62 protein-coding genes, 1 pseudogene and 1 other annotated feature (1 of these 64 cut by a window edge) are annotated in these 56,128 nt (G+C 42.2%); of the genes and pseudogenes, 47 read left to right on the top strand and 16 right to left on the bottom strand.

Going from position 1 to position 56,128, the window contains the following annotated elements; all coding sequences use genetic code 11:
• Both DFO73_RS08465 and DFO73_RS08460 read left to right on the top strand, forming a co-directional pair.
• Positions 1-554, top strand: the 3' portion of a protein-coding gene (locus DFO73_RS08465; protein WP_110064343.1) for an aromatic acid exporter family protein. 439 nt of this gene lie to the left of the window's left edge; 554 of the gene's 993 nt are visible here — the last part of the coding sequence; its start codon lies off the left edge, out of view; it ends in the stop codon at positions 552-554.
• A 27-nt stretch (positions 555-581) separates the two neighbouring features.
• A complete protein-coding gene (locus tag DFO73_RS08460) occupies positions 582-1,103 on the top strand; it encodes a L,D-transpeptidase (protein WP_110064342.1) in 522 nt (173 codons plus the stop codon).
• Between the two features lie 225 nt (positions 1,104-1,328).
• On the opposite strand, the gene prli42 is transcribed toward DFO73_RS08460, so the two are convergent.
• Complete coding sequence (prli42, locus tag DFO73_RS28540; RefSeq protein ID WP_181395956.1) at positions 1,329-1,424, bottom strand: stressosome-associated protein Prli42; 96 nt, start codon at positions 1,422-1,424, stop codon at positions 1,329-1,331.
• A 184-nt stretch (positions 1,425-1,608) separates the two neighbouring features.
• Here prli42 and mce point away from each other — a divergent pair, with 184 nt between their 5' ends.
• From mce to gndA, 6 genes are all read left to right on the top strand, one after another.
• Positions 1,609-2,019, top strand: a complete 411-nt coding sequence (mce, locus tag DFO73_RS08455) for a methylmalonyl-CoA epimerase (protein ID WP_110064341.1) — start codon at positions 1,609-1,611, stop codon at positions 2,017-2,019.
• A gap of 3 nt (positions 2,020-2,022) precedes the next feature.
• On the top strand, positions 2,023-3,573 hold the full coding sequence (locus DFO73_RS08450) for an acyl-CoA carboxylase subunit beta (RefSeq protein ID WP_110064340.1): 1,551 nt from the start codon (positions 2,023-2,025) through the stop codon (positions 3,571-3,573).
• Positions 3,574-3,651: 78 nt separating this feature from the next.
• Positions 3,652-4,770 (top strand): tripeptidase T, encoded by a 1,119-nt coding sequence (locus tag DFO73_RS08445; RefSeq protein WP_110064339.1) that lies wholly within the window; start codon positions 3,652-3,654, stop codon positions 4,768-4,770.
• Between the two features lie 375 nt (positions 4,771-5,145).
• Positions 5,146-5,622 carry a chemotaxis protein CheW gene (locus DFO73_RS08440; RefSeq protein WP_110064338.1) on the top strand — a complete coding sequence of 159 codons (477 nt, stop codon included), beginning with the start codon at positions 5,146-5,148 and terminating at the stop codon, positions 5,620-5,622.
• Positions 5,623-5,747: 125 nt separating this feature from the next.
• Positions 5,748-7,049: a DNA polymerase IV gene (locus DFO73_RS08435; RefSeq protein ID WP_110064337.1), complete on the top strand. Its 1,302-nt coding sequence runs from the start codon at positions 5,748-5,750 to the stop codon at positions 7,047-7,049.
• Between the two features lie 184 nt (positions 7,050-7,233).
• Positions 7,234-8,643 (top strand): NADP-dependent phosphogluconate dehydrogenase, encoded by a 1,410-nt coding sequence (gene gndA, locus DFO73_RS08430; protein WP_110064336.1) that lies wholly within the window; start codon positions 7,234-7,236, stop codon positions 8,641-8,643.
• Between the two features lie 245 nt (positions 8,644-8,888).
• Here the strand turns inward: gndA and zwf are convergent, their stop codons facing one another.
• Entirely contained in the window at positions 8,889-10,358 is a 1,470-nt protein-coding gene (gene zwf, locus DFO73_RS08425; protein ID WP_219993425.1) for a glucose-6-phosphate dehydrogenase, read from the bottom strand.
• A 464-nt stretch (positions 10,359-10,822) separates the two neighbouring features.
• On the opposite strand from zwf, the gene rnz reads away from it, so the two are divergent.
• The 3 genes from rnz to DFO73_RS08410 all read left to right on the top strand — a co-directional run bounded on the left by rnz (position 10,823) and on the right by DFO73_RS08410 (position 14,054).
• Positions 10,823-11,761 carry a ribonuclease Z gene (gene rnz, locus DFO73_RS08420; protein ID WP_110064334.1) on the top strand — a complete coding sequence of 313 codons (939 nt, stop codon included), beginning with the start codon at positions 10,823-10,825 and terminating at the stop codon, positions 11,759-11,761.
• The gene (locus DFO73_RS08415) at positions 11,762-12,307 is read left to right on the top strand and encodes a histidine phosphatase family protein (RefSeq protein ID WP_110064333.1); all 546 of its coding nucleotides are present in this window, start codon (positions 11,762-11,764) and stop codon (positions 12,305-12,307) included.
• Between the two features lie 88 nt (positions 12,308-12,395).
• Positions 12,396-12,611: a binding site (T-box leader), on the top strand.
• Positions 12,612-12,716: 105 nt separating this feature from the next.
• On the top strand, positions 12,717-14,054 hold the full coding sequence (locus tag DFO73_RS08410) for a sodium-dependent transporter (RefSeq protein WP_110064332.1): 1,338 nt from the start codon (positions 12,717-12,719) through the stop codon (positions 14,052-14,054).
• A 277-nt stretch (positions 14,055-14,331) separates the two neighbouring features.
• On the opposite strand, the gene namA is transcribed toward DFO73_RS08410, so the two are convergent.
• The 3 genes from namA to proC all read right to left on the bottom strand — a co-directional run bounded on the left by namA (position 14,332) and on the right by proC (position 17,517).
• Positions 14,332-15,351, bottom strand: coding sequence for an NADPH dehydrogenase NamA (gene namA, locus DFO73_RS08400; RefSeq protein ID WP_110064330.1), 1,020 nt, complete (start codon positions 15,349-15,351; stop codon positions 14,332-14,334).
• Between the two features lie 109 nt (positions 15,352-15,460).
• Complete coding sequence (locus DFO73_RS08395) at positions 15,461-16,600, bottom strand: glycosyltransferase (protein WP_110064329.1); 1,140 nt, start codon at positions 16,598-16,600, stop codon at positions 15,461-15,463.
• Positions 16,601-16,686: 86 nt separating this feature from the next.
• Positions 16,687-17,517, bottom strand: coding sequence for a pyrroline-5-carboxylate reductase (gene proC / locus DFO73_RS08390; protein ID WP_110064328.1), 831 nt, complete (start codon positions 17,515-17,517; stop codon positions 16,687-16,689).
• Between the two features lie 805 nt (positions 17,518-18,322).
• Here proC and DFO73_RS08385 point away from each other — a divergent pair.
• Both DFO73_RS08385 and DFO73_RS08380 read left to right on the top strand, forming a co-directional pair.
• A complete protein-coding gene (locus DFO73_RS08385; RefSeq protein ID WP_110064327.1) occupies positions 18,323-19,297 on the top strand; it encodes an MBL fold metallo-hydrolase in 975 nt (324 codons plus the stop codon).
• A gap of 1 nt (position 19,298) precedes the next feature.
• Positions 19,299-20,093: an SDR family NAD(P)-dependent oxidoreductase gene (locus DFO73_RS08380; RefSeq protein ID WP_110064326.1), complete on the top strand. Its 795-nt coding sequence runs from the start codon at positions 19,299-19,301 to the stop codon at positions 20,091-20,093.
• Between the two features lie 62 nt (positions 20,094-20,155).
• Here DFO73_RS08380 and DFO73_RS08375 read toward each other — a convergent pair whose 3' ends face one another.
• A complete protein-coding gene (locus DFO73_RS08375; RefSeq protein ID WP_110064325.1) occupies positions 20,156-20,362 on the bottom strand; it encodes a YqzH family protein in 207 nt (68 codons plus the stop codon).
• Positions 20,363-20,652: 290 nt separating this feature from the next.
• On the opposite strand from DFO73_RS08375, the gene DFO73_RS08370 reads away from it, so the two are divergent.
• From DFO73_RS08370 to DFO73_RS28535, 3 genes are all read left to right on the top strand, one after another.
• On the top strand, positions 20,653-21,912 hold the full coding sequence (locus DFO73_RS08370; protein ID WP_110064324.1) for a Y-family DNA polymerase: 1,260 nt from the start codon (positions 20,653-20,655) through the stop codon (positions 21,910-21,912).
• Positions 21,913-21,929: 17 nt separating this feature from the next.
• On the top strand, positions 21,930-22,265 hold the full coding sequence (locus DFO73_RS08365) for a YolD-like family protein (RefSeq protein WP_110064323.1): 336 nt from the start codon (positions 21,930-21,932) through the stop codon (positions 22,263-22,265).
• Between the two features lie 104 nt (positions 22,266-22,369).
• Positions 22,370-22,528 (top strand): hypothetical protein, encoded by a 159-nt coding sequence (locus DFO73_RS28535; protein WP_181395955.1) that lies wholly within the window; start codon positions 22,370-22,372, stop codon positions 22,526-22,528.
• Between the two features lie 20 nt (positions 22,529-22,548).
• Here DFO73_RS28535 and DFO73_RS08360 read toward each other — a convergent pair whose 3' ends face one another.
• Positions 22,549-22,767 (bottom strand): CDGSH iron-sulfur domain-containing protein, encoded by a 219-nt coding sequence (locus DFO73_RS08360; protein WP_110064322.1) that lies wholly within the window; start codon positions 22,765-22,767, stop codon positions 22,549-22,551.
• Positions 22,768-22,912: 145 nt separating this feature from the next.
• Here DFO73_RS08360 and DFO73_RS08355 point away from each other — a divergent pair, with 145 nt between their 5' ends.
• The 4 genes and pseudogenes from DFO73_RS08355 to DFO73_RS08340 all read left to right on the top strand — a co-directional run bounded on the left by DFO73_RS08355 (position 22,913) and on the right by DFO73_RS08340 (position 25,445).
• The gene (locus tag DFO73_RS08355; protein WP_110064321.1) at positions 22,913-23,239 is read left to right on the top strand and encodes an iron-sulfur cluster biosynthesis family protein; all 327 of its coding nucleotides are present in this window, start codon (positions 22,913-22,915) and stop codon (positions 23,237-23,239) included.
• Positions 23,240-23,296: 57 nt separating this feature from the next.
• Positions 23,297-23,597: pseudogene (locus DFO73_RS08350) on the top strand (aldehyde dehydrogenase family protein); the annotation flags it as partial.
• A 167-nt stretch (positions 23,598-23,764) separates the two neighbouring features.
• Positions 23,765-24,547: an HAD family hydrolase gene (locus DFO73_RS08345; protein WP_110064320.1), complete on the top strand. Its 783-nt coding sequence runs from the start codon at positions 23,765-23,767 to the stop codon at positions 24,545-24,547.
• A 355-nt stretch (positions 24,548-24,902) separates the two neighbouring features.
• Positions 24,903-25,445 carry a hypothetical protein gene (locus tag DFO73_RS08340; protein WP_110064319.1) on the top strand — a complete coding sequence of 181 codons (543 nt, stop codon included), beginning with the start codon at positions 24,903-24,905 and terminating at the stop codon, positions 25,443-25,445.
• Between the two features lie 131 nt (positions 25,446-25,576).
• Here DFO73_RS08340 and DFO73_RS08335 read toward each other — a convergent pair whose 3' ends face one another.
• From DFO73_RS08335 to DFO73_RS08330, 3 genes are all read right to left on the bottom strand, one after another.
• Positions 25,577-26,506, bottom strand: a complete 930-nt coding sequence (locus DFO73_RS08335; protein WP_110064318.1) for an alpha/beta hydrolase — start codon at positions 26,504-26,506, stop codon at positions 25,577-25,579.
• A gap of 159 nt (positions 26,507-26,665) precedes the next feature.
• The gene (locus tag DFO73_RS29215; protein WP_258309328.1) at positions 26,666-26,797 is read right to left on the bottom strand and encodes a hypothetical protein; all 132 of its coding nucleotides are present in this window, start codon (positions 26,795-26,797) and stop codon (positions 26,666-26,668) included.
• Positions 26,798-26,999: 202 nt separating this feature from the next.
• Positions 27,000-27,908, bottom strand: coding sequence for a hydroxymethylglutaryl-CoA lyase (locus DFO73_RS08330; RefSeq protein WP_110064317.1), 909 nt, complete (start codon positions 27,906-27,908; stop codon positions 27,000-27,002).
• A 205-nt stretch (positions 27,909-28,113) separates the two neighbouring features.
• On the opposite strand from DFO73_RS08330, the gene DFO73_RS08325 reads away from it, so the two are divergent.
• The 6 genes from DFO73_RS08325 (at position 28,114) to DFO73_RS08300 (ending at position 32,599) form a co-directional block, all read left to right on the top strand.
• On the top strand, positions 28,114-29,301 hold the full coding sequence (locus DFO73_RS08325; protein ID WP_110064316.1) for an acetyl-CoA C-acetyltransferase: 1,188 nt from the start codon (positions 28,114-28,116) through the stop codon (positions 29,299-29,301).
• A gap of 251 nt (positions 29,302-29,552) precedes the next feature.
• Positions 29,553-30,242, top strand: coding sequence for a CoA transferase subunit A (locus DFO73_RS08320; protein WP_110064315.1), 690 nt, complete (start codon positions 29,553-29,555; stop codon positions 30,240-30,242).
• A gap of 28 nt (positions 30,243-30,270) precedes the next feature.
• Positions 30,271-30,939 (top strand): 3-oxoacid CoA-transferase subunit B, encoded by a 669-nt coding sequence (locus tag DFO73_RS08315; RefSeq protein WP_110064314.1) that lies wholly within the window; start codon positions 30,271-30,273, stop codon positions 30,937-30,939.
• Between the two features lie 152 nt (positions 30,940-31,091).
• The gene (locus DFO73_RS08310; protein WP_110064313.1) at positions 31,092-31,463 is read left to right on the top strand and encodes a VOC family protein; all 372 of its coding nucleotides are present in this window, start codon (positions 31,092-31,094) and stop codon (positions 31,461-31,463) included.
• An 83-nt stretch (positions 31,464-31,546) separates the two neighbouring features.
• The gene (locus DFO73_RS08305) at positions 31,547-31,792 is read left to right on the top strand and encodes a YqkE family protein (protein ID WP_110064312.1); all 246 of its coding nucleotides are present in this window, start codon (positions 31,547-31,549) and stop codon (positions 31,790-31,792) included.
• 72 nt (positions 31,793-31,864) lie between these two features.
• On the top strand, positions 31,865-32,599 hold the full coding sequence (locus tag DFO73_RS08300; RefSeq protein WP_110064311.1) for a hypothetical protein: 735 nt from the start codon (positions 31,865-31,867) through the stop codon (positions 32,597-32,599).
• 65 nt (positions 32,600-32,664) lie between these two features.
• Here DFO73_RS08300 and DFO73_RS08295 read toward each other — a convergent pair whose 3' ends face one another.
• Both DFO73_RS08295 and mciZ read right to left on the bottom strand, forming a co-directional pair.
• Positions 32,665-33,588 carry an aldo/keto reductase gene (locus DFO73_RS08295; RefSeq protein ID WP_110064310.1) on the bottom strand — a complete coding sequence of 308 codons (924 nt, stop codon included), beginning with the start codon at positions 33,586-33,588 and terminating at the stop codon, positions 32,665-32,667.
• A 99-nt stretch (positions 33,589-33,687) separates the two neighbouring features.
• Positions 33,688-33,822, bottom strand: coding sequence for a Z-ring formation inhibitor MciZ (gene mciZ, locus DFO73_RS08290; protein ID WP_110064309.1), 135 nt, complete (start codon positions 33,820-33,822; stop codon positions 33,688-33,690).
• 78 nt (positions 33,823-33,900) lie between these two features.
• On the opposite strand from mciZ, the gene DFO73_RS08285 reads away from it, so the two are divergent.
• Positions 33,901-34,452, top strand: coding sequence for an NUDIX hydrolase (locus DFO73_RS08285; protein ID WP_110064308.1), 552 nt, complete (start codon positions 33,901-33,903; stop codon positions 34,450-34,452).
• A 1-nt stretch (position 34,453) separates the two neighbouring features.
• On the top strand, positions 34,454-35,620 hold the full coding sequence (locus tag DFO73_RS08280) for an endonuclease Q family protein (protein ID WP_110064307.1): 1,167 nt from the start codon (positions 34,454-34,456) through the stop codon (positions 35,618-35,620).
• A gap of 279 nt (positions 35,621-35,899) precedes the next feature.
• Here DFO73_RS08280 and DFO73_RS08275 read toward each other — a convergent pair whose 3' ends face one another.
• The gene (locus tag DFO73_RS08275) at positions 35,900-36,475 is read right to left on the bottom strand and encodes a GNAT family N-acetyltransferase (RefSeq protein WP_110064306.1); all 576 of its coding nucleotides are present in this window, start codon (positions 36,473-36,475) and stop codon (positions 35,900-35,902) included.
• Between the two features lie 155 nt (positions 36,476-36,630).
• Here DFO73_RS08275 and spoIIM point away from each other — a divergent pair, with 155 nt between their 5' ends.
• From spoIIM to lysA, 16 genes are all read left to right on the top strand, one after another.
• The gene (spoIIM, locus tag DFO73_RS08270; RefSeq protein WP_110064305.1) at positions 36,631-37,275 is read left to right on the top strand and encodes a stage II sporulation protein M; all 645 of its coding nucleotides are present in this window, start codon (positions 36,631-36,633) and stop codon (positions 37,273-37,275) included.
• A gap of 263 nt (positions 37,276-37,538) precedes the next feature.
• The gene (gene fur, locus DFO73_RS08265; protein WP_110064304.1) at positions 37,539-38,006 is read left to right on the top strand and encodes a ferric iron uptake transcriptional regulator; all 468 of its coding nucleotides are present in this window, start codon (positions 37,539-37,541) and stop codon (positions 38,004-38,006) included.
• A gap of 218 nt (positions 38,007-38,224) precedes the next feature.
• Complete coding sequence (locus DFO73_RS08260; protein WP_026584686.1) at positions 38,225-38,452, top strand: YqzK family protein; 228 nt, start codon at positions 38,225-38,227, stop codon at positions 38,450-38,452.
• A gap of 9 nt (positions 38,453-38,461) precedes the next feature.
• Positions 38,462-39,355 carry a site-specific tyrosine recombinase XerD gene (xerD, locus tag DFO73_RS08255; protein ID WP_110064303.1) on the top strand — a complete coding sequence of 298 codons (894 nt, stop codon included), beginning with the start codon at positions 38,462-38,464 and terminating at the stop codon, positions 39,353-39,355.
• A gap of 274 nt (positions 39,356-39,629) precedes the next feature.
• Positions 39,630-40,814, top strand: a complete 1,185-nt coding sequence (gene deoB, locus DFO73_RS08250) for a phosphopentomutase (protein WP_110064302.1) — start codon at positions 39,630-39,632, stop codon at positions 40,812-40,814.
• Between the two features lie 281 nt (positions 40,815-41,095).
• Complete coding sequence (locus DFO73_RS08245) at positions 41,096-41,917, top strand: purine-nucleoside phosphorylase (RefSeq protein WP_110064301.1); 822 nt, start codon at positions 41,096-41,098, stop codon at positions 41,915-41,917.
• 35 nt (positions 41,918-41,952) lie between these two features.
• Positions 41,953-43,257, top strand: coding sequence for a pyrimidine-nucleoside phosphorylase (locus DFO73_RS08240; RefSeq protein WP_110064300.1), 1,305 nt, complete (start codon positions 41,953-41,955; stop codon positions 43,255-43,257).
• Between the two features lie 325 nt (positions 43,258-43,582).
• Positions 43,583-44,746, top strand: coding sequence for a D-alanyl-D-alanine carboxypeptidase family protein (locus DFO73_RS08235; RefSeq protein WP_110064299.1), 1,164 nt, complete (start codon positions 43,583-43,585; stop codon positions 44,744-44,746).
• 246 nt (positions 44,747-44,992) lie between these two features.
• A complete protein-coding gene (spoIIAA, locus tag DFO73_RS08230) occupies positions 44,993-45,343 on the top strand; it encodes an anti-sigma F factor antagonist (RefSeq protein WP_110064298.1) in 351 nt (116 codons plus the stop codon).
• Positions 45,344-45,346: 3 nt separating this feature from the next.
• The gene (gene spoIIAB, locus DFO73_RS08225; protein ID WP_110064297.1) at positions 45,347-45,787 is read left to right on the top strand and encodes an anti-sigma F factor; all 441 of its coding nucleotides are present in this window, start codon (positions 45,347-45,349) and stop codon (positions 45,785-45,787) included.
• A 12-nt stretch (positions 45,788-45,799) separates the two neighbouring features.
• Positions 45,800-46,558 carry an RNA polymerase sporulation sigma factor SigF gene (sigF, locus tag DFO73_RS08220; protein WP_110064296.1) on the top strand — a complete coding sequence of 253 codons (759 nt, stop codon included), beginning with the start codon at positions 45,800-45,802 and terminating at the stop codon, positions 46,556-46,558.
• 427 nt (positions 46,559-46,985) lie between these two features.
• Entirely contained in the window at positions 46,986-47,606 is a 621-nt protein-coding gene (locus tag DFO73_RS08215; protein ID WP_110064295.1) for a stage V sporulation protein AA, read from the top strand.
• Complete coding sequence (locus DFO73_RS08210; RefSeq protein WP_110064294.1) at positions 47,596-48,018, top strand: stage V sporulation protein AB; 423 nt, start codon at positions 47,596-47,598, stop codon at positions 48,016-48,018. The genes DFO73_RS08215 and DFO73_RS08210 overlap by 11 nt, the downstream gene beginning before the upstream one ends.
• 261 nt (positions 48,019-48,279) lie before the next feature.
• Positions 48,280-48,867, top strand: coding sequence for a stage V sporulation protein AE (locus tag DFO73_RS08205; protein WP_110064293.1), 588 nt, complete (start codon positions 48,280-48,282; stop codon positions 48,865-48,867).
• Positions 48,842-50,317, top strand: coding sequence for a spore germination protein (locus DFO73_RS08200; RefSeq protein WP_110064292.1), 1,476 nt, complete (start codon positions 48,842-48,844; stop codon positions 50,315-50,317). The genes DFO73_RS08205 and DFO73_RS08200 overlap by 26 nt, the downstream gene beginning before the upstream one ends.
• Before the next feature lie 250 nt (positions 50,318-50,567).
• Positions 50,568-51,887, top strand: a complete 1,320-nt coding sequence (lysA, locus tag DFO73_RS08195; protein ID WP_110064291.1) for a diaminopimelate decarboxylase — start codon at positions 50,568-50,570, stop codon at positions 51,885-51,887.
• 41 nt (positions 51,888-51,928) lie between these two features.
• Here the strand turns inward: lysA and DFO73_RS08190 are convergent, their stop codons facing one another.
• On the bottom strand, positions 51,929-52,798 hold the full coding sequence (locus DFO73_RS08190) for a DUF1002 domain-containing protein (protein ID WP_110064290.1): 870 nt from the start codon (positions 52,796-52,798) through the stop codon (positions 51,929-51,931).
• 518 nt (positions 52,799-53,316) lie between these two features.
• Between DFO73_RS08190 and DFO73_RS08185 the strand changes: the two genes are divergently transcribed.
• A complete protein-coding gene (locus tag DFO73_RS08185) occupies positions 53,317-53,688 on the top strand; it encodes a GNAT family N-acetyltransferase (protein ID WP_110064289.1) in 372 nt (123 codons plus the stop codon).
• Between the two features lie 18 nt (positions 53,689-53,706).
• On the opposite strand, the gene DFO73_RS08180 is transcribed toward DFO73_RS08185, so the two are convergent.
• Together DFO73_RS08180 and DFO73_RS08175 are read right to left on the bottom strand one after the other, a co-directional pair.
• The gene (locus DFO73_RS08180; protein WP_110064288.1) at positions 53,707-54,222 is read right to left on the bottom strand and encodes a DUF309 domain-containing protein; all 516 of its coding nucleotides are present in this window, start codon (positions 54,220-54,222) and stop codon (positions 53,707-53,709) included.
• Between the two features lie 212 nt (positions 54,223-54,434).
• Positions 54,435-54,536, bottom strand: a complete 102-nt coding sequence (locus DFO73_RS08175) for a YjcZ family sporulation protein (RefSeq protein WP_110064287.1) — start codon at positions 54,534-54,536, stop codon at positions 54,435-54,437.
• A gap of 236 nt (positions 54,537-54,772) precedes the next feature.
• On the opposite strand from DFO73_RS08175, the gene DFO73_RS08170 reads away from it, so the two are divergent.
• Both DFO73_RS08170 and scpB read left to right on the top strand, forming a co-directional pair.
• Entirely contained in the window at positions 54,773-55,549 is a 777-nt protein-coding gene (locus tag DFO73_RS08170; RefSeq protein ID WP_110064286.1) for a segregation/condensation protein A, read from the top strand.
• The gene (scpB, locus tag DFO73_RS08165) at positions 55,536-56,126 is read left to right on the top strand and encodes an SMC-Scp complex subunit ScpB (protein ID WP_110064285.1); all 591 of its coding nucleotides are present in this window, start codon (positions 55,536-55,538) and stop codon (positions 56,124-56,126) included. The genes DFO73_RS08170 and scpB overlap by 14 nt, the downstream gene beginning before the upstream one ends.
• Positions 56,127-56,128 lie beyond the last annotated feature (2 nt).

Here is a 56,128-nt window from a genome sequence, read left to right as displayed (position 1 = left end):
ATACTAAATTAAAGGAATATCGTCTGAGAATAGAAGAAAACTTTAAGATCATCTTTGATGAAATTATCATTTATCTGCGCACTAATGAAAGCAAATGGGACGGCCGGGAAATTACTGAGACAATGGAATTGATCAATGAGGCAAAAACACTGGCTTTCAGGGATGTCGAGAACCATTTTCTCAGAAATGATAATTTATACTATAACTACTTTAAGATGCGGGAAAAACAATTTGAAATCATTGAACGTGTCCTTCCGAGTGTAACCTCCATTTCGCTAACGGTGGAACAGGGGGAAATGATTGCTGATTTTATCGAAGAACTTTCAGAACATATCCATCCGGGGAATACGGCTATTCAATTCCTGGAAAAGTTATATCGAATGAGGGTTTCTTTTGAAGACATGGAGCTTCCGAAGACGAGGGAGGAATTCGAAGCTCGTGCAGCCCTTCTTCATTTTGTAAAAGAAATGGAACAATACTTGATTATCAAGAGCTCATTTAAAGGGTTAAAAGGCAGGGAAATGAATCAAAGCCAGCATGCTGAAGCAAACTAAGGGAAATGAACGGGAGCGTGATTTTACATGCTTAAGCTTGCTGCAGCAGCGATTATGCTTTTTTCTTTTTCCCCGCTCTGGCCACTTGGGCCAAACCCGCTGCCGGGAGATCCCTTTTTAATTGTAAATAAAAAAACGAATGAAGTAGCATTTATACAGGACAGTAAAGTCCAAACAGTCATTACAGCGGCAACAGGAAAGACTGAGGACCTCACGCCTGAAGGTTTTTTTACAGTGACCATAAAGGCGGCCGACCCTTATTACCGAAAAAGAGATATAAAGGGCGGCGACCCGAATAACCCTCTAGGAACTAGATGGATCGGTTTTGATGCAGCGGATACAGATGGAAGGATTTACGGAATTCATGGAACCAATGATCCTTCTTCCATTGGGAAATACGTTTCCCAGGGGTGTATCAGAATGCAGAATGAGGCAGTCGAATCGCTTTACGAATTTGTTCCGATCGGAACCAAGATCCTAGTTGTTACTTCAGCAAAAAGCTTCGAGGAACTTGGCAGGGATTACGGGGCAATAAATGAAGGTTATTAAAGGGACAATAAAGGGCTGTACCGTGTTGGTGCAGTTTTTTGTGGTTAAATCAGATGTAAGGTATTTGTTGTTATACCAGATAAAATAGAGAACCGGTTAGGTAAAGCTTAAAACATCTTAAACAAAGAATTCTTCCTTATAGAACCCGAGAAAACAGCAAAAAAATGCAGGAAGCATCCACAGTGCTTCCTGCTTAAAATCATCTATCAAGAGTGAGCTAATCCTTTAAAAAAACATCGCCATACCCATAATAAGGGTTGATGCTAGCATGGCAAATATCATTAAATATACAACCAATTTCATCAATTTTTTGTTAGACATTCTATGCCTCCTCGCCCAAATTCTTTAATATTAGTTTACTAAGAATCTTCAAATTGAACAACCGCTCAATTTTTAAAAGGATTTTCGACATTTTTGGCGAATAATTAATTAATAGCCCTTAAATACCCGTTTTTAATGGGAATAAGATTATACAATCTTTCGACATTCATAGGAGGAGAAATTAGTGATCAAAAAGGTGGACCATATAGGGATTGCTGTCAGATCTTTAGATAAAGCGCTTCCATTTTACACCGAAACTCTTCAGCTGCCGTTCCTTGGGGTTGAGGAAGTTGAAAGCCAGGGCGTAAAGGTTGCCTTCATAAAAGCAGGTGAAACCAAACTGGAATTATTGGAGCCAACCAGCCCCGAAAGTCCGATTGCCCAATTTATTGAAAAGCGCGGAGAAGGCCTTCATCATGTTGCATTAGGTGTTGACAGCATCCAGGAGCGTATCAATGAAATGAAGGAGAAGGGGATCAGAATGCTTCAGGATACACCAAAGCCTGGAGCGGGCGGTGCACAGGTAGCCTTTATGCATCCAAAGTCGACGGGTGGCATTCTTTATGAATTTTGTGAAAAGAAAGGATTGAAATAAAGCATGGCAGACATCTATGAAAAAATTAATGAATTATACGATCGCCGCAGGGAAGTTGAATTGGGCGGCGGAGATGAGCGTATACAAAAGCAGCATGAAAAAGGGAAGCTGACTGCCCGTGAGCGAATTGATCTATTAGTAGATCCGGGAACCTTTGTTGAGCTGAATCCATTTATTGAACACCGGAGCACCGATTTTGGACTGGAAAACCAGAAAGGTCCAGGGGACGGTGTTGTAACTGGCTATGGAAAAGTAAACGGAAGACCAATCTTTTTATTCTCTCAGGATTTTACTGTTTTTGGAGGGGCACTGGGGGAAATGCATGCAAAGAAGATTGCGAATGTTATGGATTTGGCAGCTGAAAATGGTGCTCCATTTGTAGGATTGAATGATTCCGGAGGAGCTAGAATCCAGGAAGGCGTTGTTTCACTTGACGGGTACGGCCATATCTTTTACCGGAATTCCATTTACTCAGGGGTTATTCCGCAAATTTCAGTCATCATGGGGCCTTGTGCCGGGGGAGCCGTCTATTCTCCTGCTATTACCGATTTCGTATTCATGGTAGAAAAAACAAGCCAGATGTTCATCACTGGCCCAAAGGTTATTGAAACGGTAACTGGGGAGAAAATTTCACCTGAAGATCTGGGCGGTGCCAAAGTGCATAACTCAATCAGCGGAAACGCACACTTTAGAGGGGAGTCCGAAGAAGAAGTTATTGAGCAGGTACGCAGGCTTTTAAGCTACTTGCCGCAAAATAATGAGGAAAAGCCGCCAATGGCGGAAAAAGACGAGGATGAAGATTATCGTCCGGATTTGACGGATGTTATTCCTTTTGACGCCCTCCGCCCTTATGATGTCAGAAAAGTTATTGAACAGGTTGTCGATGAGGATACGTTTATGGAGGTCCAGCAGGATTTTGCTAAAAATATTGTAGTGGGTTTAGCGAGAATCAAGGGGGAAACTGTTGGGCTTGTCTGCAATCAGCCGAAGGTAATGGCAGGCGGTCTTGATATTGATTCCTCTGATAAGGCATCACGCTTTATCCGGTTCTGTGATTCCTTTAATATTCCACTCATCACCTTTGAAGACGTTACAGGGTTTTTCCCAGGTGTTAAGCAAGAGCATGGCGGCATTATCCGGCACGGGGCGAAGATTCTTTATGCCTATTCAGAAGCGACTGTACCAAAGCTAACTGTCATTTTAAGGAAGGCCTTTGGCGGAGCATATGTTGCATTGAACAGTAAATCGATTGGTGCAGACCTTGTGTATGCATGGCCGAATGCGGAAGTTGCTGTAATGGGTCCACAGGGGGCAGCCAATATAATCTTTGCAAGGGAAATCCAAAACAGTGAAGATCCGGAAGCAACAAGAGCGCAAAAAATTGAAGAGTATAGAGAAAAGTTTGCCAATCCATATGTTGCGGCAAGCAGGGGCATGGTCGATGATGTCATAGACCCGCGTGAAACTAGAATAAAGCTTATTCAGGCACTTGAAATGCTCCGCAATAAAAAGGAAACCAGACCGCATAAAAAGCATGGAAATATCCCGCTATAAGAGATTCCTGATTTGCTGTGCATAAATATTGGAGTTATACTTGCCTAGTAAGCATTTAATTTGGAGGTTTGTACATAAATGATTAATGAGGAACGTTTGTTGAACGAATTTTTGGAACTCGTGCAAATTGATTCGGAAACAAAGCATGAAGCTCAAATTGCGAAAGTTCTAAAGAAAAAATTCAGGGATCTTGGTGTTGAGGTGTACGAAGATGATACAACAGCCCAAACTGGCCATGGAGCAGGTAACTTAATTTGTACCCTGCAGGGTACAAAAGAAGGCGTGGATACTATTTATTTCACTTCTCACATGGACACGGTGGTTCCTGGTAAGAGTATTAAGCCTTCCATCAAGGATGGATATATCGTAACGGACGGAACAACCATTTTGGGAGCGGACGACAAAGCAGGCCTTGCTGTTATGCTTGAAATTGTTAAGGTATTAAAAGAGCAGAACAATACTCATGGAACAATTCAATTCATTATCACGGTTGGTGAAGAATCCGGTTTGGTGGGAGCCAAGGCGCTCGATCCATCCCTGGTGAAGGCGAAATACGGCTACGCGCTTGACAGTGACGGAAAAGTCGGCAACATCATTGTTGCAGCTCCAACCCAGGCTAAAGTGAAGGCTGCAATTCTTGGTAAAACTGCACATGCAGGCGTTGCACCTGAAAAAGGCATTTCTGCTATTACAATGGCGGCCAAGGCCATTTCCAGAATGCCATTAGGACGCATTGATGAAGAAACAACTGCCAATATCGGGCGCTTTGAAGGCGGACAGCAGACGAATATCGTGTGTGACCATGTTGATATTCTTGCTGAAGCACGTTCTTTAATTCCTGAAAAAATGGAACAGCAAGTAGCCAAGATGAAGGAAGCATTCGAAAGTGCTGCCGAAGAAATGGGCGGCAGAGCAGAAGTGGATGTAGAGGTTATGTACCCGGGCTTTAAATTTGGTGAAGGCGACCATGTAGTAGAATTGGCACGTAAAGCGGCTGCCAAAATAGGCCGCAGCTCAGAGCTTCTTCATAGCGGCGGCGGCAGTGATGCCAACGTAATTGCCGGCTTTGGCATCCCGACAGTCAACCTTGCTGTAGGGTACGAAGAAATTCATACAACAAATGAGCGCATGCCAATTGAAGAATTGAATAAACTGGCTGAAATGGTGATTGCTATTATCGAAGAAGTATCAGCCTAATTTATCGGAAAGGGAACCTAGAGCGGTTCTCTTTTTTTTTATAATCTGTTCAATATTGACTTTGGTACCCTGTTGACTGGAGCGGCAGGCGGTGAGCTTCTCGAAAATGCATTCACAATTCCTTCGTGCGGGGTTTTTTCGATGAAGTATTCAAAGTCAGCCGGAGAAGCGAGTCAAAGGGAGACCCCACAGGCGCGAATGCGACGAGGGAGTGTAGGGCTTGCCCGCGTTCGCAGAGCTTCTTGAGCGGAACCCAACAGGCAAGTTTAACAGAGCATTAAATAATCTGCAGATATGGTCCCTTTGGACTAGTTAGAAAATTATGGCTATGATATATTAGTTATATACATAAGTGTTGCCTGAGGAGGCTTAGGAATGACTGCGATTAATAAAGTTGTCGTATTCCGGGTAGGAACAGAGGAATACGCCATTCCGATTCCTTTTGTTATATCAATCGAAAAAGTGGAAGGAATCACACCGATGCCGCATTTGCCGCATTATATGAAAGGAATTGCTAAAGTAAGAGGAGAGCTAATTCCTGCTGTTGACTTTGAAAGCATTCTTTACAGCCGAACACTTCAGGAAACTGAAATGTCCAGAATGATCATACTGCAAACTGAAGAGCTTTCATTCGCCGTTCTTGTTAATGAAGCGAAGGAGATTCTCGATATTCCTTCAGGTAACCTGAAACAGCCCGGCTTGATCGCCTATCAGAATACCAATTACTTTACTGGTGTGGCCAATATGGATGCACGTCTGATTACGCTGATTGACCCATTTAAATTAGTTGAATCTCTTGAAGGAGTTCGGGAGATAAAGGATTATATGAAAGCTCAGCAGACAACAGCATAATTTTGAAATGAAAACAGGGAATCACAGGTTCTCTGTTTTTACTTTTTATGCAAAAGCCGGTACGTGATAGAAACGCTGTTTTTCTGTTAAAATAGAATATGATTAAGGGACAGGGAAGTGCGGGCATGAAACATATGTATCCTAAAAACGGGAGAGTTATCCTCCATGTTGATATGAATAGTTTTTATGCCTCGGTTGAAATGGCTTATGATCCATCATTAAAGGGCAAGCCTTTAGCGATCGCGGGTAACCCGGAGGAGCGGCGGGGGATTATTGTCACTTGCAGCTATGAGGCAAGAAGCTTTGGCGTTAAGACAACGATGCCATTGTGGGAAGCCAAAAAGCTCTGCCCCCAGCTGATCATTAGGAAACCAAACTTTGAGAGATATCGTGCCGCTTCAATGGGGATGTTTGATATTTTACGTGAATATTCAGTCCTTGTAGAGCCGGTATCGATTGATGAGGGCTATGTGGATATAACAGACAGCTATGAGTTTGGGAGCCCTCTGGAAATCGCCGAAACCATTCAAAAACAAATTTTCCAGCAGCTTGATTTGCCCTGCAGCATTGGCATTGCACCTAATAAATTTTTAGCCAAGATGGCGTCTGATATGAAAAAGCCTATGGGGGTTACGGTTCTCCGAAAAAGAGATGTTCCCCATATTCTTTGGCCGATGGAAGTGGAAGAAATGCATGGGGTTGGCAAGAAAACGGGTGAAAAGCTTCGTATTCTCCAGATCACCACAATTGGCGATTTAGCAAAAGCGGATGAAGTACAGTTAAAAGCCGCTCTGGGAATCAATGGGCCTCGCTTAAAGCAAAAAGCGAATGGCAACGATAGCAGGAAGGTCGATCCGGATTCAGCTGCCGAATTTAAAAGCGTAGGAAACTCGACCACTCTGCCAAGGGACGTTTCAAACCAGAGAGAGCTCCAGCAGGTTTTTGAAAAATTGGCCGGACAGGTTTCTTCCAGATTGAAAAGGAAGAAGGTTTTGGCGGCCTCGCTTGGCATTACAATCAGGTACAAGGACCGTAAAACGATTACAAGAAGCCGGAAGCTTAAAAATCCCATTCAGCAGGATGATGAGATTTTTAAAATCGCAACAGAACTATTTATCAAGCATTGGAACGGAAATGCAGTCAGGCTGCTCGGCATAACAGGGACCGACCTTGTCGAGCCCCAGCAGGCTGTCAAACAGCTGGATCTGTTCAGCTACGAAAAAGATGCCAAAAAGGAACCGCTTTTTCAAACAATGGACCTTTTACGAAAAAAATACGGCTCCAAGATCATTGACCATGCAGGCACTCTATCAGAAATGAGCGTCAAGGAGCCGAAAATTGGCACGGACACAAGCTTTAATAAAGATTTTTTGCATAATCGCCTTCCAATGAGGAAAACCGAAGAAGAAAAAGATGATAAATCATGATTTTTTCTTGCGATAATATGCAAAACTAAGACAGGAAAGTTGAATAAGGGCAGGAATCTTGCTAAAGTATAGTGGATTCTTTTTTGGAGAGGCTCAGAATTCCGGTGAAAATAGCGGTCTTTTTGTTCTCCTTTTTGAACACTTATTTTATGCAGTATAAAGGTTAGAAGGGAAGTTATCGAATATGACGAAATCACAGTTTGGTGTTATCGGTTTAGCGGTCATGGGCAAGAACCTTGCCATGAATATTGAAAGCAGAGGATACACTGTATCTGTATATAACCGTTCACGTGAAAAAACGAATGAAATGCTTAAAGAGGTAGAAGGCAGAAATTTTAAAGGTACATATACAATTGAAGAGTTTGTTAACTCTTTGGAAAAACCTCGCAAAATCATGCTCATGGTAAAAGCGGGAGGTCCAACAGATGCAACGATTGAACAGCTAAAGCCGCTTTTGGATAAAGGTGATATCCTTATCGACGGAGGAAATACGTTCTTTGTGGATACACAGCGCCGCAACAAGGAGTTAAGCGAGCTTGGCATCCATTTCATCGGTACGGGTGTATCTGGGGGAGAAGAAGGCGCCTTGAAGGGCCCTTCTATCATGCCTGGCGGACAAAAAGAAGCATATGAGCTGGTTGCACCAATTTTTAAAGACATCGCAGCAAAAGTAGATGGAGAAGCCTGTACAACTTATATCGGTCCGGATGGGGCCGGCCATTATGTGAAAATGGTCCATAATGGAATCGAATACGGTGATATGCAGCTTATCTCTGAATCCTATTTCTTATTAAAGCATGTGCTGGGATTAAGTGCAGATGAGCTTCATGAAGTATTTGCCGATTGGAATAAAGGAGAGCTTGACAGCTACCTAATCGAAATTACAGCTGACATATTCACGAAAAAAGATGATGAAACAGGCAAGCCGCTTGTGGATGTCATTCTTGACACAGCCGGCCAAAAAGGCACTGGCAAATGGACAAGCCAAAGTGCGCTTGACCTTGGCGTTCCGCTTCCAATCATTACAGAGTCTGTATTTGCACGCTTCATTTCCGCAATGAAAGATGAGCGCGTCAATGCAAGCAAGGTTCTTCGCGGCCCTGCTTCAGCACAATTTACAGGCGATAAAAAAGCATTTATTGAAAGTGTCCGCAAAGCCCTTTATATGAGTAAAATCTGCTCCTATGCACAAGGATTCGCGCAAATGAGAGCGGCATCCGAAGAATACGGATGGGATTTGAAATACGGCGACATCGCGATGATTTTCCGTGGTGGCTGCATTATCCGCGCTCAATTCCTTCAAAAAATCAAGGAAGCATATGACCGCGAACCTGGTCTTAAGAACCTTCTTCTTGATCCTTATTTTAAGGAAATTGTTGAGAGCTACCAGGATGCAACCCGCGAAATCATCAGTATTGCCGTAAAGAACGGCATCCCTGTCCCATGCTTCTCTGCAGCGCTGTCCTACTATGACAGCTACCGCACAGAAACATTGCCTGCAAACCTACTTCAGGCGCAGCGTGACTACTTCGGTGCACACACATATCAGCGTGTAGACAAAGAAGGAACCTTCCATACAAATTGGATGGAATAATTAAAGAAGAGCAGCGCCCCCCGGGGCGCTGTTTTTCTTTTTGTATGAGAAGCTCTTAGAGAGGCAGTGTAATGGAGAGTTCATGCCGCCCTCTTCAGAGAGAAGCTCGGGAAAAGGTGCTCATAGAGACTCAATGCCGCCTATTTCACAAGGGAAGCACAGTATAAAGTCTTCCTAATGAATTCAGGTCACTAGCAAAATACTGCAAAAACAAAAACCCCTGCGGGAACAGGGGTTTTCAGTCATTAACATTCTTCCACATCAAGGTCGGTAACAGGCCACCAGAAGAACCCGTCTTTTTCAAGCAGCTGGTCTGCTTCTTTTGGGCCCATTGTGCCAGATTCGTAGTTCGGGAAACCGTCTTCTTTTGTGCTTTCCCATACGTCCGAAATTTTGTCAACGAAGCTCCATGAAAGGGCGACTTCATCCCAATGCGTAAAGTTTGTGGCGTCTCCGCGCATGCAGTCATATAAAAGACGTTCGTAGGCTTCCGGCGTGTTCATTCCATCTATGCCCTTGTTGGCAAAGTTTAATTTAACCGGTGTAGCCTCCATGTTTTGCCCTGATTTTTGGGCATTTAAATAAAGGGTAATGCCTTCTTCAGGCTGAATATGGATAACAAGCAGGTTCGGATTCAGCGTTTGGTCGGTCTGATAGTACAAGTTCATTGGAATGTCTTTAAACTGGATGACGATTTTCGTTGATTTAGCTGCCATTCTTTTTCCTGTACGAATGTAAATTGGGACACCGGCCCAGCGGAAATTATCAATCATCAGCTTGCCGGCCACATAGGTCTCGGTATTGGATTGTTCATCCACCATCGGCTCTTCACGATAAGCTTGGACTTCTTTACCACTCATTGATCCTTTGCCGTATTGTCCGCGGACAAAATATTCCTTTACCTGTTCGCCTTCCAATGGGCGCATCGCTCTTAAAACCTTTACTTTCTCAGATCTGATTTCATCGGTAGTGAGGCGGATTGGCGGTTCCATTGCAAGCAGTGCAACCATTTGCAGCATATGGTTTTGGACCATATCGCGAAGGGCACCGCTTTTTTCATAATAACGTCCGCGTTCTTCTACACCGAGCACCTCGCTGGAAGTGACCTGGATATTTGAAATATAGCGGTTATTCCACAGAGGTTCAAAAATGGCATTGGCAAAACGGATGACTTCAATGTTCTGCACCATTTCTTTGCCTAAATAATGGTCAATCCGGTAGATTTCATTTTCAGAGAAGGATTTTCTGATTTGCCTGTTAAGCTGTTTCGCTGATTCCAAATCATGGCCAAATGGTTTTTCGATCACAAGGCGTTTAAAGCCGTCAACGTCGGTCAGGCCGTCAGCTTTTAAGTGTTCCGCGATGGTCCCGAAGAATTCAGGTGCCATTGCCAGGTAAAAAATTCGATTTCCTTCAAGAGAATAGTGTGTATCCAGTTTTTTGGCCATATTCTTTAAAGCCAAGTATGAGCTTGAATCTGCCACATCATGTGAATGGTAGTAAAAATGGGAAATAAAATCTTCAAGCTCTCCGCTGTCTTTAATAGCTGATTCGACAGAGGTTTTTACATTTGCCTGAAATTCATCATTTGAAAGCGGCCTTCTGGCAATCCCAATTACAGCAAAGTGTTCAGATAGCTTGCCTTTCTTGTACAAACGGTAAAGTGACGGAAATAATTTTCTTTTCGCCAAATCTCCGGTTGCTCCAAATATCATAATTAATGCGGTCGGTTTTTCGTTTAGTTTCACGATTCTAGAACCTCTTTTCGACAAAAATTCTGTATGTAAGGCTGGACTTCCAAGCGTCCACCCGCAGTTTAAGATATGCTGGTATGTTGCACTGCTAAAAAACGCCTGTACAAATATAAAATTTTATCTGTTTCAAGCTGTTTTCGCAAACATTATGTATGCACTCTACAAATAGTTTCCGTCTAAAGGAGTATAACTATCCAATGAAATAGCACAAAAACGAGTTGATTTTTAAAGAGAATTGCATTGCCTCTATGGTATAGTGATAGTATTCAGACTGAAGCAGTGTACGATATACGCATCATGCCGGAAGTTTTAAAAAAATAATTTTTTTGTTTATGGCAATTGTCTAGCCGAGAGTTCCGCCTGCTCAATCCTTTTGCCGATAGGTGGAGATCTTTGCTATTCTGCTCGAAAGGGGGCTTTTTATAATGGATGTTTTTTTCTTGGGGACGGGAGCAGGAATTCCTGCCAAGCTCCGCAACGTCTCGTCCATGGCTTTAAAACTTCTTGAAGAAAGAGGAGGTATCTGGCTTTTTGACTGCGGCGAAGCTACCCAGCATCAAATTTTACATACAAGCATCAAACCGCGAAGGATTGAAAAGATTTTTATTACCCACCTTCACGGAGACCATATATACGGATTACCCGGTTTATTATCCAGCCGTTCTTTCCAGGGCGGGGATACAGAGGTAACCCTTTACGGGCCAAAAGGGCTAAAGGAGTATGTGGAAGTCTCGCTTTCTGTAAGCGGTACATACCTTAAATATCCTTTGAAAGTTGTAGAAATTGCAGATGGGGTAATATTTGAAGACCCTGATTTCAAAGTCGAGGCACGCTTGCTGCAGCATGGGATCCCTTCATATGGATACCGGATTACTGAAAAGGACCGCCCAGGTACTTTGCTGGCCGATAAGCTTACTGATGCAGGTGTAAAACCAGGCCCGCTTTATAAAAGGATTAAAAATGGCGAAAATATTGAGCTTGAGGATGGCCGAATCTTAGATGCACGAGATTTCCTTGGGCCCGCCCAAAAAGGGAGGATTATCACCGTGCTTGGCGATACAAGGATTTGTGATGCGGCGGTTGAATTGGCTGCGGACGCTGACTTGCTTATTCATGAAGCCACTTTCTCACAAGGGGAAGAAAAGCTTGCTTATGATTATTTCCACTCGACAACCATTCAGGCAGCCCAGGTTGCTCAAAAAGCGAATGCCCAAAGGCTTTGCCTGAATCATATTAGTTCAAGATATGAACGCTCAGACTGGGAAAAGCTCGTTAAGGAATCACAAACCATTTTTCCAAACACTGACATAGCTGAAGACTTTAAAGAGATCCATATACCGCTAGTTAGGGGAGATGAAGATTAAATGAAAACCTTCTATATTGTCCGCCATGCAAAAGCTGAAGGTCAGCCTTTCTCCGCTAAACTGACAGACAAAGGAAGGGAGCAGGCACAGAGGCTTATTGCCTTTTTTAAAGATAAAGAAATTAACCGAATTTATTCAAGTCCTTTTGTGCGTGCACTTGAAACGATTAAGCCGTTGGCGGAATCAAGAAACTTGGACATTGTTGAGGATAAGCGTTTGGGGGAAAGAGTCCTCAGTTCTGTTAATTATGAGGATTGGCAGGATAAGCTAAAGGAAAGCTTTTCAGATTTTGAGATTGTTTTTGAAGGGGGAGAATCCCATTTATCCGGTATGGAGCGGGCTGCTTCCCTTATGAAGGATTTGATCGCTTCTGAAGAAAACCATATAGTGCTGGTCAGCCATGGAAATTTGTCAACTCTATTGCTGCGCTATTTCGATGAGAAAGTGGGTTTTGACCATCTTATGAAAATGAGCAATCCGGATGTTTTTGAAATCCAAGCAACCCACAAAGGTGCTGCTTGGAAAAGGATTTGGAACGGAGAGTAATGACTGGAAAAATTGAATTTTTCAAATTTGGCATTGACGGTTCGATGTTAGCGTACTATAATCACACTTATACTTAAAACATTATATTTAAAAAGCTATGAAAAGAACCTATTAAGTCTTATCTCCCTGTATATAGAGAGCTAGTGTATGGTGGAAACTGGCACAAAGATAAGATGAATTTCACCTTGGAGCTTTTCTTTTCCGCACTTCAGTGGAAAAGACGGTTAATCCGTTATATTTCGAGTGGAAAGTCACATGCTTTCAAAAAGGGTGGTACCGCGTGAATTGAATTCGCGTCCCTTTTGAAGAATGTGGCTTTTTTGTTTTTTCGGAAAAATAACTTTGTCATTAACAATGGAAATCCGGCCGGTTTCTATTTGATTTTAGTAAAAATATTGGAGGTACAAGCATGCAGCAAAATGAACAATGGTCATCGAAAATTGGTTTTATTTTAGCATCAGCTGGTTCGGCTATCGGGCTTGGGGCAATCTGGAAACTTCCGTATGTGGCAGGAACAAGCGGTGGCGGGGCATTTATGTTATTATTTCTTTTATTTTCTCTGTTAATTGGTTTCCCTCTTTTGCTTGGTGAATTTGTCATTGGGCGAAGTACAGGGAAAGAAGCAATTTCTGCATACAAGGACATTGCCCCAGGATCGAAATGGCATTGGATCGGTTATCTTGGTGTATTCACATGTTTTCTTCTATTATCTTTTTATAGTGTAATAGGCGGCTGGATCCTTAAGTACCTTGCGTACGGCGTCACGGGCTCTATGGATGCAGCGGGCGACTATGAAGCGCTGTTTGGCAGTTCAGTATCAGACTCTTCATCAGTTGTAGCAGCACAAGGAATCTTTTTATTAATAACCATTTTAGTTGTGGCTAAAGGGATTCAAAAAGGGATTGAGCAGGTCAGTAAAATTCTCATGCCGGCCCTTTTCCTGCTTTTTATTGTTTTGATTACCCGTTCATTAACACTTGAAAATGCAATGGATGGCGTATCTTTCTTTTTGAAGCCTGATTTTTCAAATTTAACTTCCGAAACCGTTCTTTATGCAATGGGACAATCCTTTTTCTCCCTAAGTGTCGGGGTTTCAGTTATGGTGACGTACAGCTCATATCTGTCCAAGAAAGAAAGCCTGCTGCAGCCTGCTTTTTCCGTTGTCGGCATGAACCTGTTTATTTCCATTCTTGCTGGCCTCGCAATTTTCCCGGCTGTCTTTTCGCTGGGGTTTGAACCTGCTGCAGGACCTGGATTGCTGTTTATTGTCCTGCCATCTGTTTTTGATCAGATTCTATTTGGAAAAGTGTTTTTGCTATTATTCCTAGCATTATTTTTATTTGCAACCCTAACTTCCGCTTTTTCTATGCTGGAAATTGTTGTTGCAGCCTTAACGAATAAGAAGGGGAGCGGCAGAACTCGTGCAGCTTGGCTGACAGGATTGGCTATCTTTATTGTTGGAATCCCATCAGCGCTCTCCTTTAGCACGCTATCAAATATATTGATATTTGGAAAAAATATTTTCGACAGTGCGGATTTTCTCGTAAGCAACATCCTTATGCCGGTCGGAGCTTTGCTTATTTCCATTTTCGTTTCATATAAAATGAAAAAGGATCTGCTAAGAAATGAATTGATCCAAGGTTCAAAATCGCTGAACGGCATTTTTTCCGTGTGGCACTTTCTTCTTCGCTATGTGGTGCCTTTGGTCATTATTATTGTTTTTCTTGATTCATTGCAGTTATTTTAATAGAAAGGCTCAGTTAAACTTGCCTGTTGATTTCCGTTTCAGGCACTCGGTTTCCGCGGGCGGTCCGACGCTCCTTGGCAAATTGCGCCTGCAGGATCCCTTTGACTCGCTTCTCCCGCTGAACATTGAATAAGCATCCTTGAAATATAACACCGGACGAAGGAAATGTGTATGCATTTTCGAGAAGCTCGGGTGCCATATCAACAATACACTTTAACAGAGCCAATAGAAAAAGGGATGGTACCATACCATCCCTTTTTCTACCTTTCAGGAGCTTTTACAGCCATCCATGTTCGTATTGCTTGGGCGGCTCAATAGAAACGCCTAGTTCTTTGGCAGCAGTTCGTGGCCAGTAAGGATCGCGCAGCAATTCCCGGGCAATGAAAATTAGGTCGGCTCGATCGTTTTGCAGTATTTCTTCAGCCTGCAAGCCGGAAGTAATTAAGCCGACAGCGCCAGTCTGGATATCGGCGCCTTCTTTAATAGTTTCGGAATACTTAACCTGGTAGCCTGGATAGGTATGAATTCTTGCCGGGACAACTGCACCCGAGCTAACATCTATAAGGTCTACGCCCTGTTCTTTCATCCATTTGCCCATTTCAGCATAATCTTTTGCCGTTAGCCCTTCTTCTTGATAGTCATTGGCTGAAACTCTTACAAATAGCGGGCCCTCCCATACTGTTTTAACCGCTTCAAGGACTTCACGCAGAATTCGGTAGCGGTTCTCTGCAGATCCGCCGTACTCATCTGTGCGTTTATTGCTAAGCGGTGATAGAAACTGGTTGATTAAATAGCCGTGTGCAGCATGAATCTCTATGACTTCAAAACCTGCTTTTTTCGCTCGATCAGCACCTTGCCTGAATGCATCGACAGTTTCAGAGATTTCTTCTTTTGTCATTTCTTTTGGTTTTTTCATTTTTTCATTAAAAGCGATGGCAGAAGGGGCGAGAATTTCACCTTCAACTGTAGCTTTTCTGCCGGCATGTGCAAGCTGGATTCCTGTAGCCGCACCATGTTCTTTCATTAAATTAGTCAATTCTTTTAATCCGGCGATATGGTCATCGCTCCATATTCCCAAATCCTGCGGGGAAATCCGGCCCTGTGGAGTAACAGCAGTCGCTTCGAGAATAATCAAGCCTACCTGGCCGACTGCCCGGCTCGTATAGTGTGTCCGGTGCCAGTTTTGGACCAGCCCGTCTTCGTTATGGCATGAGTACATGCACATTGGCGCCATTACGATTCTGTTTTTAAAGGTTACGTCTTTAATTGTAAAAGGGGAAAAAAGCTTTGTTTCCATATATAAGCCTCCTTGTTTCGCTATCCTAAATATTAAGTATAGCAGGCGAGATATCAAATGAAAAAGAACAAGCACTTTCGAATGTATTCTCCTTTGCAGCTTCCTATCCTTAGTGCTTGCGCCGCAGTTCACTTAACTTGTATAAAGTTCCCCTCCAAACAATTCCGCCCCGCACAAGTGTTAAAATGCTGGCACGTATAATGGAATAAATAAAAAGGAGCGCTGTAAGTGGGAATACAAGAAACAGGAGAGGAGAGAAATCGGACATCCTTTTAGTAATTATCGTGTAAACGACAGCCAGCAGAAAGACATTCGCCAGGCTTAAGACGGAAATGATCTTGTCAGGTGAAAAAATGGTGAAGAAGGGCAGTACCTGTGAAATAAACGTACCGGCAATTGCAAACAAGACCATGCTGATTCGGTAATGGAGGCCCGCGAAAGTGTTCTTTTCCAATCCCTTAAAGGCTTCCTTTAAGCTTCTATACCATTCAACCTCGATCAGATCCATCGCCGTTACAATTTTTTGCCTGAAGCCTATTTGCTTCATTTTCATTCCCAGCATTAAATCATCATCCGGGCGCATTTTTATCACTTCATGTGTGCCGAGCGCCTCATATGCCTGTTTGGAGATCAGGTTGAACGCCCCGATTCCCATGCCGGTTTTAGAATGTGGATTATTTGCCAGCCATGGGCGTTTATAATAGGAAAAGCCAAAAAGGAAAAAGGCGATGAACGCTTTAAGCCAGAAGCTTTTTCCGTTTAAATTGGGGGCTGCAGTCAAATGATCGAGACCGTGCTCCTTAAAATAATATATGGCCTTGCCAATGGCATCTTTTTTAAATAAAACATCAGCGTCAGTGAACAGAATCAACTCTCCCGATGCTTCCCGGTACCCCTTATAAAGAGCGTGATTTTTCCCTAGCCACCCATCCGGGAGAGACTTAATATGGATGGTTCTTATCCTTGGATCAGACTCCTGGATACGATCCATGGTCTTTCCCGTATTGTCAGTTGAGCGGTCATTTACTAATATCCATTCCATGTTTTTGTAGCCTTGTTTCAGCTGGCTTTTTAAGCTTTCTTCCAGCTGGGCTTCTTCGTTCCGGGCCGCTACAATCACGGATAAGCGGGGCCCTTCACTGATGCTTTCGGAATCCTCAAGGCGATCGAGCCGCTTAAATCCCAAAGAGGCATCAATGAAAACAGCCAGCCATACAAGCAGGCTTAGGCTTAATAATAAAGCGAACATAGAATGCACTTCCTCAATGATTTTCTCTTAGTTTGCTCCAAGCAAAGGGGAGCTTTTCCGTTAATTTTTAGAAAGTGCTGTATCAGTTAAGTTTTCACAGTGCTGCTGAAGCTGTGGCCAAGCCGTTTGGATTGGGCTGTTGCTTGCTTGATGCATTCAATAAAGGCTTTCTGGACACCATTCTCTTCAAGCACTTTTACACCAGCTTCTGTTGTGCCGCCAGGGCTTGTTACTTCTTTTCTTAGCTGCTGAGGCTCTTTAGCCGATTTTGCCAGCATCTCGGCTGCCCCAATCAACGTTTGAATGATGAATTCTTTGGCCATTTCCTTTTCGAGCCCGATTTCTTCGGCGCTTTTTTCCATTGCTTCTGCAAGATAGTAAATATACGCTGGGCCGCTTCCTGACAAGCCTGTTACCGCGTCCAACTGTTTTTCCTCTACAAATGCAGCCATTCCGACCGTTTCAAAAATTTCCTTCACTAGCTCCATTTGTTTTGTTGTCACTCTTTCATTGACTGATAAGGCACTGGCCGATTTGCCGACTGCTGCGGATGTGTTTGGCATGGCTCTGACCACTGGAAGCTTTCTTTCTGCCAAAAGCTCAATGCTTTCAATAGATACTCCTGCCAACACGGAAATGATCAGCACATCCGTTTTTAAATAAGGCTTAATGAGGGTGATGGCATCAGCTGCATCTTTTGGCTTTATGGCTAAAATTACGGCTTCAGCCCCTTTGAAAATTTCTTCAAGATTATAGGTTGCCTGTACGCCATACGTTTTCTGCATGAATTGCAGTTTTTCCTCATTGCCTTTATTAGTAACCCATATGTTGTCCCCAGTGATGAGCCGGCTTTCTATGATTCCTGATATTAATGCTTCTGCCATGGATCCTGCTCCAACAACAGCCAACTTTTTCATTGCTATTCCTCCTTTAAATGAATGTTTCCTAAGCCTGCTGACCAAACTGAATTTGACGCTGCGAGGGCCGATCCTAACTATCATAAAAATAGGCTATGTTAAAGCTCATTGTTGATATTTGGCACCCTGTTGCGGAAATCAACAGGCAAGTTTAACAGAGCCTAAAAATAAAAAAGTCTTTTCATCCAGTAAAGGACGAAAAGACTTTGCTTCCGCGGTACCACCTTCATTGCCTTTCCTGTATCAAAAGCAGCTGAACTTCTTATAAACACAGCCATTTGGATTCTATTGAAAAGGCATCTCCACCCCGATAACGCCGGGAATGCGTTTAGGTTTTCCTAACAGCTCATAAGGCAGGTTCAATGGTCAAGTGGACGGTGAAGCCTTTCAGCCGCTGAGCTTCACTCTCTTTCGCCGTTTCCCATTTACTAATCTTAATCATAGCTATTTTTTCTGCTGCTGTTGAGTGCAGCTTTGGTCTGTAAAATCAAATTTTAATTGTGATTATGCAAGAAGATAAGCCTGTTTGTCAAGCGGTATTTTAAAAAATTTTATTAAAGTTCAAGAAAAATTATGTGAAAATAATGACAATTACCAAAAATAGCGGTACACTTATTTTTATATATGATAATTTCTAAATTATGTTATTGAGTTTCAGCCATTTGTGTTCTGGTTGACTGCCTTATCTTAAAAGGGTGAAGCAACTGGTTTGAACACTTAGTTTGTATTACCTTGATTACCAGCGGAAATATATGAAAAGGAACTTTATCTTATTTAAATATAGCGTTTTTAGGGGGCTGGAAAAATGGCAGAATGGAAAGATGGAATTGCAAAACTCATTATCCCGACACCTTTTGCTGTCGGAGACGTTAATGTATATGCTGTGAAAGGAGAAAAGCTGACTCTCGTGGACGCGGGTCCGAAAACGGATGAAGCATGGGACGCATTAAAAGAGCAATTAAAGGAATTGCATTTAATTCCCGGCGATTTCGAACAGGTTGTCCTTACTCATCATCATCCCGATCACGCAGGATTGCTGGACTTCTTCCCTCAGAATATGGAGATATATGGGCATCCAGTAAATCAAAGATGGCTGTCCCGGACGGAAGCCTTTTTAAAAGCCCATGATGAATTTTATTATAATCTTTTTACTGAATTCGGGGTTCCGGAAAAGTATCTATCCTTTATTGGTTTGATGAGAAAGACCCTTCGTTTTTCCTGCAATCGCTCATTAACGGGGGAGCTTCAGGAGGGTGATAAACCTGCCGGGCTGGATGAATGGACCGTTATTGAGACACCGGGCCATGCCCAAAGCCATATGGGCTTGCTAAGGGAAAAAGACGGTGTATTTATAGGCGGAGACCATTTACTTGCCCATATCTCTCCTAATCCTATATTAGAGCCGCCGCTGCCTGGAAAAACGGAGCGGCCAAAGCCTCAGCTGCAATACAATGAGTCTTTAAAAAAAGTGCAGGATCTGCCGATCAGCCTTTTCTATTCTGGACACGGGGAAGATATCACAAATGTAAATGAACTAATTGAAGTAAGGCTTGGGCGCCAGCACGACCGTGCCATGAAAGTGAAAGAATGGCTTGAATCCGAATCACTCACTGTTTTTGAAGCTTGCCGCCGCTTATTTCCTAAAGTGTATGAGAAAGAGCTTTCCCTGACGATATCGGAAACAGTCGCCCAGCTTGACTATTTGTATTCAATAGGGGAGATTTATATAGATAAAGAGGAGAAAGCTTTCTTGTATTCCGCATCAAAAGAGGTGGTTTAATTTGTCAGATCGATTAAAAAATAAAAATATTATTATTACGGGTGCATCGGGCGGAATTGGAGCCCAAATGGCTGCTCTTTGCGCCGAGAGAGGGGCAAATCTTGTCCTTCTTGCCCGTAATCTTGAAAAATTGAATGCGCTGAAGGCCCATTTGCAGAGCCGCTTTTCGGTGGACATTCATGTACATAAACTTGATGTCTCCAACACTGATGAGGTCTCTGCTGTGTTTTCAGAGATTCTTGCCCGAATCGGCCGTGTGGATATTCTTGTTAATAATGCCGGATACGGAATTTTTCGAGAGGCACATGAAGCGAAAATCGAAGAAATAAAGGGCATGTTTGACGTTAACGTACTCGGATTGATGGCTTGCACTAGCATGGTGCTGCCGGCTATGAGGCAGCAGAAGAGCGGCCATATTATCAATATCGCTTCACAGGCCGGCAAGATTGCTACGCCGAAATCCAGTGTTTATTCTGCAACCAAGCATGCAGTTCTTGGCTATACGAACAGCCTCCGGATGGAGCTGGCTGACAGCAATGTATTTGTAACAGCCGTAAATCCCGGTCCTATTGAAACAGACTTTTTTAATATTGCTGATGAAAAGGGCACGTATGTTAAAAATGTTCAGCGGTATATGCTCAAACCGGAGTATGTGGCGCTTAAAGTGGCTGATGCCATGCTGACGCCTGCCAGGGAAATTAATCTCCCGCGGTGGATGAATGCGGGAAGCATTGTTTATACTCTGTTTCCGAGGTTATTTGAAAGAATCGGAAAACGCGCTTTTAATCAGAAATAAAATACTAAAAGGCCGCCAGCATTGCCTGGCGGCTTATCTTTTGCACTCCTCCCGCTGTCCGCTTAAAAATATGGCGAATCTGTGATATATCCGTACACTGCATCATTTACGATTTCATGCAGATCGCTGTCAGCTTCTTTATTTTTTGCCTCAATGATTTTATTAAAAATTTCTTCAAACTCTCTGCTTTCAAACAAGATGGAATGACTGTCCTCATTGTATTGTTTTAAACAGTTTTGCACCATTTTAAAGATTAGTTTCTTGTTCATTTTATTGCACCTCATGCTGATTATACAGTTTCCTGGGAATATTGGCACCTGGCAAAAGAACCTGATTTAAGAAAAAGCCCGTAAAATTTCCATTGAAACCGAACGCATATTCGCTTAATATAATGGGTATACATATACAGAACAAATGTTCTTTGTTATCCTGCAGGGCAAGATGCTTTTAAGAGCAGCTTTCTAAAGTTGGATGATGTCTAGCTTCAGGCGCCATCGGCTCGAGGTCATAAGCCGATAAGCGGGCGCCTTACGCTTTTCTAAGGAGGATGTCGGAAGTCATGGTTGATTACAGCGCAATGCCGGAAAATAAAATTTTGTGTGTTGATATGAAGAGCTTTTACGCAAGCTGTTCTGCTGTCATGCTTGGCCTGGACCCTCTTGATTGCTACCTTGTGATTGCCGGAAACGTGGAGCGGAAGGGCAGTGTCGTTCTGGCTGCCTCTCCGAGGATGAAAAAGGAATTTGGGATAAAGACTGGATCCCGTCTGTTTGAGGTTCCCAATGACCCCCGCATTAGGGTTGAGGAGCCGAAAATGTCCACTTATTTAAGGATTTCCACCGAAATCACCCGGGTGTTTAACCGCTATGTCCCCAAGGAAGCTATCCATACGTACAGTGTCGATGAAAGCTTTATAAAAGTAGACGGGGCACTCCATCTCTGGGGGGATGCCAAGACGATTGCCTGGAAAATAAAAGATGATATTGAACGGGAGTTTCAGCTTCCGTGTGCCATCGGGATAGGGCCGAATATGCTCATGTCCAAACTCTGCCTTGATCTTGAAGCGAAAAAGAAGGGAGTCGCTGAGTGGACGTATGAAGATGTAAAGACAAAATTGTGGAACGTATCTCCTTTAAGGGAAATGTGGGGAATAGGGAGGCGCGTTGAAAAAACGCTGAACGGGATGGGAATCTTTACAGTGGGCCAGCTTGCCCGCTATGACCTGGAAAAGCTTGAAAAGAAGTTTGGGATTATGGGCAACCAGCTTTATCACCATGCATGGGGAATTGACCTTTCAGAAATGGGGGCACCGATTATGGAAGGGCAGATCAGCTTTGGGAAAAGCCAAATTTTATTAAGGGATTACAAGGAGGAGGAGGAAATTAAGCAAGTTGTCCTCGAAATGTGCGAGGAAGTGGCAAGAAGAGCCCGCACCCACCGCAAAGCCGGAAGGACAGTCAGTTTTGGCCTCGGGTACAGCCAGGATGAATTCGGAGGTGGCTTTTACCGCTCAAGAACGATTGATCAGCCAACGAATATCACGATGGATCTTTACCGGGTCTGCCTGGAGCTTTTTCATGAGAATTATGAAGGCAAAACAGTGCGGCAAATCTCTATCTCCCTCGGCAATATTACGGATGACTGCGAAATGCAGCTGAGTCTGTTTGATTTGGATGGCTGGAAAAAACGGGAGCTCGGCTACACGGTGGACCGGATTCGCTCCAAGTTTGGAGGAGGAGCCCTTTTAAGAGCCGTATCTTATACAAGTGCAGGTACGGCCAAGCACCGCGCGACATTGGTTGGCGGTCATAAAATGTAAACAAAGGGGGACAGCTTATGATTCGCGATCGGGGCAGAATAAAATGGACTTCCATGATGCTGCCGGAACATGTAAAGCTATTAAGAGATTGGGCAAAGGAAGATACGTACGAGCAAAAGCGGGAATTGGATGAGCAAAAGCTTGAGTTTATGAACGAAATTCTTTCAGAGGCGATGGAATTTCAAAAATCCGTTACACTCACTCATTATCGGGGCAGAAATTATGAACTTGTTATTGGAAACATTCATTACTGGGATGAATTTGGCCAAAAGCTGCATATAGTGGACCGCTTTGAGGAAATTCACCGCATTCCAATTAATGCAATAGCCGATGCCCGGTTTACGGATGAGTAGATGTAGCGGACTGTCTAGCCGAAAGCTGCGGAAAATAATGGGTGTGATTAAAAGGGGTAGTTTTTAGGCAGCAGAAGCACCTTAACAGCAAGGAGGTGTTTCACATGCCAAGAGGAAAAGAACTGGAGCAGCTGCCAATGGCCAATATCGCACCGGGCGCTGGAGATGACAGTACGGGAATGGATCGGGAAATGCTGCAGGGCATTGTACAGGAAGAGCGGGTAACGCCGGCAAAAGTTAAAAACGAAAAAAAACGGGGATAACTGTCCCCGTTTTCCAGCGATTACTCTTTATCGTCCAAAACCTTCTCGGCACGGACACAGGATTCAAAACTTCCCTTATGGGTTCCGTCGCAGAATGGAAGCTTTGATGATTTTCCGCATCGGCAAAGAGAGAATACCTGCTTTGTTTCAAATTTGTTGCCGTCCACATCAATTAATTCCACATCGCCTGTTACACGCAGCGGGCCATTATCCATTACTTTAATCTGCACCTTTGACATACACAACCACCCTTTCACAAAATTGACACATATTCACTTTGATGGTAAAAGGAATTAGCGAAAAAAGCAACTATCCCTTTCTAAAGCATGTTGAATTTAACTGTGTTAAAATACAGCATATGCAAAGGGGAGGTAGTTTTAAACCATGGAAATTACAGTAACCGAAACGGCGGCGGAAAAATTATCCGAGCGGGTCGCCGGAAAAGATGGCTATGTAAAGCTGAAATATGATATAGATGGCTGCGGATGTGTTGTGAGCGGTGTGACAGCTCTCTGGCTTGTGCATGAACTGGATGATGATGACCGGGAAATCAAAACGAATGCCGGAAGCATATATGTGGAAAAATCAAAGGAAGTATTCCTGGACGAGGATTTAAAAATAGATTTTTCAGAGAAAGCAAACTGCTTTCAGTTAAAAAGTCCGAATCAGTATTTGAATCCAAGAATGAGTTTTTTTGATAAAACAAAATAGATTTTATAAAAGGCGGCCGGGGATGGCTGCCTTATTTTTTTGGAGGTCCTATGATTTACTGATGAATTGACCTGCATGAAGGACGAAATTTTTGGACCTTTAGCTCCTATTTCAATCTTTAAATCCGATTAGGAAGTTATTGAGCGGGCGAACAAATTCTAACTATGGTTTAGCTGCCTATGTTTACACTGAAAATTTAAGCAGATCTTTTAAAATCACTGAAGAACTGGAATAGGGCATCATTGGTTTAAATGATGCCCTCCCTTTAGCCGTGCAGGTTCCTTTTGGAGGCTATAAGGAAAGTGGACATGGCAGGGAAGGCGAGTACTATGGAATGAAAGGGGCATTGACTAAATGATAGACAATAAAAATTACGTATGGATCTGAAAATGATCCATGTGTTTATTGTGCTTTCTTCATTACAAATTAATAGAAGAACATCAAACAAAAGCGGAAAATGTATTTTAAAAATTAAAAAAATGATAAACTATTATAAAATAATATTCTATTAAAGGGAGAATCAGAATGATAAAAGCCATTTTCTTTGATTTAGATGATACATTGCTATGGGATCAAAAAAGTATAAAAGAAGCCTTTGGAGCCACCTGTAAATTAGCGGAAGAACGGTATGGCATTAACTCGGATCAATTAGAAGAGGCTGTTCGGGAAGCAGCAAGAAATTTATACTCTTCCTATGAAATTTACCCTTTTACGAAAATGATTGGGATCAACCCATTTGAAGGATTGTGGGGGAATTTTTTAGATGAACAGGATGATTTTAAAAAAATGAAAGAAATCGTCCCCTCCTATCGAAAAGATGCCTGGACAGCAGGTCTAAAAACCATGGGAGTGGATGACCCAGACTTTGGATATGAATTAGCGGAACGTTTCCCGCAGGAACGGAAAAAGGCACCGTTTGTTTATGAAGAAACGTTTAAAACGCTGGATGAGTTAAAAAAGGATTATCAGCTTCTGCTTTTAACAAATGGTTCACCAGACCTGCAAAAAACAAAACTAACCATTACAAAAGAGCTTATCCCTTATTTTGACCAAATCGTCATTTCAGGCGATTTTGGAAGAGGAAAGCCTGATCCTGCTATTTTTGAGCATGCTTTGACACTAATGTCTATTGAGAGAGATGAAGTTGTTATGGTCGGGGATAATTTAATGACAGACATTCTTGGGGCAAATCGCGCAGGTATAAAATCTGTTTGGCTTAACCGTCATAATAAAAAGCCAAATGAAGTTATTCCTACATATGAGATTCAGCATTTGGAAGAGCTTTATGGCATTTTAGAGAAGTTATAGGTGAATTTAGGATTTCCTATATTCATAGGTGATTTTGTGTAAAAAATAGGCTTTGTTAAATTTCTGTTTTGATATTGGCACCCTGTTGCGGAAGGCGTGAGACTCCAGCGGGAGAAGCGAGTCAAAGGGAGACCTCGCAGGCTTAACGCTTGAGGAGCGTCGGACTGCCCGCGGAAAGCGTGCGCCTGGAACGGAAATCAACAGCCAAGTTTAACAGAGCCAAAAATAAATAATTGGAAAAATGTTTTAACCGCTAAAGAATAGGCTACAGACTCATGAGAACATCAAAAAAACGAATGTTTCAATAACATTTTACATTAAATTGCAAGACACTTTAAAATGGAGAGGAGAAGTCATGAAAAAGAAAAATATACTGCTTTTGCTGGCTGCGTCCATTCTGCTATTGTCAGCGTGCAGTACAAAGACAATGGGTCAGGCAATTGATGAGGATATCCCTTTTAATGTGAAAGAAATTTTACATAAAGAGAAAGTAAAAGACGGAATCATTCTCCTATATACAACACATCAGAAAAATGGGCAGGGTGAATTCGATGCTATGGCGGCTGCGTATTTGAAGGGCAGCGATAAAAACGGCTGGAAAAATGAAGGGCACAACCACTGGGAGCATTATGAAAATGAACACATGACTGTTTATACAGACGATTTCTATGATTATGATAAGGAAGGAAAATTGGAAAGCAGGATCCCGATCATTTTTGGGGAGATTCATAATCAGGATATCCAAAAAGTAGAAGTAGCCGGCCAGGAAGAGAAATTTGAAGAAGCAGCAATCATCGAAAAAGAGAGCGGACGATATTATTTTAAAAGGGGAGAATTCCATACAGCAAGAGGTTTATCGGCAGACGGCAAGGAGATTCTGAAACAGAAGCAAAATTAGGGGTGTCCAGGCATGAGCACCTTTCTTAAAAAATGGTGAGAGTGTAAAGCGGGAGCAAAGCCAAAAGCCTGCCCAAAAAGGTAATTTCAAGCAATAAAGAAAGCTGGCCCTAAATGTGAGCCAGCTTTTTTCTATTGCGTAAAAAGTTCTTTATTTTTATAAACGTACTCTTCCAAAAACTCATCAATTACCTTCTTATAGTCTTCTTTGTTTTCATTGAACGATTGGGCATGGATACCGTTAACAGCTAGGTAAAGCTTTTTAGGGCCCTTTTTCTTCTCATACAATGCTTCGGACATGGTTGGCAAAATGAAATCATCCTTCTCGCTGTGAATAAACAGGATAGGCTTTTTTATGTTTTCAATCACAGAAATAGGGGAGACGTCTGCTATGGAATATTTCTCGCGCATTCGCAGGAATAAATCGGCAACAGGCAAAAAGAGCTTCGGCGGCAGCTTCATTTCCGCTTTCAGCCGATAAGCAAGCTGCTCTTTAAAATCGGAAAACGGGCAGTCGGCAATATAAAAGTCAGCACCATCTTCTAGTATTCCGGCATAGAGAAGCATGGTGGCAGCTCCCATGCTTTCGCCATGAATGCCAACCTGAATGCCAGGCCCTTTTTCAGCTTTGAGCCAATCAACGATTGCTTTTAAATCAAATTTTTCATAATGCCCGTAGCTTGTCGTTTTTCCGCCAGATTCCCCATGGCGCCGATGATCATAAATAACAGCGTTAAATCCCCGTTCCAGGAAGAGGTTCATATATTTAATTGAGTTCATTTTATTCTCGGTTACCCCATGGGAGATAATGATATAACGATTAATCTCATGCGGTTCAACAGCCACAGCCTTTAAGTTATATCCAAAAGGGGAGGGAACCAGCACTTCTCGTTTTGGAAGGCTTTCATACTTAATAAGATCAAGCCTGCCCGCCCCCTTCTCCCTTTCCAAAATAAATTCATCTTCCTTCTTTTTCATATACATAAGCCTATTTGTAAAATAGACGCCGAGTGATGAAAGAAAGAGAATAATTGAAAATAAGTAACGAAAAAACTTTCTCAACCCCATCCCTCCACCTGTTTTTCTTTATTTTACCATTCCGTCGGAAATTAAAACATAGAAGCGAGCATGGACAAATCGAAAAAGTCTTGAGGGGGACTCGAACTGCCTCCCCCAAAATTTTTCCTGCTGACAGCAAGAAAAAAAAGCCGCTTTTGCGGCTTATTGCTGGGAGTTTTGCCTTTTGGTAGGATGAATCGCTTTTTCCAATTCCTCAGCAGCGATCGTCTGGCTTACTGTATCCGAATTGGGCTTTCCCTTCTGGCTATATCCTTTATCGCGTTTTTGGCTCATCTTTCTTATCCCCCTTCTAAAATAGGCTTGCTCCAGTGTCGTGTTTTTAGCTGAATGCGGCTACCCACAAGTAAGGAGCTGTGCTTGGAGTCTTCACCTAATAAGATGCTTTAAGAAGGAAAGGCTTATTCATGATTGGCAGATTTGGAATTTGTATATTGCTGCTAGTGTTTGCGTCAGGCAAAGGGAATGCTGCTTTTGGCTATTTAACAGTTTCCGCATTCAAGCGGTAATAGGTGCTTTCAATCGGCCTTGAGAGATGCGGCTGAACGATCTTGACAGCCTGCACTAGTTTTTCCAGATTAACGTTCGTTTCGATTCCCATCCGTTCAAGCATATAAACAACATCCTCTGTGGCTGCATTGCCGGCAGCACCTGGTGCAAATGGGCATCCGCCAAGTCCGCCTGCTGATGTATCAAATCTTTCAACGCCTGCCTGTAAAGCAGCAAAAATGTTTGTTAGCGCCATTTTTCTTGTGTCATGGAAGTGTGCAGTCAACAGTGTATTTGGAAACTCTGTTTTTAAACGGGAAAAAAGCTCGTAAGATTCATGGGGAGCAGCCATTCCTATCGTATCTGCCACGCTTAGCTCGTCAGCTCCAGCCTCCACAAATTGGCGGCACAGCTCGACTGCGTCATCAGGTTTAACCTCTCCTTCATAAGGGCAATAAAAAGCTGTGGAGATGCAGGCACGGACAAAATAACCTTTTTCCTTTAATTCACCAATAATTGGTTTTAGTTCTGCCATGCTTTCCTGGGTGGTTTTATTGATGTTTTTCTTATTGAACGTATTGCTTACACCGACGAATACAGCAACTGCCTTGCAATCCGTCATAAGCACTCTATCAATGCCCTTGCGGTTAGGTGCCAATACGATGTCCCTTGTATTCCCATCCAGGCAATCTGCCACAATCTCAGGCGCATCGCCCATTTGCGGAACCCATTTCGGAGAAACAAAGGAAGTCAGCTCCATTTCCGTTAAACCGGCATTTTTCAAACTTTTAATGAACTCTTTCTTTACTTCTGTCGGAACAAAGGATTTTTCATTCTGAAGCCCATCCCGGGGGCCAACCTCGATTATTGTTACTTTTTTAGGCAATCCAAGCGTCATGTTTTCCTCTCCCGTCACATATTTTTAATCGTGTATCGTAAGCGCTTTCCTGGCTGTGGAGAATTATACATATTGCATTCAACATAATTGTAGTAGGAAAGCTTTTTCGAATGCAAGAATAATAGAAATTTTGACAAAATAAAAGGAATTTTGAGACTTTGCGCGAATATAAGCAGAGAGATGTTTTTTTGAAAGGATGAGAGAAATGCCACAAACAGAAGCAGTGATAGTCAGCGCTGTCCGGACAGCAATCGGAAGTTTTAATGGAAGCCTTAAAGATGTATCGGCTCCCGATCTAGGAGCAATAGCCATTAAAGGAGCTCTTGAAAAAGCAGGTGTAAAACCGGAGCAAATAGATGAAGTAATCTTGGGAAATGTTCTTCAGGCAGGGCTTGGCCAGAATCCTGCAAGGCAGGCAGCTCTTAAAGCGGGCCTTCCTGAAAGCGTTTCCGCGATGACAATCAATAAAGTTTGCGGTTCAGGATTGAAAGCGGTTCATTTAGCAGCACAGGCGATTATGGCAGGAGACGCAGAAGCCGTTATCGCCGGCGGAATGGAAAATATGAGCCAGGCGCCTTACATACTGAAAAATGCAAGAAATGGCTTTAAAATGGGGGATCAAAAGCTTGTTGATTCCATGATTTCGGATGGGCTTTGGTGTGCTTTTAACGATTACCATATGGGGGTAACCGCCGAAAACCTTTGTACCAGATATGATTTAACCCGGGAAGAGCAGGACGAGTTTGCTGCCGGGAGCCAGGAAAAGGCAGCTAGGGCAATTGAAGAAGGCAAATTTAAGGATGAAATCGTTCCAGTGGAAATTCCTCAGCGAAAAGGAGATCCGATCGTGTTTGACACGGATGAGTATCCGAAGAAAGGAACGACTTCTGAAAAGCTTGGTGGTCTTCGCCCGGCATTTAAAAAAGACGGCAGCGTCACAGCCGGCAACGCTTCAGGCATTAATGACGGTGCAGCTGTATTGCTTGTCATGAGCAAAAAGAAAGCGGAAGAGCTGGGGCTGAAGCCTTTAGTTACAATTAAAGGGAATGCCAGTGCAGGTGTAGATCCTAGCATCATGGGCATCGGCCCTGTTGCCGCTGTAAAAAAAGCGCTTGAAAAAGCGGCTGTTTCCATGGACGAATTGGAGCTTATTGAAGCCAATGAAGCATTCGCAGCCCAATCGCTTGCAGTTGATAGGGAGCTTCGTTTTAACAAGGAAATTTTAAATGTAAACGGCGGGGCAATTGCGCTAGGCCATCCGATTGGTGCCAGCGGAGCGAGAATCCTTGTAACCCTAATACATGAGATGCAGAAAAGGCAGGCAAAGAAAGGCCTTGCTACTCTTTGTATTGGCGGGGGGCAGGGTGTTGCCACCGTAGTCGAGCTTGAATAGTCGCTTTTTGCAAATAGCTTTGTTAATGCTAATTGTTGATTAAGCAAGGTGTTGATTGGAGCGGAAGGCGCAAGACTCCAGCGGGAGAGTGTGTCAAAGGGAGACCCCGGAGGCGCGAATGCGCTGAGGAGCGTGAGGCCGCCTGCGGGTCGCTGAGCGCCTGCAGGGAAATCTACACCGAAGTTAACAGTGTCTTGCAAATAAATGGTGTGGGATAAAAAATACGTTTTTCAATGAAAGGAGCGATTGAAATGAAGAAAATTTGTGCTTCCTTCAGGGAAGCGGTTCAGGATATTCATGATGGAGCTGTCCTTATGGTTGGCGGTTTCGGCCTATGCGGAATTCCGGAGAACCTTATTTTGGCTTTAGTGGATAAAGGGGTAAAAGATCTTACAGTCATTTCGAATAACTGCGGGGTTGATGATTGGGGACTTGGATTGCTTTTGAAAAATAAGCAAATCAGGAAAATGGTCGGCTCCTATGTTGGCGAAAATAAAGAGTTTGAAAGGCAGGTTCTATCAGGCGAAATTGAAGTTGAGCTTCTGCCACAGGGGACACTTGCAGAAAAAATCCGTGCAGGCGGTGCCGGCATCCCAGCTTTCTATACGCCGGCAGGAGTGGGAACACCGATTGCTGAAGGAAAAGAAACTAAGGTATTTAACGGAAAAGAATATCTTCTTGAGGAAGCACTTAAGGCAGACTTCAGCCTGGTTAGAGCATGGAAGGGAGATAAGATGGGAAATCTCGTCTATCACAAAACAGCCCGGAACTTTAACCCGATGATTGCAGCGGCCGGAAAAGTCACTATTGCGGAGGTGGAGACGCTTTGCGAAATTGGTGAGCTGGATCCCAATTACATTCATACGCCAAGCATATACGTTCAATCTCTTATAGAGAGCAAACAGGAAAAACGTATTGAGAGATTGACAGTAAAGAAATAAAAAAGCAGTGACGGAAGGAGAGGATGTCATGAGTAATGATAAAGCAGCAGTCCGCGAGAAAATTGCCAGACGGGCTGAGAAGGAAATAGAGAACGGCTTTTACGTAAATTTGGGAATCGGCATGCCAACATTGGTGGCGAACCATATTTCAGATAATAAGGAAGTGGTTCTGCAATCGGAAAATGGATTGCTGGGCATCGGGCCATACCCTGCGGAAGAGGAAGTAGATCCTGATTTAATTAATGCGGGGAAAGAAACAGTTACTGCAATCCCCGGGGCTGCTTATTTTGACAGTGCTGAATCGTTTGCCATGATTAGAGGAGGCCATGTGAATATTGCCATTCTTGGGGGAATGGAAGTCTCTGAGAAAGGAGATCTCGCAAACTGGATGATTCCCGGAAAGATGATCAAGGGAATGGGTGGAGCGATGGATCTTGTCCATGGAGCGAATAAAATTATCGTCATTATGGATCACACAAATAAAAATGGCGATTCGAAAATACTCAAAGAGTGCAGCCTTCCTTTAACAGGAAAAGCTGTGGTTGACCGCATTATAACTGAGCGGGCAGTCATCGATGTAACCGATTCAGGTTTAAAGCTTGTTGAAGTCGCAAAAGGCTTCACTGTCGAGGACATTATTAATTCAACAGAGCCTGAGTTGCAAGTTGACGGAAATGTTGTTACAGATGCCTATTAATGAGTTTAAGAAAAGTGCAGCTGCATAAGCTGTGCTTTTCCTTATTTAAAGCCTATGTAAAAGATCATTGTCGGACTGCCCGCTGAGCTTCTTGCGCGGAATTTAACAGGCAAGTTTAACAGAGCTAATTTAAATAGAGATGAGGAGAAAATATGAATTTCTCATTTAAAGGAATCGATCATATCCAGCTGGCAGCACCAATGGGGTGCGAAGAACAGGCCCGGAGATTTTATGGCGATCTGCTAGGACTCAAGGAAATCCCTAAACCCGAAAACCTTCAAAGGCGCGGCGGCTGCTGGTTTATCTGCGGAAGTCAGGAAATACATATTGGTGTGCAGGAAAGCTTTTTGCCCGCCAAAAAAGCTCACCCTGGTTTGGTAGTGGAAAACCTCGAAGAATTAAGGGGCAGTCTTCAAAAACTTAAAGTCACTATAAAGGAAGAAGCCCCGATTGAAGGAAGAAAAAGGTTCTTTGCAGATGATCCATTCGGCAACAGAATCGAGTTCCTTGAGTTTTTGGCATAGCATAAATAGCCAGTCAGACTTCTCCAGTCTGTCCAAAAAAATATGTTATAATGGATGGCAAAAATAGTTGACGAGGGGATTTTATGAAAAAGAAGAAACAGCATTCCCAGCCGAAAATGGATGATAAACCTATTACGCTTGGCGACATGTTAAATCAGGACTTAATGAAGCAATTAAAAGGAAAAAAACAAGAATTAAAAGAGGCTGAAGATAGACAGAAGGAAGAGGAAGAGCGCAAAAAAATAGAGGAAAGAAGATTGCGCGAAAAGAATAAAAGCTTCGAAGAAATGCTGGGCGAAAGCAATCTCAATTGGAAAGAGTTCAAATAATTAAATTTAATAAACAAGTTTCATCCATAAAAACCGAGGGCAAAGATTAATAAAAAAGATGGGAGTTGTTCCATGCATTCTTTATTAAGCTTTATATTCGCTCTCGGTTTTTCTATGGTTCATTTTTCTTCGAAGTATATGAAATTCCTTACATATATCCCAAGAAGCAGGCATTTATCTGTTGCCAGCGGGATTTCCGTAGCTTATGTATTTGTTCATCTCCTTCCTGAGTTAAAAGAGCACCAGGAAAGTATTGAGGGGACCGGCAGCACGGAAATCTTCCGGTATCTTGATAGCCATGTATATATTTTTGCGATGCTAGGCCTTTCCGCTTTTTACGGAATAGAAAAAGCAGTAAAGCACTCTCAAAAGAAAGCCGGAAAAGGCAAAGGGGAACAGCATAACGCCGGACTTTTTTGGCTCCATATGTCCACCTTTTTTATATATAATATGCTTATTGGCTATCTGCTTGTACATGGTGAATTTGAAAACCTGAATGAATGGCTGATTTATTTCTTTGCGCTATCTGTCCATTTTATTTCTAATGATCATGGCCTGCGGCAGTCGCATGAAAAAATATACGACCGATATGGCCGCTGGGTTTTGACTCTTTCCATATTAATAGGTTGGGCTATAGGGGTCTTTACAAAAGTCAGTGAAATGGTGATCGCCTTTTTCTTTGCCGCTTTGGCTGGCGGAGTGATCTTAAATGTACTGAAGGAAGAGCTCCCCGAGGACAGGGAAAGCAACTTTGGAGCCTTTATTGCCGGCGTGGTTGGATATACGATTATTTTAATGAGTATTTAAGGGGCTGACTCTTTGTCAGCCCTTTTTTGGGGGAATTAGCAGGTTTCAACTAAGCAGCGAGTTTTTTACCTATGCTGCTTATATGTGTTTTGTTTTGTGAGAGTTTTTATAACAGCCAATTCCTCTTCAGTTAGCCGGTTAGCCCTGGCTGCTTTTGCATTTTCCCTTACTTGTTCAACCCGGCTGGCGCCAGCCACTATAGAAGAAACAGCCGGATTTGCCAAGTTATACTGAAAGGCTATCTCTGTCATGGATCGATCACCGGAAAGCTTTTCTCTAATACTTTGAATCGTTTCTGCCAGTTCGGAATAGCTGTAATCTAAGTAGCCTTTTTCTTCGACAGACTGTGAAGCTTTGTCCAGCATTTTATTGCTTAGCAGTCCCTTAGCCAGCGGTCCCCGTGTTACAGTGCTGATGCCATTTTTATCAAGGAGGGGAAGTGCTTCTTCTTCTGGCCTCCGATCCAGAATGCTATATTGCATCATAACAGAAACAATGGAGGATCTTGCTGCATACTCGCGGATCACATTCGGCCGGATGGAAGAAATGCCGTAATGGCGGATCAAGCCTTCTTTCTTCAATTCCTCGAATGCTTCAATGGTTTCGTCAATCGGATCGTCTATAGTGCCCCCATGGAGCTGATATAAATCGATATAATCAGTAGCAAGCCTATTCAGACTATCTTTAACTGCTTCTTTAATGTATTTTTTGGAAGGATCCCAGCTCCAGCTGTCTTTTTGCTCATTCCAGCGGTTTCCCGCCTTTGTCGCAATGACGACTTGTTCGCGGACATTCTTTAAGGATTGCCCGACGAGTTTTTCGTTTTCGCCAAAATCATATAAATCGGCGGTATCAAAGTAATTAATGCCTTCTTCTAGGGCAGCTTCAATAATCACCTGCGCATTTGCAGGGTTCGTTCCAATGGACATACAACCAAGCCCAAGCTCGCTGACATATAAATCGGAGCTTCCTATCCGCCTCTTTTTCAAGAACCCACCTCATTTCAATTGTTTTCTATTATTGTACAGAAAGAAATGAGGCATACTCAAATGAGAGGCCTTAGCCTTAGCTGGTTTTTACTCATAATATCACTTCGATATCTTTTGCGATTCAACCCAATCTTTCACAAAAACATAATTTTTGCTATATTGCTTCAGTTTTTCGCGGACTTCCCAAGCTTTTCCGGCCAATAAGATTCCCTTGCTGTGGACATACACCTTCATGCCGCACTCCCCCTATTAAAGTATGATAAAATGTATGAGCAAACATAAACGGAATAGAACAGGAGTGACTGTAAAACAATGAGTCGCCTAGAAGAAAAAACAATTAAAACCGAAAAAATTTTTACTGGAAAAGTGATTAGCCTGCAGGTGGAAGATGTTGAACTTCCAAATGGAAAAACATCTAAGCGGGAAATTATCAAGCATCCTGGAGCGGTAGCCGTTTTGGCGTTAACGGATGACAATAAAATTGTTATGGTCGAACAGTATAGAAAAGCATTGGATAAAATCATTGCGGAAATACCTGCCGGAAAACTCGAACCGGGGGAAGACCCACGGGTTTGTGCCGGGAGGGAGCTTGAAGAAGAAACGGGTTACGGCTGCAAGGAAATAGAATGGCTGATCTCTTTCTATACTTCTCCTGGCTTTGCGGATGAACTTGTCCATTTATACATAGCGAAGGGACTGGAGAAAAAAGAAGATGCCGCATCCCCTGATGAAGATGAATTTGTCAGCCTCAAGGAAGTAACCCTTGATGAAGCATTGGCTTTGCTGGAGGAGCAGAAAGTCCATGATGCAAAAACAGCTTACGCTATTCAGTATTTGCAGCTGCAAGAGGCGCTGAAGAAATAATATGAAACAGTATTTTGCGGATTTTCATATCCACATAGGACGTACTTTTACGGGGAAGCCGGTTAAAATAACAGGTGCAAAGTCTCTTACTTTTACAAATATTATCAAGCATGCCCGGAATGAAAAAGGGTTGGATATAGTCGGCATAATTGATTGCCACTCTCCTGAAGTCATTCTTGAAATGGAAGGGCTGATAGAGGAAGGAACTTTATCGGAACATAGAGATGGCGGGCTGCAATATGGGGATCTAACCATAATACCAGGGTCAGAACTGGAGATTTATGATGAAAAGTGCAAGGGCCCCATTCATGTGCTTTGCTTTTTTTCGTCCATTTCGATCATGAAGGAATTCTCGGGCTGGCTATCGGACTACTTGAAAAATATTACGTTAAGCTCACAGCGTATATATGTTTCGGGGCAAATGCTGCAGAAAAAGGTAAAGGAGCTGAATGGGCTATTTATTCCTGCCCATGTTTTTACTCCATTTAAAAGCTTATTTGGAAAAGGTGTACAGCGGTCACTGACTGAGGTTTTTGATCCTGAACTTATTGATGCTGTAGAGCTGGGATTGAGTGCAGATACTGTAATGGCTGATCAAATAGGCGAGCTGCACAGGTATACATTCCTGACCAATTCAGATGCCCATTCACTAAAAAAAATTGCAAGAGAATATCAAATCCTCCAAATTGAGGAACCAACCTTTGAGGAGCTTAGGAAGGCCTTGGCCGGAGCAGACAACCGCAAAGTTAAAGCCAATTATGGCCTTGATCCCTTGCTTGGCAAATATCATCAAACCGTTTGTTCAGAGTGCTTTAGCCCTTATGATGCAGACAAGGGTGTGTGCAAGCAATGCAATCATCCCAAGTTCGTCAAAGGAGTAGCAGACCGAATTTCAGAATTAAAAACTGCCGGAGAGACTTCTATGGATCGGCCTCCCTATATTCATCAGGTGCCACTCGAATTTATTCCTGGTTTGGGCCCGAAAATGCTGGAGAAGTTGTTAAACCATTTTGGGACAGAAATGGCAATCCTCCATAATGTTCAGTTATCTGAATTAAGCCGCGTAGTCCCTGCCAAAATTGCCGGCCTTATTGGCAGAGCACGTGAAGGGAAGTTAAACCTTAAAGCGGGGGGCGGAGGAAAGTACGGTAAAATAGCAGATAGCTAAAAAGCCTGTTCGATATGAGCAGGCTTTTTTATATTAGCTATGTTAAAGCTCATTGTTGATTTTGGCCCCCTGTTAATTGGAGCGGAAGGCACGAAATCCTCGAAAATGCATTTGTATTTCCTTGGTCCGATGTTTATTGAGGAAGCTCATTCAATGTTCAGCCGGAAGCGCGAGTCAAGGGAGGCCTCGCAGTCGTTTACGCCAAGGAAACTCCCTGACCGCCAGCTTTCGCTGAGTTCCTGGAGAGGAAATCAACAGGCTAGTTTAACAGAGTCTTTACTAGGTGCTGGCGGCCTTGCTTACTTTGGCATAGACACATGTATCCCGAAGCTCTTTGCCATCAGCACTTAAACTGTCATTAGCCAATATTCCTTCCAGTTTGTATCCCAGCCTTTCGGGAATCTTGCTGCTCTTTATATTTCTGGGATCACATCTGATTTCTACTCTGTTTGCCTGAAAATAATCAAAAGCAAACTTCGTTAAACTCTCAGCGGCTTCTGTTATATAGCCGTTTTTCTGGTATCTAGAATCACCCCAATATCCTATTTCAAACTTGCGGACATCCCAATCAATTCGATGCAGGCCGGTAGAGCCGACAAAAACGTTGTCCTCCTTCCTATAAATATGAATTCGGAAATCTTCCCTTGTGATAAACTGTGCGTAAGACCTTCGGATCCCAGCCTCTACATCCTCTTCTGATTGTTCATACTGGGCAAAAGGAAGCCATTGCTTCAGTTCTTCAATAGATGCCATTATGGCATCATGGACTACTTTCCCATCTCCCGGCATGGCAGGCTGCATATAAAGCCTTGCAGTTTCAATTCTCTCTGGAAATTCGGTTAAAATGGACTTCACTCGATCAGCTCCCCATAAAGTTAAATAATTTTGAAAATTATAACGGAAATAAATGGAATGTTCAAGATTTTTTTTTCTTATATACTTCTGTCATACAAACCAGGGACAAGCATACAATTTAATAATCAATTTGTTTTGTCTTAGGAGGAAGAGCAATGAAGAAAAAAATGTACCAGAACGTCGCCGCAGCCCACTTTCGCGAACATTCCTCAATTTACTTGTTTGTCATTGTTTTATTCCTGATGGGTGTGATTTTTGGGGCAATAGTTGTTAATAGTTTAAGCTTCACGCAAAAAGAGGATTTATTTTATTATCTGTCACAGTTTTTTGGCCAAGTATCCGATGGTCAAGTGGCAGCAGAAAATGATTTATTCAAACAGAGTTTTTTCCATAATACGAAATTTATAGGTTTGATGTGGATTTTGGGAATCTCTATTATTGGACTTCCTGTCATTCTGATTCTTTTATTTATGAAAGGAATGGTGGTAGGATTTACAGTTGGTTTTTTGGTTAACCAAATGGGCTGGGAAGGATTTTTGCTTTCATTTGTATCGGTCCTCCCGCAAAATCTGATCATTATCCCGATTTTTATTCTGGCAGCGACTCTGGCTGTTTCCTTTTCACTTAAGATGATTCGCAGACAATTTATGAAAAAAGTGGGCCAGCCAATCATGCCGTTATTCGGGCGATATATGATTACCTTTGCTGTAGCGATTCTGTTTTTGATCGCTGCAGCCGGAGTGGAGGCTTTTATATCACCTGTTTTAATGAAGTCTGTAGTAAACTCCATCCAATCCTGAATTCAATAATAAATCAATAATAAATCAATAATAATAGACAAAAGGCGGGATGATGTATCCTGCCTTTTCTGCTTTGTGCATAAACAAGGATAATTAGATACAAGTTAGGGTATAGATAAAAAGTTTTTAAATCGCAAATTCAAAATTTATAATCATTATTATTTAATATTAATTATTTACTGTTATTTATAATAATTTTATTTTGAATCAGAAAGCATTTCTGTTATAATGAGAATGTTAGTGGCGAGGGAGGGACTTTCGGTATGGAAAGCAGAATTGAGAGAATAAAAAAACAGTTGCATTCATCCAGCTATAAACTAACACCACAGCGAGAGGCAACGGTTCGCGTCTTGTTAGAACACGAAGAGGATCATTTAAGTGCGGAAGATGTCTACCTCCTTGTTAAAGAGAAATCGCCTGAGATAGGCTTGGCAACTGTATATAGAACACTTGAATTGCTGACTGAATTAAAAATTGTTGATAAAATTAATTTTGGTGATGGAGTTTCCCGCTATGACCTTCGCCAGGAAGGGGCAGCCCATTTCCATCATCACTTAGTATGTATTGAGTGCGGAGCTGTTGATGAAATTCAGGAAGACTTGCTGGAGGATGTAGAGGAAGTGGTTGAGCGCCGCTGGAACTTTAAAATAAAGGACCACCGCCTTACTTTTCATGGCATCTGCTACCGCTGCCAGGATAAAAAGTCAGATAACGAGACAGATGCAAACTAAACCTGTTAACAAAACCTTCTCTTTAATTTAAGAGAAGGTTTTTTTTATGGCATCTTTATTTCCCCATGCAGCAGCGTGAATGGGAGTATGCCCAGTGTGAAGGGCAATTATTCAGAAACAGGTATAATTCTTGTCCAAAATGGCATACCTTTTATTAAAAGATAAGATAGCTGTAGTTTTAGCTTTTCTTATAATCATGTGTTTTGGGGGATAAAAGAATGAAATCCTGGCTGAGTATGGCTTTTCAAACAATTAAAGTGTTTGTCCTTTTTACTGGATGCACAATCCTTTTTTATTATGGTATTATGTGGTTAAATGAAGAATACCAGGATTATCACCGCTATGACGAACCAAAGGGAGCGGCTGTTAAAGTTTCGGCCAGCGGAACGGACCAAGATGCAAGCTGGCTGGACCGGTTAATTCTTTTCTACTTAAATGGGGAGTAATGCAATTATATGGAGGACCAGTTAAAAGATTTTATTCATTATTTAATTGTAGAAAAAGGGCTTGCGAAAAACACAATTGTTTCTTATGAGAGAGATTTAAAAAGTTATTTGAAATACCTCAAGGCTGAAGAGAATATATCTTGCCTTGAGAATGTACAGCGTGTGCAGATTGTCCATTTCCTCGGTTTTTTAAAAAAACAGGGGAAATCTTCGAAAACATTGGCACGGCACATCGCCTCGGTAAGAGCCTTCCATCAATTCCTTCTGCGCGAAAAAGCAGTTGGCCATGATCCTTCCGTACATATAGAATCGCCGCAAATGGAACGAACGCTTCCAAAAGTACTAAATATGGAAGAGGTTGAAACCTTACTGGATTTTCCTGAAATAAAGGATCATTTTGGCTTGCGTGATAAAGCCATGCTTGAACTGCTATATGCGACCGGGATTCGTGTAAGCGAGCTGATTGGCCTGAATATAGGAGATGTCCATTTAACAATGGGTTTTGTAAGATGTATCGGCAAAGGCAACAAGGAGCGGATTGTGCCGATCGGCAAAACAGCAACTGAAGCCCTTGAAAGGTATTTAAATGAGGGAAGAGGAAAATTTGTTTCCAAAAAGCATAAAGACGAAGCGTTATTCTTGAATCATCATGGAAAACGGCTTTCTCGGCAGGGTTTTTGGAAAATACTAAAACGGCTTGCACAGGAGGCGGGCATTGAGAAGGACTTGACTCCACATACATTGCGGCATTCGTTTGCAACACATCTGCTTGAAAATGGTGCCGATTTGCGTGCAGTCCAGGAGATGCTTGGACATGCTGATATTTCTACCACTCAAATTTATACACACGTAACGAAAACACGGCTTAAGGATGTTTACAGCCAGTTTCATCCACGAGCTTAAAGGGGTGGTTTGAACAGGAATAAACTCCTAAAAATAAAATATCATAAAGCTGCCACGAAATCGGGCAGCTTTTTCTTGTTTTTTTACCTGCTTATTATGTAAAATATAGATGTCAGACTTCTGACGAATGCAAAGGCTTCTGGATTCTCTTCTGTAAATAAACTGGCAGAATACCCTATTTACAATAAGGGAATCTGTGTTAAATGCACCTAAAAAGGGTACTATACGAATATGATTTTTTGTAACCGTATTCAAATAATTAGGAGGTTTTTAGATGTCCGATTATACATATAAGCGCGTTTTTTTAATTGTTATGGATTCCGTTGGAATCGGGGAAGCGCCTGATGCCGAGAAATTCGGCGATAAAGGCGCAGATACACTTGGCCATATTGCAGAAAGAATGAATGGCTTAAATATGCCAAACATAGGCAAGCTCGGCTTAAGCAATATCCGGGAAATCAAGGGAATTGAAAAAGCCGATAAGCCAATGGCTTTTTATACGAAAATGCAGGAAGCTTCCAATGGAAAAGACACAATGACTGGACACTGGGAGATCATGGGCTTGAATATCCAGACTCCATTCAGAGTGTTTCCAGACGGGTTCCCTCCAGAACTGATTTCCGAGCTTGAATCCCGTGCAGGCAGAAAGATAATTGGCAATAAACCTGCAAGTGGAACAGAAATTCTGGTTGAGCTTGGAGAAGAGCACATGAAAACAGGGGCTTTGATTGTGTATACGTCTGCAGATTCAGTACTGCAAATTGCTGCACATGAAGATATCATTCCAATTGAAGAGCAGTATAAGATCTGCAAAATCGCCCGTGAACTGACATTGGATGAAAAATATATGGTAGGCCGCGTCATTGCAAGGCCTTTCGTTGGAGAGCCAGGCAATTTCCAAAGAACCTCCAATCGCCATGATTACGCGTTAAAGCCGTTTGATCGTACAGTTATGAATGAAATGGCTGATGGCGGACTGGATGTAGTAGCAATTGGCAAGATCTCAGATATTTATGATGGTGAAGGTGTAACCGAGGCAATCCGAACGACTTCAAATATGGATGGCATGGATAAGATAATACAAACTTTTGATAAGGAATTTACCGGGCTGAGCTTTTTAAATCTGGTTGATTTTGATGCTTTATTCGGTCATAGACGCAATCCGGAGGGCTACGGAAAAGCGCTGGAAGAGTTTGATGCCCGTCTTCCTGAAGTATTTGCGAAAATGCAGGAAGGAGATTTATTGATGATTACAGCAGATCATGGAAATGATCCGGTCCATCACGGAACAGACCATACAAGGGAATATGTACCGCTGCTTGTTTATGCAAAAGATATGGAAGAAGGCAAAGAGCTCCCAATCAGCGAAACTTTTGCCGATATAGGGGCAACGATTGCAGATAACTTTAATGTAAAAATGCCAGCATACGGCAAAAGCTTTTTGAATCAATTGAAGTAATGTAAAAGGAAAGTTAAAGCTCATTATTGTTTTGGCACTGCGTTGTTTGAAGCTGAAGGCGTGAGAACCTCGAAAATCCATTCGCATTTCCTTCGTGTGGTGTTTATTCGAGGACGCTGGTTCAATGTCTTGGGGGAAAAGAGTGTCAAAAGGAGACCCTGCATCCGCGTCATGCGCCGTGGGGACTCCCGGACTTGCCCGGGGTTTGCTGAGCTTCTTGAGCGTAAGTCAACAGAGAAGTTTAACAGAGCTAATTTAAAAGCAGACAAGGAGAATTGATAATGGATTATAGTAAAATTCAAAGTGCAGCCGAGTTTCTTAAAAGCAAATATTCCAGCCAGCCAAGAATTGGACTTATTTTAGGGTCAGGGCTTGGGGTACTTGCAGATGAGATTGAAGAACCAGTTAAAATCCCATATAACGAAATTCCGGATTTCCCGGTATCTACAGTTGAAGGCCATGCAGGTCAGCTAGTGTTCGGTCAATTAAATGGAATTGAAGTGGTAGCCATGCAAGGACGATTCCATTATTATGAGGGCTATACATTTGACAAGGTTACCTTCCCTGTCCGTGTTATGCATGAAATGGGAGTAGGCACGCTTATTGTAACGAACGCAGCGGGTGGTGTGAATGAAAGTTTTTCACCTGGTGATTTAATGCTGATCTCGGACCATATCAATAACATGGGCAGCAACCCGCTGATCGGGCCTAACGATTCACGAATGGGTCCGCGTTTCCCTGATATGTCGGCAGCATATTCCAAAGAGCTGAGAAAACTTGCCAGAGGAATTGCAAAAAATCTTAACCTGAACATCCAGGAGGGTGTGTATGTTGGGAATACTGGCCCAACCTATGAAACTCCTGCAGAAGTGCGTATGCTTCGAACAATTGGAGGAGATGCGGTTGGTATGTCAACTGTCCCAGAGGTTATTGTCGCGCGCCATTCAGGAATGGAAGTACTTGGAATCTCCTGTATTTCAAATATGGCGGCAGGAATCCTTGACCAGCCATTGAACCATGAAGAGGTAATCGAAACAACTGAAAAAGTCAAAGCAGATTTCCTTCGTTATGTAAAAGCAATAGTAAAAGAACTTGGTGCCTAAAAGCAGATAATAAATGAAAGCTGTGGTGTTTAGCTATGAGAATGGTTGATCTTATTGAAAAGAAAAGGGACGGACAAGAATTAACAACAGAAGAAATTCAATTCGTTATTAAAGGATATACAGACGGATCAATTCCCGATTACCAGGTAAGTGCCTTGACAATGGCCATATTCTTTCAGGGAATGACCGAGAATGAAAGAGCCGATTTGACAATGGCTATGGTAAGGTCAGGTGATCAAATCGATTTATCAAAAATAGAAGGAATTAAAGTGGATAAGCACTCCACTGGCGGTGTGGGCGATACAACCACATTGGTGCTTGGTCCGCTTGTTGCCGCAGTCGGAGTTCCGGTTGCGAAAATGTCTGGCCGAGGACTTGGCCATACAGGCGGAACAATTGATAAGCTTGAATCTGTTGAGGGTTTTCATGTGGAAATAGAAAATGATGAGTTTATTAAGCTTGTCAATCAAAATAAGATTGCGGTAATCGGACAAAGCGGCAATTTGACTCCTGCAGACAAAAAGCTTTATGCATTGCGCGATGTAACTGCAACAGTTGACAGCATTCCTCTAATAGCGAGCTCGATTATGAGCAAAAAAATTGCAGCGGGTGCAGACGCAATTGTGCTTGATGTTAAAACAGGCGCAGGCGCATTTATGAAAACACTGGACGATTCCAGAGAACTGGCAAAAGCAATGGTACGAATCGGAAACAATGTTGGCAGGAACACAATGGCAGTTATATCCGATATGAGCCAGCCGCTCGGATTTGCGATTGGCAACGCTCTTGAAGTAAAAGAAGCAATTGATACACTAAAAGGTGAGGGTCCTGCAGATTTGACAGAGCTATGCCTTACCTTGGGAAGTCATATGGTTTTCCTTGCGAACAAAGCAGACTCCCTAAATGAAGCACGTGAAAAGCTTGAAAATGCAATGAAAGATGGATCTGCTTTGGAAACTTTTAAAATTTTCCTTAGCTCTCAGGGTGGAGATGCATCTGTTGTAGATGATCCGCAAAGATTACCGCAGGCAAAATACAAATTTGAACTGGAATCCAAAGTAGATGGCTATGTGTCTGAAATTGCAGCCGATGAAATTGGAACTGCTGCAATGCTTTTAGGAGCAGGAAGAGCTACAAAAGAGTCAGAAATTGATCTTGCTGTTGGCCTTGTTTTAAGAAAGAAAATCGGCGATAAGGTGAACAAAGGTGAATCTCTAGTTACAATCTACAGCAATTTCGAAAATGTAGAAGAAGTAAGAAATATGCTATATGAAAATATTGCAATCTCAAGCGAAAAAGTACCGGTCCCTGTACTGATTCATGAAGAAATAACTGAATAATATAGAAAGAACAAAAGCCGCCAAAACTGTGTGTCTGGCGGTTTTTTGCCGTATTTAAGATTCTATTTTAGTTTGCAAAAACTGAATGGTATCGCGGACTGAAGCAAAAATCCAAAAGCATATTGAAAAAGCCTTCAGCGCTGAATATTGAAGAATTTAATCTTAACTCCAAAAACAACTTAAAATCTCCTCCTATTTCCCAGTTCCTCTATAAAAAATAATCTGCGGATGATTTTTCCGTTATTTTCTTTTTAGTCTTCTTGCTCTGTATAAATTTTCTTTAACTGGAAAAAATGGAGGCTATAAAGAATGGAGGTTTTATGTGATGAAACGAATCGTCTCATTAATGTTAATAACATTTTTATTGGCAACAATCTTTGTTCCTTCAGGATTTGCAAGGGAAAGTGGTGCAGATTTGGCGGATAATGTGAAATCTGCAATACTAATCGAACGCGATACCGGATCTGTTTTATATGAAAAAAACAGCGGGGAACAACTGCCTCCTGCCAGCATGACAAAAGTGATGACAATGCTGTTGATTATGGAAGCCATAGATGAAGGAAAATTATCATGGGATGAGAAGATCCGAACAAGCGAGTATGCTGCGTCTATGGGCGGTTCGCAAATATTTTTGGAACCTGGTGAAGAAATGACCACAAAGCAAATGCTGCAGGGGATTGCAATTGGTTCAGGCAATGATGCATCAGTGGCCATGGCTGAGAGAATTGCTGGCTCAGAAGAAGCTTTCGTGGAAATGATGAATAAGAAAGCGAAGGAATTGGGGCTTAAGAATACGAAGTTTCAGAATCCGACAGGCCTTCCTGCAGAAGATCACTACAGTACGGCCTATGATATGGCCATGATGGCTAAAGAGCTTCTTAAATATGAAGATATTACAAAGTTCACAGGCACATATGAAGCTTATCTGCGGGAGGATACAGATAAAAAGTTTTGGCTTGTTAATACAAATAGGCTTGTCCGCTTTTATCCGGGAGTAGACGGGCTGAAAACAGGTTTTACCTCGGAGGCAAAATACTGCCTGACAGCGACCGCCCAGAAAGAAGGAATGAGGGTCATCACTGTGGTATTCGGTGCGCCAACCTCAAAGGAGCGCAATGCTCAAGTTACAAAGATGCTGGACTATGCTTTCAGCCAATATAAGACACATCCAATGTACGAAAGAAATCACGCACTTGGAAAAGTATCTGTAAGCAAAGGAGAAAAGAAGAAGGTTGAAGCACTGACCAGCGAGCCGATTTCCCTTTTAACGAAAAAAGGGGAAGGCATAGAAGATATCGAGCAAAAAGTGAACTTGGATAAAAATATTAAAGCGCCTATACAAAAGGGCGATAAGATAGGCACTTTAACATTGACAAAGAATGGAAAGACATTGGTGGAAAGCCCGCTTGTTGCTAAGGAAGACAACAAGGAAGCTGGATGGTGGACATTATTCAAACGCTCGATGGGCATGTTGACAAAATCTGAATAGCCTAGGTCAGGTTCCTCTTTGAAGACTTGTCGAAAAGATACAAGATGACAACTTTTTTTAGCGAATATGCACTAGTTTTGTCTTCAGGAAGGAAATAAAACATTGAGCATCGAAATTGACTCACTATAAGGGCGTATCCCGGAATTCTTTCCGATTCCCGGATCAGCCTATCCGGCAGGAAAAAGCGAAAAACAAAGGAATATTTGCTTTTTTCAGTGTAGGATACCAGATAAGGAGGCTATAGTAGTGAGTCTTAACATTAATTTGGAAGTAAAGCATGATGTTTTGTGTATTCGTCTAAGCGGAGAATTGGACCACCATTCGGCAGATGAACTGCGGGAACAGGCGACAAGAGCAATTGAAGATCATGATATCCATCATATTATTTTAAATCTTGAACATCTCTCTTTTATGGATAGTTCAGGATTAGGCGTTATTTTGGGCAGGTATAAGCAAATCAAGCAAAAACATGGCGAAATGGTTGTTTGTGCGATTTCCCCGGCAGTGCAAAGGCTATTTGATATGTCAGGCTTATTTAAGATTATCCGCTTAGAGCCGACAGAGGAAAATGCTTTGCAAAGATTGGGGGTTGCCTGACCGATGAAAAACGTAATGAACTTGGAATTTAGCGCATTAAGCCAAAATGAATCCTTTGCACGTGTGACAGTTGCCGCATTTATTGCCCAGCTGGATCCAACAATGGACGAATTAACAGAAATCAAAACAGTCGTTTCTGAAGCTGTGACAAACTCTATTATCCATGGTTATGAAAATGATCCTAATGGTGTTGTTAATATTTCTGTTGTAATTGAAGATGGATTCATTGATATGACTATCAAGGATAAAGGCCTTGGGATTATGGATGTGGAGGAAGCCCGCCAGCCGCTGTTTACGACAAAGCCTGAATTAGAAAGATCAGGTATGGGCTTTACAATTATGGAAAATTTCATGGATGAAATTGAAATCAAATCGCAACCGGGAATAGGCACAGAGATCCGATTAAGGAAGCATTTATCAAATAGTAAAATGCTATGCAATTAAGGGAGTCTTGCTATGGATGTGGAGGTTAAAACAGATAAGGGCCAAACTTATTTAAAGGACCATGAAGTCAAGGAGCTTATAAAGCAAAGCCAAAGCGGAGATCAGGGTGCAAGGGATCGGATTGTCCAGAAAAATATGCGCCTTGTCTGGTCAGTTGTCCAGCGATTCTTAAACAGAGGCTATGAACCGGACGATCTCTTCCAAATCGGCTGTATTGGCTTATTAAAATCGGTTGATAAATTTGATCTCAGTTATGATGTAAAGTTTTCAACTTATGCAGTCCCTATGATCATCGGAGAAATTCAAAGATTTATCCGTGATGATGGAACTGTAAAGGTGAGCCGTTCTTTAAAGGAAATGGGCAACAAAATCAGGAAGGCTAAGGATGAACTTTCAAAAACACTGGGCCGCGTCCCAACTGTGACAGAGCTTTCCGAGCATCTTGAGATTTCCCCTGAGGATATCATCCTGGCACAGGAAGCAAGCCGGATTCCTTCATCCATTCACGAAACGGTGTATGAAAATGATGGAGACCCGATTACCCTCCTGGACCAAATTGATGATGGCAATGAAGGCAAATGGTTTGATAAGATTGCTCTGAAGGAAGCGATTCGTGAATTGGATGAGAGGGAAAGATTGATTGTCTATTTGCGCTATTATAAAGACCAGACACAATCTGAAGTAGCAAGCAGGCTTGGCATTTCCCAAGTCCAGGTTTCACGGCTCGAAAAAAAGATATTGCAGCAAATGAAAGACCGGATGGATTTGTAAAATCCATTCCGGTCTTTTATTTTTTTTGCTCTGTTAAAACTCTGTGTTGATATTAGCTCCCTCTTGGCTGGAGCGGCAGGCTTGAGATCCTCGAAACCTTTGTGCGTGTTTCTTGAGGTGCTTATTCAAAGTCCAGCAGAAGAAGCGAGTCAAAGGGAGAGCCCGCAGGCCTAAGGCGCTGAGGAGGCTCCCTGACCGCCCCGGAAAGCGAACGTATATAGCCGAAATCTGCAGCCAAATTTAACACAGCCTGCTTTTTAAGAAATAGCTGTCAAGGAAGAATTTCCACGCATAATGGCCTCTGCACCCTACTTCATAGCAAAATATCCAATCCCTTTTTAAACAGCCAATTATTGGTCTTCATGAAGCAAATATCTATAACTCATACTAAATATACGAGGAAATCACTGTGTGGGAAGTGAGCGTAATGGAAAAAACGGTTTATATTCGCTTGCGGCATCGTCTGCAGGTTCGGCCGGACGGGATTATACTTCTCAAGGATATCGCACAAGTCATTGCGGATGAGGATATTTCTGAACCGCTATGCAAACTTGCTTTGTATCGGGTAACCGACAAAGACCAAAACATAGTCGTTATTGATGTTATGAAAGTGATCCGTGCAATAACCAAAACATTTCCGAAATTGGAAGTCCAGTCAATAGGGCCAGCTCAGGCAATTGTCGAGGTTGTCACAAAAAAGCGAAAAGTTTCTCTGCCTCTTTTCCTATTGGTTTGGTTCCTGCTATTTATTGGGGCTGCATTGGCCATTATGAATTTTCATGAAGACGTCAGCATGCAGGCTGTTCAGCTGAGAATTTACACCATTATTACAGGAGAAGTGGATAGCAAGCCGCTCATATTTCAAATCCCATATTCAATCGGACTTGGTCTTGGGATGATCATCTTTTTTAACCATGTCTTTAAAAAACGGCTTAATGAGGAGCCCAGCCCATTAGAAGTAGAAATGTTCAATTATCAGCTTGATCTTGATAATTATGTTGCTTTGCATGAGAACAAGGAGAGTATGAAGCGCATTGATGACAATTAATGTTGTTTTGGTAATGATAATTGGATTTGCGGGAGGATTGGCAGTTGGCTCAGGTTTCGTTGCATTTCTGGCTGTTTTGGGGATTATACCGAGACTCACCCAGCTGACCAAAACGATGAAAATGATTCATTATTACGAGGCTGCGGTCGTTTTTGGAGCATTGGCAGGAGCAGTGGCTTCACTCTGGAATCCAGTTTTGTTTTTTACACCATATATTTTAATTCCGCTTGGTTTGGCAGCTGGTGTATTTGTAGGAATGCTTGCAGCCGCTTTAACTGAAGTATTGAACGTTTTTCCAATCCTGGCTAAAAGAATCGGTGTTGATGGAAAAATTGCCATATTGCTTATGGCATTTGTATTTGGAAAAGTAATCGGCTCTTTATTTCAATGGATTTCCTTTGTTAACAGATAGGCTATGGTAAAGCTCTTTGTAGATTTTGGCACCCCGTTGATTAGAGCGGAAGGCACGGATCTCTAAATGCATTCACACTTCCTTTGTGGGTGTATTTTCAAGGAAGATGGTTCTATGTCCTGCGGCAAACACGAGTCAAAGGGAGACCCCAAATCACCAGGCAAGTTTAACAGAGGACAATAGATAAGATAACATACTGCCGAAAAGGCTGGCGGCACAATTTTTGTTCAAACAATATGCATTCAGAAAGGAATAATTATTATGGATGATCGGAGGCACGTCATTCTTATAACAGACGGAGACGACTATGCAAGGAAAACTGTTGAGCTTGTTGCAAAGGAAATTGGGTGCAGGTGCTTGTCCTTATCGCATGGAAACCCTTCTGTTTTAACCGGCCAGCAAATCGTTAAGCTTATTAAAAAAGTCTCCAAGGACCCTGTCCTTGTCATGTTTGATGACAGCGGATTTATTGGGGAGGGTGCTGGTGAGAATGCACTGAAATATGTGGCGTGCCATAAAGATATCCATGTTTTGGGAATTATAGCGGTAGCCTCGAAAACAAGGCAGGCTGAATGGACGAAGGTGGATGTTTGCATTGATGGCAATGGGGAGCTCACTCCCTATGGGGTAGATAAATTTGGCGTACCTGAGATGGAAATCGGGCGCATTAATGGGGATACCGTATATTGTCTTGATCAATTAGATGTCCCGATTATTGTGGGGATCGGCGATATTGGGAAAATGTCGAAAAAAGACCATTACGATAAAGGTTCACCAATTACCAGGAAGGCAGTAGAACTTGTTTTGGAAAGGAGCGGTTATGATGTCAGACAGCCAGAAGAACAATAAAACGCCCATACCTAAATCTGTCCAAGAAATTGAAAAATATATGAAGGACCGGGTCGGGCTGGGAGACAGCTTTGATTTAGGAGTCCGCAAGTTAAAAGTACTAAGGAAAGATGTTCATTTCTATTATATTAATGGTCTAACCGATACCCAGTTTATCATTGAAATCGTTGAGGGGCTAGTTGAAATTAACGATAATGAAAAACTTTCAACCAAACTGTTTGAGATAGTTGAAAACAGAATTATGCACCAATCTGTTGAACATATAAAAACGATGGATGAGCTGGTTGACCAGGTACTTTCAGGGCTTATAGTAGTGGTTGTTGAGGGAGAAGGAGTAGGCCTTGTTATCGATGTCCGCAGCTATCCAGGAAGGACACCGCAGGAACCGGATACCGAAAAAGTCGTTCGCGGTTCTCGTGATGGGTATGTTGAAAATATTATTGTGAATACAGCTCTAACAAGAAGAAGAATAAGGGATGAAAGGCTTCGCTTTGAAATTATGCGGGTAGGCGAGAGGTCCAAAACAGATGTAGCCATTGGTTATATAAAGGATGTGGCCAATAAGGATTTGATCGATTTAATCAGAAAAGAAATTAAAGAGATCAAAATAGATGGAATCACAATGGCCGATAAAACAGTTGAAGAGTTTTTATTAAAACAAGGCTATAATCCATTTCCGCTCGTTCGCTACACCGAAAGGGCAGATGTAGCCGCAGCCCATTTGCTTGAAGGGCATGTCATTGTTTTTGTTGATACATCACCAAGCGTAATCATTACACCTACTACTTATTTTCATCATTTGCAGCATGCAGAGGAATACAGGCAATCTCCAGCAGTTGGTACATTTGTACGCTGGATTCGCTTTCTGGGATTACTGGCATCCATCGTACTTTTGCCTCTATGGTTTTTATTTGTTTTGGAGCCTTCGCTTTTGCCAGAAAGAATTGCTTTTGTTGGTCCGAACGAAGAAACAAATGTACCTGTCATTGTCCAGTTATTCCTTGCTGATGTCGGGATTGAGTTTCTCAGGATTGCAGCCATTCATACGCCAACGCCGCTTTCAACAGCAATGGGCTTAATTGCAGCCGTACTCATAGGGCAAATTGCCATAGATGTCGGTTTGTTTGTACCGGAAGTTATTTTGTATGTTGCTTTGGCGGCAATTGGGACATTTGCAACACCAAGCTATGAGTTGAGTATCGCTAATAAAATAGTAAGGCTGGGACTTTTGGTATCAGTAGCCATTTTCCATACACCGGGTCTAGTAGTGGGGCTAACCCTCGTCATCTTATTGCTGGCGAGCATTAAGTCTTTAAATACTCCATATTTATGGCCTTTTATTCCGTTCAGTCCAGTAGCTTTAACTCAAATATTGATTCGCCGGTCAATGCCTGGTTCAAAAATCCGGCCAAGCATCGTTCAGACAAAGAATCGTTATAAGCAGCCATGAAGCGAGAAATACACGGAATGCCGATTGCGAAAATACACGAAATATGGTAAAGTGTTTTTAATTGAATAAAGGGTTAAAGGAAACAGAATAGACAGTCTCTTGCAGAAACTGTCTATTTCTTTAATAAATTTTAATTGATGTTTAGCAGGGGCAATATTTGCTTGATTTTTTAAAAAAGAGGGTTGCTTTTTTTAAGATCTAGTCGGATAAAAAGAGTCCTTTGCTTTGCTAAAAGGGAAGAGGGGGAAACATGTTTTTTCACGGCACCATGAAAGTTAATCGTAAAGGGCACCTGGAAATAGGCGGTATGGACACTGTTGAACTCGCCGGCCAATTTGGAACGCCATTATATGTATATGATGTAGCTTTAATAAGGGATAGAGCAAGAGGATTTAAGCAGACTTTTGAGAAACTGGGAATTACTGCTCAAGTAGCATATGCAAGCAAAGCTTTTTCAACTGTAGCCATGGTACAGCTGGTTGATGAGGAAGGCCTATCCCTTGATGTAGTTTCAGGCGGAGAATTATACACTGCTCTTGCTGCTGATTTTCCACCTGAAAGAATCCATTTCCACGGCAACAATAAGAGCAAAGAAGAACTGGAAATGGCTCTTAAATATAGTGTCGGCTGTATTGTAGTCGATAACTTCTATGAACTGGACCTTCTTCAGGAAATCTGTGAATCCCTTGCCATAAAGACAAAAATCCTATTAAGGGTGACTCCAGGGATTGAAGCCCATACCCATGACTATATTTTAACAGGGCAGGAGGATTCAAAATTTGGCTTTGATCTCCAAAATGGCCAGGCTGAAGAGGCTTTAAAAAAGGCTTTGGATTCAGAATGGATTGAAACGCTTGGGCTGCATTGCCATATTGGCTCCCAGATCTTTGATACAACTGGATTTATTTTGGCGGCCAAGAAAATTTTTGAAAAGATGAACGAATGGAAAGAAACCTATTCTTATGAACCCCAAGTGCTCAATTTGGGTGGAGGCTTTGGCATCCGCTATACAGGGGATGATGATCCGATTCCTGCATCTCAATATGTTGAAGAGATTATTGGAGAAGTTAAAAATCAGGCTGAGCATTATTCAATGAAGATGCCTGAGATTTGGATCGAACCGGGCCGTTCCCTGGTTGGGGATGCAGGGACTACACTATACCAGACAGGTTCCCGCAAAGAGGTTCCGAATGTTAGGAACTATCTAGCTGTGGACGGCGGTATGAGTGATAATATCAGACCGGCTCTTTATCAGGCGAAGTATGAAGCTGTTTTAGCAAACAGAGTAAATGAGAAGCCAGAAGAGACTGTTTCGATCGCAGGTAAATGCTGTGAGTCGGGCGATATGCTCATTTGGGATTTGCCGCTTCCGAAGGCGGAGGATAAAGATATTTTGGCTGTATTTTGTACCGGTGCTTATGGGTATTCCATGGCCAACAATTACAACCGTATTCCAAGACCGCCGGTAGTATTTGTCGAAAATGGCGAAGCGAAGCTGGTTGTCAAAAGGGAAACTTACGAGGACATATTGCGATTGGATTTGCCGATCGGTGAAAAAATAAAAAATTAAGCTGCCTGGGACCAGGCAGCTTTACTTTTGAGGCTATGCAATTAAGAGAAAAAGGCTTTAATAGCGTCGATAGCGCTAGCGAAAAAACGCTTTAGGCTTTCTAAAAATCCTTGGCCTTCTTCACTTTCAAGGTACTTGGAAATTTTGTCTTTTGCTTGATTGAGCTGTTCGCCTACTTGGTTCCAGTCGATATTCAGCTCTTTCAGCTTGTTAAATAAATCTATTAAACTTAAAATCTCTTGTTCAGTTAAAGTGATTCCGAGTTCCTTTGCTGCATTTTCGATAATGGTTCTTAGCTCTGCATCTGTCTCAGGAGCATTTTTTGCAATCTCTTCTTTAATTTTTGCAATTAAAGCGGCTGCATTTTCGGTACCTACAGTATCACCAAGCTTAGCTGTTTCAACCATTTCTTCGTTAGCTGCCTGCTTTACATCTTCGGGAATGGTTTTTTCGGCTGAAATTTCATAAGCCTTAATGATACCGGTTAATGCAGCGGTACCTGAAACAGGGGCAGGAGCAGTAATATAGATATTGGCATCCTTTACGCCTGCTGTAATAAGCGCATTAATATACATTTCATCGGTCACCCAGTTAATATTCTTGGTCTGTACTTCGAGTCCAGAGCCAGGTTTGGCGATTGTGACCGCTGAAGATGATATGGCCCTTGTTCCAATTAGTGCTTTGGAAATATAGTTTCCCAGGTATTTATGTTCTTCTTCATTTGAGACAGTAATAATGGTTGCATCTTTTGGTGCTTCCATTTCGGCAAGAAGCATATTTTTTTGTTCTTCCGACAAGTTTTCTCCTAAAGTTACGATCATGTCACCTTCTGCCATGTCAGCAAATGCCTGCAATGGCAAAACAAATAATAGCGAAATCATGAATATGGCAAGCATTTTATTCCATTTCATTTTGTTTCCTCCCGGAGTAAAATATTAAAGCCATTTAGTGGTACACCCTATATTTCACTGCTTTATCCAAACAGAAGCAGAATGGCTTTACTTGTTACTAGACGATAAAAAAATAGAAAAGGTTTCACAGGTTCCTTACCGAAACATTAGCTCAAAATTCCTAATTCAGCAAGCGGAATGGAATTATAAAAGAGAATAGTGTAAAATGAATGATAGTTTATAAGCGATAGGTTTGATATTGTAAAGTGGAGGCAGTAAATAATTATGAAAAAAAGCAATTGGCTTCTTTTTATTTTATTGCTGGTGCTAAGTCTCGGCTGGGGGCTGGTTTACTGGTTTTTTATTGTTTAATGAATGGTACGGGTAAAGGGATAAAGGCAGGATAAGGGAAAGGCCGGTTTTACCCGTAAAATGGCAACATTCAGCTTTAATACATATAATGCTAAGGAAAGTTTACAAAGTTAAAAAATTGGGAAAAATAGTTTATGATGTTTTTATTCAAATAATGAGGGATTAATATGCTAATTCGATATAAAAAATCATTTGAAAAAATTGCAATGGGTCTTTTATCTTTTATGCCAAACGAGAAAGATTTGAAAAGATTGCAGCAAACGATGAAGCAATATGAAACGGAAGAAAATTGGCAGTTGTTTCTGTGGAAGGAAGGCGAAGATATAATTGGGCTGGTAGGTGTAACAGCAAGTGACAGTACCTTGGAAATTCAGCATATCTCTGTCAATCCTTCACACCGCCATCAGGGAATAGGCAAAACGATGATAAAAGCATTGGATGAACTTTATCCGGGAAAAACCCTGACAGCAACGGAAGAAACCGAATCATTCCTGAATAAATGCGATTTGAAAGAGAATAAGGAAAAAGGCAGCGAATAGAAACTATTCCTGCCTTTTTCATTTATTTTTTCTTTGCAGTGCTTCAAGCCGCTCTTTGATTACCATGCTCCGGTCCCTTTTTTTATGGCGGTGCACTAAATCATCATCCTTGAAGTTGCTATCGGCACACCATGTAAATCCCAGTCCTGAGCACATTTTTTTGCATCTGGCTTGGAGAATTGGATCTTTAATGGGTAAATTATAGCTCTTGTATTTCCCGCCTGCCTTAATTATTTGCAGTCTGTTTTTTAAATCCTTGGTCAATTGGCCAGGCTCAAGCCCTAGCTTTGCCGTTTCATCTGGATGGTTTTCCAGGATGTTTATTCCTTTCCGGAGGGTACGTTCTGCTCCCTTGACATTTTCCCGGCGATGATGATAAAAGGATACTGCCATAAGGATAAGACCGACCCAGTGGGATGTTTTATTATTCTTGTCAACGCTCTTCCAGTATTCCTCAAGTATTTCATGGCATTCAAAGTAATCGCGATCACCATGAAAATGGGCCAAAAACTTTATATAATCATCCGGATACATAGTTTCACTCCCTGCAAATTCTATCTATATTTTAACATATCGTCCGGAGGGATTTGAAAAATAAAAACCCGGAATCATCCGGGCTTTGAACTACCTATAGAATCTCTTTTTTATATTTTGGCTCTGTTAAATCTGCCTGTTGATTTCCGTACCAGCCTCTTCTTTCAACAGGGTGCTAAAATCAACAATAAGCTCTAACTCAGCCTATATTTTTAGAAGCACCAGGAAGCTCCCACAATGATCAATAAAATGAACAAAACAACAATCAAAGCAAACCCGGTTCCCCAGCAATCGCCAATTCCAACATTTGACATATCAAATACCTCCTGTTTATCTTTGTATTCCATACATCTTATGTAGGCATTAGCCGGAGTGTTTGGGCGGATTCATTATTTTTTTGGGATATCCGCGGACAATCTAGACCATAGGGTTATTTTTCTATTGGATAACACTAATGAATAATCTATACTAGATATAGTCTTTTACCATGTTTGCAGGGAATCGGAATGGTAATAAATTTAATTTTTATAGAAAAATTTGGTGGGAATATATGCAATATGATCATTATAATGTAAAGATTGATGCTTTTGAAGGGCCGCTCGATTTGCTCCTTCACCTAATCAACCGGCTGGAAATAGACATTTATGATATTCCGGTCTCGGAAATTACCGAGCAATATCTTTTTTATATACATACAATGAAGGAACTTCAGCTTGATGTAGCGAGTGAATATCTTGTAATGGCTGCTACGCTTCTGGCTATAAAAAGTAAAATGCTGCTGCCGAAGCATGAAGAGGAAGAGCTTGAGGACGAATTCGGAATGGATATGGAAGAAGATCCAAGGGATGAATTAGTTGAACGGCTTATTGAATATCGTAAATTTAAGGAAGCAGCAGATGAACTTAAAGAACGTGAACAGGAAAGAAGCTTAATGTTTACGAAACCGCCAGCCGACCTATCGGAGTTTGTAAAGGAGGCCCAGCCAGAGAGGGCAGAGTTGAACGTAAGCCTATATGATATGCTTGGGGCTTTGCAGAAGCTATTGAGAAGGAAGAAGTTGCAAAGGCCTTTGTCTACTAAAATTGCCCGCCAGGACATTCCCATTGAAAAGCGGATGTCTGAAATTGTAGATCAGCTAAAAAGAATTAAGGGCAGGAAAAGCTTTTATGAACTATTTCCGGTACCTGACAGGGAACATATTGTTGTAACGTTTCTGGCGGTGCTGGAGTTAATCAAGCGCAGGGAAATACAGGTTGAACAGGATCAGAATTTTTCAGAAATCTTTGTTGCTTCCATGGAAGGAGGAGTAAAGCTTGGAGATTATTAATTGGAAGGGGATAGCAGAAAGTCTGCTGTTTGCAGCGGGAGATGAAGGCTTATCCCTCAAGCAAATTGCCCATGTTCTAGAGGTTGAGGAAATACAGGCGCGTGAAATCATGGATGGCTTAATGGAAGATTACAATGATAATAGCACACGCGGGATTATGGTTGTTGAGCTTGCGGGTACATTCCAGCTTGTTACAAAAAAAGAATTCTCCCCTTACTTAAAGAAGCTTGTAGAATCTCCTTCGGCTGCTACCTTATCTCAGGCAGCACTCGAAACGTTGGCTATCATTGCCTATAGGCAGCCGATAACAAGAACAGAGATCGAAGAAATACGGGGAGTTAAGACCGAAAGGCCCCTCCAGACACTCGCTTCAAAAGCGCTGATCAAAGAAGTTGGACGGGCAGAAGGTACCGGACGTGCATACTTGTATGGGACGACAAAGGAATTCCTCGATTATTTTGGGCTTAAGAGCATTGAAGAACTTCCGCCTCTTCCAGATAAAGTAAGTGAAGAAGAGGATTCTTTCCAGGAAGAAGCTGACCTATTCTTTGAAAAGTTTCAAGAGATTGATTCTTGAGT

The sequence above is a fragment of the Cytobacillus oceanisediminis genome, assembly GCF_003182355.1.
GTDB classification, from domain to species: domain Bacteria; phylum Bacillota; class Bacilli; order Bacillales; family Cytobacillaceae; genus Cytobacillus; species Cytobacillus oceanisediminis_A.
Note: the sequence above shows the minus strand (reverse complement) of the source record. Positions and strands in the feature narration are given on the sequence as shown.

Coding starts and splice junctions, on each gene's coding strand:
- xerD (WP_110064303.1), top strand. CDS start 38,462: ATGGAGGACCAGTTAAAAGATTTTATTCATTATTTAATTGTAGAAAAA.
- fur (WP_110064304.1), top strand. CDS start 37,539: ATGGAAAGCAGAATTGAGAGAATAAAAAAACAGTTGCATTCATCCAGC.
- DFO73_RS08190 (WP_110064290.1), bottom strand. CDS start 52,798: ATGAAATGGAATAAAATGCTTGCCATATTCATGATTTCGCTATTATTT.
- DFO73_RS08180 (WP_110064288.1), bottom strand. CDS start 54,222: ATGTATCCGGATGATTATATAAAGTTTTTGGCCCATTTTCATGGTGAT.
- DFO73_RS08320 (WP_110064315.1), top strand. CDS start 29,553: ATGAAGAAAATTTGTGCTTCCTTCAGGGAAGCGGTTCAGGATATTCAT.
- DFO73_RS08410 (WP_110064332.1), top strand. CDS start 12,717: ATGCAGCAAAATGAACAATGGTCATCGAAAATTGGTTTTATTTTAGCA.
- DFO73_RS08205 (WP_110064293.1), top strand. CDS start 48,280: ATGGATGATCGGAGGCACGTCATTCTTATAACAGACGGAGACGACTAT.
- DFO73_RS08310 (WP_110064313.1), top strand. CDS start 31,092: ATGAATTTCTCATTTAAAGGAATCGATCATATCCAGCTGGCAGCACCA.
- mciZ (WP_110064309.1), bottom strand. CDS start 33,822: ATGAAGGTGTATGTCCACAGCAAGGGAATCTTATTGGCCGGAAAAGCT.
- DFO73_RS08210 (WP_110064294.1), top strand. CDS start 47,596: ATGACAATTAATGTTGTTTTGGTAATGATAATTGGATTTGCGGGAGGA.
- zwf (WP_219993425.1), bottom strand. CDS start 10,358: ATGATATTTGGAGCAACCGGAGATTTGGCGAAAAGAAAATTATTTCCG.
- DFO73_RS08450 (WP_110064340.1), top strand. CDS start 2,023: ATGGCAGACATCTATGAAAAAATTAATGAATTATACGATCGCCGCAGG.
- DFO73_RS08340 (WP_110064319.1), top strand. CDS start 24,903: ATGAAAAAGAAAAATATACTGCTTTTGCTGGCTGCGTCCATTCTGCTA.
- namA (WP_110064330.1), bottom strand. CDS start 15,351: ATGGAAACAAAGCTTTTTTCCCCTTTTACAATTAAAGACGTAACCTTT.
- DFO73_RS08440 (WP_110064338.1), top strand. CDS start 5,146: ATGACTGCGATTAATAAAGTTGTCGTATTCCGGGTAGGAACAGAGGAA.
- DFO73_RS08200 (WP_110064292.1), top strand. CDS start 48,842: ATGTCAGACAGCCAGAAGAACAATAAAACGCCCATACCTAAATCTGTC.
- DFO73_RS08460 (WP_110064342.1), top strand. CDS start 582: ATGCTTAAGCTTGCTGCAGCAGCGATTATGCTTTTTTCTTTTTCCCCG.
- DFO73_RS08175 (WP_110064287.1), bottom strand. CDS start 54,536: ATGTCAAATGTTGGAATTGGCGATTGCTGGGGAACCGGGTTTGCTTTG.
- rnz (WP_110064334.1), top strand. CDS start 10,823: ATGGATGTTTTTTTCTTGGGGACGGGAGCAGGAATTCCTGCCAAGCTC.
- DFO73_RS08395 (WP_110064329.1), bottom strand. CDS start 16,600: ATGTTCGCTTTATTATTAAGCCTAAGCCTGCTTGTATGGCTGGCTGTT.
- DFO73_RS08235 (WP_110064299.1), top strand. CDS start 43,583: ATGAAACGAATCGTCTCATTAATGTTAATAACATTTTTATTGGCAACA.
- DFO73_RS08215 (WP_110064295.1), top strand. CDS start 46,986: ATGGAAAAAACGGTTTATATTCGCTTGCGGCATCGTCTGCAGGTTCGG.
- DFO73_RS08345 (WP_110064320.1), top strand. CDS start 23,765: ATGATAAAAGCCATTTTCTTTGATTTAGATGATACATTGCTATGGGAT.
- DFO73_RS08260 (WP_026584686.1), top strand. CDS start 38,225: ATGAAATCCTGGCTGAGTATGGCTTTTCAAACAATTAAAGTGTTTGTC.
- DFO73_RS08355 (WP_110064321.1), top strand. CDS start 22,913: ATGGAAATTACAGTAACCGAAACGGCGGCGGAAAAATTATCCGAGCGG.
- DFO73_RS08360 (WP_110064322.1), bottom strand. CDS start 22,767: ATGTCAAAGGTGCAGATTAAAGTAATGGATAATGGCCCGCTGCGTGTA.
- DFO73_RS08280 (WP_110064307.1), top strand. CDS start 34,454: ATGAAACAGTATTTTGCGGATTTTCATATCCACATAGGACGTACTTTT.
- deoB (WP_110064302.1), top strand. CDS start 39,630: ATGTCCGATTATACATATAAGCGCGTTTTTTTAATTGTTATGGATTCC.
- DFO73_RS08385 (WP_110064327.1), top strand. CDS start 18,323: ATGGCAGAATGGAAAGATGGAATTGCAAAACTCATTATCCCGACACCT.
- DFO73_RS08245 (WP_110064301.1), top strand. CDS start 41,096: ATGGATTATAGTAAAATTCAAAGTGCAGCCGAGTTTCTTAAAAGCAAA.
- spoIIAB (WP_110064297.1), top strand. CDS start 45,347: ATGAAAAACGTAATGAACTTGGAATTTAGCGCATTAAGCCAAAATGAA.
- DFO73_RS08300 (WP_110064311.1), top strand. CDS start 31,865: ATGCATTCTTTATTAAGCTTTATATTCGCTCTCGGTTTTTCTATGGTT.
- DFO73_RS08240 (WP_110064300.1), top strand. CDS start 41,953: ATGAGAATGGTTGATCTTATTGAAAAGAAAAGGGACGGACAAGAATTA.
- lysA (WP_110064291.1), top strand. CDS start 50,568: ATGTTTTTTCACGGCACCATGAAAGTTAATCGTAAAGGGCACCTGGAA.
- DFO73_RS08325 (WP_110064316.1), top strand. CDS start 28,114: ATGCCACAAACAGAAGCAGTGATAGTCAGCGCTGTCCGGACAGCAATC.
- sigF (WP_110064296.1), top strand. CDS start 45,800: ATGGATGTGGAGGTTAAAACAGATAAGGGCCAAACTTATTTAAAGGAC.
- DFO73_RS08445 (WP_110064339.1), top strand. CDS start 3,652: ATGATTAATGAGGAACGTTTGTTGAACGAATTTTTGGAACTCGTGCAA.
- DFO73_RS28535 (WP_181395955.1), top strand. CDS start 22,370: ATGCCAAGAGGAAAAGAACTGGAGCAGCTGCCAATGGCCAATATCGCA.
- DFO73_RS08435 (WP_110064337.1), top strand. CDS start 5,748: ATGAAACATATGTATCCTAAAAACGGGAGAGTTATCCTCCATGTTGAT.
- DFO73_RS29215 (WP_258309328.1), bottom strand. CDS start 26,797: ATGAGCCAAAAACGCGATAAAGGATATAGCCAGAAGGGAAAGCCCAAT.
- DFO73_RS08415 (WP_110064333.1), top strand. CDS start 11,762: ATGAAAACCTTCTATATTGTCCGCCATGCAAAAGCTGAAGGTCAGCCT.
- DFO73_RS08315 (WP_110064314.1), top strand. CDS start 30,271: ATGAGTAATGATAAAGCAGCAGTCCGCGAGAAAATTGCCAGACGGGCT.
- DFO73_RS08370 (WP_110064324.1), top strand. CDS start 20,653: ATGGTTGATTACAGCGCAATGCCGGAAAATAAAATTTTGTGTGTTGAT.
- DFO73_RS08305 (WP_110064312.1), top strand. CDS start 31,547: ATGAAAAAGAAGAAACAGCATTCCCAGCCGAAAATGGATGATAAACCT.
- DFO73_RS08330 (WP_110064317.1), bottom strand. CDS start 27,908: ATGACGCTTGGATTGCCTAAAAAAGTAACAATAATCGAGGTTGGCCCC.
- DFO73_RS08365 (WP_110064323.1), top strand. CDS start 21,930: ATGATTCGCGATCGGGGCAGAATAAAATGGACTTCCATGATGCTGCCG.
- DFO73_RS08285 (WP_110064308.1), top strand. CDS start 33,901: ATGAGTCGCCTAGAAGAAAAAACAATTAAAACCGAAAAAATTTTTACT.
- spoIIM (WP_110064305.1), top strand. CDS start 36,631: ATGAAGAAAAAAATGTACCAGAACGTCGCCGCAGCCCACTTTCGCGAA.
- gndA (WP_110064336.1), top strand. CDS start 7,234: ATGACGAAATCACAGTTTGGTGTTATCGGTTTAGCGGTCATGGGCAAG.
- DFO73_RS08170 (WP_110064286.1), top strand. CDS start 54,773: ATGCAATATGATCATTATAATGTAAAGATTGATGCTTTTGAAGGGCCG.
- prli42 (WP_181395956.1), bottom strand. CDS start 1,424: ATGTCTAACAAAAAATTGATGAAATTGGTTGTATATTTAATGATATTT.
- DFO73_RS08375 (WP_110064325.1), bottom strand. CDS start 20,362: ATGAACAAGAAACTAATCTTTAAAATGGTGCAAAACTGTTTAAAACAA.
- DFO73_RS08185 (WP_110064289.1), top strand. CDS start 53,317: ATGCTAATTCGATATAAAAAATCATTTGAAAAAATTGCAATGGGTCTT.
- proC (WP_110064328.1), bottom strand. CDS start 17,517: ATGAAAAAGTTGGCTGTTGTTGGAGCAGGATCCATGGCAGAAGCATTA.